General features: G+C 41.1%; 50 protein-coding genes and 1 pseudogene (2 of these 51 running past the window's edge). 31 read left to right on the forward strand and 20 right to left on the reverse strand.

Annotated elements, in window-relative coordinates; all coding sequences use genetic code 11:
- From AC5JL8_RS01040 to AC5JL8_RS01065, 6 genes are all read left to right on the forward strand, one after another.
- On the forward strand, nt 1-327 hold the 3' portion of the coding sequence (locus AC5JL8_RS01040; RefSeq protein ID WP_495877919.1) for a glycosyltransferase. Its footprint begins 819 nt before the window's first position; only the last 327 of its 1,146 coding nucleotides appear in the window; its start codon lies beyond the left edge, outside the window; it ends in the stop codon at nt 325-327.
- Nucleotides 328-439: 112 nt separating this feature from the next.
- Entirely contained in the window at nt 440-1,201 is a 762-nt protein-coding gene (locus AC5JL8_RS01045; RefSeq protein WP_495877984.1) for an undecaprenyl-phosphate galactose phosphotransferase family protein, read from the forward strand.
- 426 nt (nt 1,202-1,627) lie between these two features.
- On the forward strand, nt 1,628-2,707 hold the full coding sequence (gene gmd, locus AC5JL8_RS01050; protein WP_495877920.1) for a GDP-mannose 4,6-dehydratase: 1,080 nt from the start codon (nt 1,628-1,630) through the stop codon (nt 2,705-2,707).
- A 24-nt stretch (nt 2,708-2,731) separates the two neighbouring features.
- Nucleotides 2,732-3,679: a GDP-L-fucose synthase family protein gene (locus tag AC5JL8_RS01055; RefSeq protein ID WP_495877921.1), complete on the forward strand. Its 948-nt coding sequence runs from the start codon at nt 2,732-2,734 to the stop codon at nt 3,677-3,679.
- Nucleotides 3,680-3,769: 90 nt separating this feature from the next.
- Nucleotides 3,770-4,351, forward strand: coding sequence for a 5-formyltetrahydrofolate cyclo-ligase (locus AC5JL8_RS01060; protein ID WP_495877985.1), 582 nt, complete (start codon nt 3,770-3,772; stop codon nt 4,349-4,351).
- Between the two features lie 134 nt (nt 4,352-4,485).
- The gene (locus AC5JL8_RS01065) at nt 4,486-5,325 is read left to right on the forward strand and encodes a carbohydrate ABC transporter permease (RefSeq protein WP_495877986.1); all 840 of its coding nucleotides are present in this window, start codon (nt 4,486-4,488) and stop codon (nt 5,323-5,325) included.
- 119 nt (nt 5,326-5,444) lie between these two features.
- Here the strand turns inward: AC5JL8_RS01065 and AC5JL8_RS01070 are convergent, their stop codons facing one another.
- Nucleotides 5,445-6,152, reverse strand: a complete 708-nt coding sequence (locus tag AC5JL8_RS01070; protein WP_495877922.1) for a sugar transferase — start codon at nt 6,150-6,152, stop codon at nt 5,445-5,447.
- A 230-nt stretch (nt 6,153-6,382) separates the two neighbouring features.
- Nucleotides 6,383-6,529: a hypothetical protein gene (locus tag AC5JL8_RS01075; protein WP_495877923.1), complete on the reverse strand. Its 147-nt coding sequence runs from the start codon at nt 6,527-6,529 to the stop codon at nt 6,383-6,385.
- 128 nt (nt 6,530-6,657) lie between these two features.
- Between AC5JL8_RS01075 and AC5JL8_RS01080 the strand changes: the two genes are divergently transcribed.
- Together AC5JL8_RS01080 and AC5JL8_RS01085 are read left to right on the forward strand one after the other, a co-directional pair.
- The gene (locus AC5JL8_RS01080) at nt 6,658-8,994 is read left to right on the forward strand and encodes an ATP-binding protein (RefSeq protein ID WP_495877924.1); all 2,337 of its coding nucleotides are present in this window, start codon (nt 6,658-6,660) and stop codon (nt 8,992-8,994) included.
- Nucleotides 8,995-9,014: 20 nt separating this feature from the next.
- Nucleotides 9,015-9,680: a hypothetical protein gene (locus AC5JL8_RS01085; RefSeq protein ID WP_495877925.1), complete on the forward strand. Its 666-nt coding sequence runs from the start codon at nt 9,015-9,017 to the stop codon at nt 9,678-9,680.
- A gap of 23 nt (nt 9,681-9,703) precedes the next feature.
- Here AC5JL8_RS01085 and xseB read toward each other — a convergent pair whose 3' ends face one another.
- Both xseB and xseA read right to left on the reverse strand, forming a co-directional pair.
- Entirely contained in the window at nt 9,704-9,937 is a 234-nt protein-coding gene (gene xseB, locus AC5JL8_RS01090) for an exodeoxyribonuclease VII small subunit (RefSeq protein ID WP_495877926.1), read from the reverse strand.
- 27 nt (nt 9,938-9,964) lie between these two features.
- Nucleotides 9,965-11,197: an exodeoxyribonuclease VII large subunit gene (xseA, locus tag AC5JL8_RS01095; RefSeq protein WP_495877927.1), complete on the reverse strand. Its 1,233-nt coding sequence runs from the start codon at nt 11,195-11,197 to the stop codon at nt 9,965-9,967.
- A 521-nt stretch (nt 11,198-11,718) separates the two neighbouring features.
- Here xseA and recA point away from each other — a divergent pair.
- Entirely contained in the window at nt 11,719-12,789 is a 1,071-nt protein-coding gene (gene recA / locus AC5JL8_RS01100; protein WP_495877928.1) for a recombinase RecA, read from the forward strand.
- A 326-nt stretch (nt 12,790-13,115) separates the two neighbouring features.
- On the opposite strand, the gene AC5JL8_RS01105 is transcribed toward recA, so the two are convergent.
- Both AC5JL8_RS01105 and AC5JL8_RS01110 read right to left on the reverse strand, forming a co-directional pair.
- Nucleotides 13,116-13,880 (reverse strand): FHA domain-containing protein, encoded by a 765-nt coding sequence (locus AC5JL8_RS01105; protein WP_495877929.1) that lies wholly within the window; start codon nt 13,878-13,880, stop codon nt 13,116-13,118.
- 482 nt (nt 13,881-14,362) lie between these two features.
- A complete protein-coding gene (locus AC5JL8_RS01110) occupies nt 14,363-15,982 on the reverse strand; it encodes a serine/threonine-protein kinase (protein ID WP_495877930.1) in 1,620 nt (539 codons plus the stop codon).
- 473 nt (nt 15,983-16,455) lie between these two features.
- Between AC5JL8_RS01110 and AC5JL8_RS01115 the strand changes: the two genes are divergently transcribed.
- The gene (locus AC5JL8_RS01115; RefSeq protein ID WP_495877931.1) at nt 16,456-16,617 is read left to right on the forward strand and encodes a metallothionein; all 162 of its coding nucleotides are present in this window, start codon (nt 16,456-16,458) and stop codon (nt 16,615-16,617) included.
- 154 nt (nt 16,618-16,771) lie between these two features.
- On the opposite strand, the gene hemL is transcribed toward AC5JL8_RS01115, so the two are convergent.
- Complete coding sequence (hemL, locus tag AC5JL8_RS01120; protein ID WP_495877932.1) at nt 16,772-18,070, reverse strand: glutamate-1-semialdehyde 2,1-aminomutase; 1,299 nt, start codon at nt 18,068-18,070, stop codon at nt 16,772-16,774.
- 108 nt (nt 18,071-18,178) lie between these two features.
- Here hemL and AC5JL8_RS01125 point away from each other — a divergent pair.
- From AC5JL8_RS01125 to AC5JL8_RS01135, 3 genes and pseudogenes are all read left to right on the forward strand, one after another.
- Nucleotides 18,179-18,373 (forward strand): annotated as a pseudogene (locus AC5JL8_RS01125) (ChaB family protein).
- 94 nt (nt 18,374-18,467) lie between these two features.
- On the forward strand, nt 18,468-19,118 hold the full coding sequence (gene hisIE, locus AC5JL8_RS01130; protein WP_495877933.1) for a bifunctional phosphoribosyl-AMP cyclohydrolase/phosphoribosyl-ATP diphosphatase HisIE: 651 nt from the start codon (nt 18,468-18,470) through the stop codon (nt 19,116-19,118).
- An 852-nt stretch (nt 19,119-19,970) separates the two neighbouring features.
- On the forward strand, nt 19,971-20,168 hold the full coding sequence (locus tag AC5JL8_RS01135) for a DUF2811 domain-containing protein (RefSeq protein WP_495877934.1): 198 nt from the start codon (nt 19,971-19,973) through the stop codon (nt 20,166-20,168).
- A gap of 660 nt (nt 20,169-20,828) precedes the next feature.
- On the opposite strand, the gene AC5JL8_RS01140 is transcribed toward AC5JL8_RS01135, so the two are convergent.
- Nucleotides 20,829-21,548, reverse strand: a complete 720-nt coding sequence (locus tag AC5JL8_RS01140) for a response regulator transcription factor (RefSeq protein WP_495877935.1) — start codon at nt 21,546-21,548, stop codon at nt 20,829-20,831.
- Nucleotides 21,549-22,237: 689 nt separating this feature from the next.
- On the opposite strand from AC5JL8_RS01140, the gene AC5JL8_RS01145 reads away from it, so the two are divergent.
- Complete coding sequence (locus AC5JL8_RS01145) at nt 22,238-22,864, forward strand: CPP1-like family protein (RefSeq protein WP_495877936.1); 627 nt, start codon at nt 22,238-22,240, stop codon at nt 22,862-22,864.
- 156 nt (nt 22,865-23,020) lie between these two features.
- Here AC5JL8_RS01145 and AC5JL8_RS01150 read toward each other — a convergent pair whose 3' ends face one another.
- Entirely contained in the window at nt 23,021-23,734 is a 714-nt protein-coding gene (locus AC5JL8_RS01150; protein WP_495877937.1) for an HAD family hydrolase, read from the reverse strand.
- 665 nt (nt 23,735-24,399) lie between these two features.
- Here AC5JL8_RS01150 and AC5JL8_RS01155 point away from each other — a divergent pair.
- Nucleotides 24,400-25,698: a cation:proton antiporter gene (locus AC5JL8_RS01155; protein ID WP_495877938.1), complete on the forward strand. Its 1,299-nt coding sequence runs from the start codon at nt 24,400-24,402 to the stop codon at nt 25,696-25,698.
- Between the two features lie 153 nt (nt 25,699-25,851).
- On the opposite strand, the gene AC5JL8_RS01160 is transcribed toward AC5JL8_RS01155, so the two are convergent.
- Both AC5JL8_RS01160 and AC5JL8_RS01165 read right to left on the reverse strand, forming a co-directional pair.
- Nucleotides 25,852-26,241, reverse strand: coding sequence for a hypothetical protein (locus AC5JL8_RS01160; RefSeq protein ID WP_495877939.1), 390 nt, complete (start codon nt 26,239-26,241; stop codon nt 25,852-25,854).
- Nucleotides 26,242-26,437: 196 nt separating this feature from the next.
- Complete coding sequence (locus AC5JL8_RS01165) at nt 26,438-27,571, reverse strand: saccharopine dehydrogenase family protein (protein WP_495877940.1); 1,134 nt, start codon at nt 27,569-27,571, stop codon at nt 26,438-26,440.
- A 491-nt stretch (nt 27,572-28,062) separates the two neighbouring features.
- Between AC5JL8_RS01165 and AC5JL8_RS01170 the strand changes: the two genes are divergently transcribed.
- The 9 genes from AC5JL8_RS01170 (at nt 28,063) to AC5JL8_RS01210 (ending at nt 37,863) form a co-directional block, all read left to right on the forward strand.
- Entirely contained in the window at nt 28,063-28,737 is a 675-nt protein-coding gene (locus tag AC5JL8_RS01170) for a HEAT repeat domain-containing protein (protein ID WP_495877941.1), read from the forward strand.
- Nucleotides 28,738-28,816: 79 nt separating this feature from the next.
- A complete protein-coding gene (locus tag AC5JL8_RS01175; protein WP_495877942.1) occupies nt 28,817-29,383 on the forward strand; it encodes a phycobiliprotein lyase in 567 nt (188 codons plus the stop codon).
- Nucleotides 29,384-29,926: 543 nt separating this feature from the next.
- A complete protein-coding gene (modB, locus tag AC5JL8_RS01180) occupies nt 29,927-31,750 on the forward strand; it encodes a molybdate ABC transporter permease subunit (RefSeq protein ID WP_495877943.1) in 1,824 nt (607 codons plus the stop codon).
- Between the two features lie 94 nt (nt 31,751-31,844).
- Entirely contained in the window at nt 31,845-33,026 is a 1,182-nt protein-coding gene (locus tag AC5JL8_RS01185) for an MFS transporter (RefSeq protein ID WP_495877944.1), read from the forward strand.
- Nucleotides 33,027-33,139: 113 nt separating this feature from the next.
- Nucleotides 33,140-34,231, forward strand: coding sequence for a DUF4350 domain-containing protein (locus AC5JL8_RS01190; protein WP_495877945.1), 1,092 nt, complete (start codon nt 33,140-33,142; stop codon nt 34,229-34,231).
- A 57-nt stretch (nt 34,232-34,288) separates the two neighbouring features.
- Nucleotides 34,289-35,239, forward strand: coding sequence for an AAA family ATPase (locus tag AC5JL8_RS01195; protein ID WP_495877946.1), 951 nt, complete (start codon nt 34,289-34,291; stop codon nt 35,237-35,239).
- A gap of 36 nt (nt 35,240-35,275) precedes the next feature.
- A complete protein-coding gene (locus AC5JL8_RS01200; protein WP_495877947.1) occupies nt 35,276-35,953 on the forward strand; it encodes a hypothetical protein in 678 nt (225 codons plus the stop codon).
- On the forward strand, nt 35,934-36,488 hold the full coding sequence (locus AC5JL8_RS01205) for a CPBP family glutamic-type intramembrane protease (RefSeq protein WP_495877948.1): 555 nt from the start codon (nt 35,934-35,936) through the stop codon (nt 36,486-36,488). Before AC5JL8_RS01200 ends, AC5JL8_RS01205 begins: the two co-directional genes overlap by 20 nt.
- A 49-nt stretch (nt 36,489-36,537) precedes the next feature.
- Nucleotides 36,538-37,863, forward strand: a complete 1,326-nt coding sequence (locus AC5JL8_RS01210) for a DUF58 domain-containing protein (protein WP_495877949.1) — start codon at nt 36,538-36,540, stop codon at nt 37,861-37,863.
- A 4-nt stretch (nt 37,864-37,867) separates the two neighbouring features.
- Here AC5JL8_RS01210 and AC5JL8_RS01215 read toward each other — a convergent pair whose 3' ends face one another.
- Both AC5JL8_RS01215 and AC5JL8_RS01220 read right to left on the reverse strand, forming a co-directional pair.
- Nucleotides 37,868-38,701, reverse strand: a complete 834-nt coding sequence (locus AC5JL8_RS01215) for a DUF4114 domain-containing protein (protein WP_495877950.1) — start codon at nt 38,699-38,701, stop codon at nt 37,868-37,870.
- 612 nt (nt 38,702-39,313) lie between these two features.
- Entirely contained in the window at nt 39,314-40,285 is a 972-nt protein-coding gene (locus AC5JL8_RS01220) for a stage II sporulation protein M (protein WP_495877951.1), read from the reverse strand.
- An 80-nt stretch (nt 40,286-40,365) separates the two neighbouring features.
- Between AC5JL8_RS01220 and AC5JL8_RS01225 the strand changes: the two genes are divergently transcribed.
- Together AC5JL8_RS01225 and AC5JL8_RS01230 are read left to right on the forward strand one after the other, a co-directional pair.
- A complete protein-coding gene (locus tag AC5JL8_RS01225; protein WP_495877952.1) occupies nt 40,366-41,217 on the forward strand; it encodes a DUF975 domain-containing protein in 852 nt (283 codons plus the stop codon).
- A gap of 18 nt (nt 41,218-41,235) precedes the next feature.
- Complete coding sequence (locus AC5JL8_RS01230) at nt 41,236-42,015, forward strand: RDD family protein (RefSeq protein WP_495877953.1); 780 nt, start codon at nt 41,236-41,238, stop codon at nt 42,013-42,015.
- Nucleotides 42,016-42,181: 166 nt separating this feature from the next.
- On the opposite strand, the gene AC5JL8_RS01235 is transcribed toward AC5JL8_RS01230, so the two are convergent.
- Entirely contained in the window at nt 42,182-42,979 is a 798-nt protein-coding gene (locus AC5JL8_RS01235) for a DUF1868 domain-containing protein (protein ID WP_495877954.1), read from the reverse strand.
- Nucleotides 42,980-43,068: 89 nt separating this feature from the next.
- Here AC5JL8_RS01235 and holA point away from each other — a divergent pair, with 89 nt between their 5' ends.
- Both holA and AC5JL8_RS01245 read left to right on the forward strand, forming a co-directional pair.
- Nucleotides 43,069-44,058: a DNA polymerase III subunit delta gene (holA, locus tag AC5JL8_RS01240; RefSeq protein ID WP_495877955.1), complete on the forward strand. Its 990-nt coding sequence runs from the start codon at nt 43,069-43,071 to the stop codon at nt 44,056-44,058.
- Nucleotides 44,059-44,166: 108 nt separating this feature from the next.
- Nucleotides 44,167-44,646, forward strand: a complete 480-nt coding sequence (locus AC5JL8_RS01245; RefSeq protein WP_495877956.1) for a DUF4168 domain-containing protein — start codon at nt 44,167-44,169, stop codon at nt 44,644-44,646.
- 199 nt (nt 44,647-44,845) lie between these two features.
- On the opposite strand, the gene AC5JL8_RS01250 is transcribed toward AC5JL8_RS01245, so the two are convergent.
- From AC5JL8_RS01250 to AC5JL8_RS01265, 4 genes are all read right to left on the reverse strand, one after another.
- Nucleotides 44,846-48,850, reverse strand: a complete 4,005-nt coding sequence (locus tag AC5JL8_RS01250) for a hybrid sensor histidine kinase/response regulator (protein WP_495877957.1) — start codon at nt 48,848-48,850, stop codon at nt 44,846-44,848.
- Between the two features lie 190 nt (nt 48,851-49,040).
- Complete coding sequence (locus AC5JL8_RS01255; RefSeq protein ID WP_495877958.1) at nt 49,041-51,416, reverse strand: glycoside hydrolase family 31 protein; 2,376 nt, start codon at nt 51,414-51,416, stop codon at nt 49,041-49,043.
- Between the two features lie 417 nt (nt 51,417-51,833).
- Nucleotides 51,834-51,965, reverse strand: coding sequence for a hypothetical protein (locus tag AC5JL8_RS01260; protein ID WP_495877959.1), 132 nt, complete (start codon nt 51,963-51,965; stop codon nt 51,834-51,836).
- Complete coding sequence (locus AC5JL8_RS01265) at nt 51,952-52,080, reverse strand: hypothetical protein (protein ID WP_495877960.1); 129 nt, start codon at nt 52,078-52,080, stop codon at nt 51,952-51,954. Before AC5JL8_RS01265 ends, AC5JL8_RS01260 begins: the two co-directional genes overlap by 14 nt.
- 577 nt (nt 52,081-52,657) lie before the next feature.
- On the opposite strand from AC5JL8_RS01265, the gene AC5JL8_RS01270 reads away from it, so the two are divergent.
- The 3 genes from AC5JL8_RS01270 to hpnK all read left to right on the forward strand — a co-directional run bounded on the left by AC5JL8_RS01270 (nt 52,658) and on the right by hpnK (nt 56,009).
- A complete protein-coding gene (locus tag AC5JL8_RS01270) occupies nt 52,658-53,488 on the forward strand; it encodes a squalene/phytoene synthase family protein (RefSeq protein ID WP_495877961.1) in 831 nt (276 codons plus the stop codon).
- Between the two features lie 129 nt (nt 53,489-53,617).
- Nucleotides 53,618-55,066 (forward strand): hopanoid biosynthesis associated radical SAM protein HpnJ, encoded by a 1,449-nt coding sequence (gene hpnJ / locus AC5JL8_RS01275; RefSeq protein WP_495877962.1) that lies wholly within the window; start codon nt 53,618-53,620, stop codon nt 55,064-55,066.
- An 82-nt stretch (nt 55,067-55,148) separates the two neighbouring features.
- Nucleotides 55,149-56,009, forward strand: coding sequence for a hopanoid biosynthesis-associated protein HpnK (gene hpnK / locus AC5JL8_RS01280; RefSeq protein WP_495877963.1), 861 nt, complete (start codon nt 55,149-55,151; stop codon nt 56,007-56,009).
- Between the two features lie 220 nt (nt 56,010-56,229).
- Here hpnK and AC5JL8_RS01285 read toward each other — a convergent pair whose 3' ends face one another.
- Both AC5JL8_RS01285 and AC5JL8_RS01290 read right to left on the reverse strand, forming a co-directional pair.
- Nucleotides 56,230-56,601, reverse strand: a complete 372-nt coding sequence (locus AC5JL8_RS01285) for a DUF2237 family protein (protein ID WP_495877964.1) — start codon at nt 56,599-56,601, stop codon at nt 56,230-56,232.
- On the reverse strand, nt 56,588-57,671 hold the 3' portion of the coding sequence (locus tag AC5JL8_RS01290) for a cyclic peptide export ABC transporter (protein WP_495877965.1). The gene runs 563 nt beyond the window's last position; 1,084 of the gene's 1,647 nt are visible here — the last part of the coding sequence; its start codon lies beyond the right edge, outside the window; the stop codon is at nt 56,588-56,590. Before AC5JL8_RS01290 ends, AC5JL8_RS01285 begins: the two co-directional genes overlap by 14 nt.

Below are 57,671 nucleotides of genomic sequence, written 5' to 3' on the forward strand. Positions count from 1 at the left end.
GTGTATGCAGCTTGCGAAGATTTTGGTATTGCCTTAGTAGAGGCGCAGGCTTGTGGTACTCCAGTAATTGCCTATGGTGCAGGCGGTGCATTAGAAACCGTGCGAGATATTCGCTCCTGTCAGGTCAATACAGGAACAGGCATCTTATTTAAGATGCAAACAGACGCGGCTTTAGTAGAAGCAGTAGAAAAGTTTGAAATGTATCAGGGTGCTTTTAATCCTGAGTATGTGCGATCGCATACTGCCCAGTTCTCTGAGCAAGCCTTTGCCAATCGCTATCTAAATTTTTTAGAAAAGTTTTGCAAAGAAAAGGCATCTTTAGAATGATGATCAAAATTTTTGTAATAGTTTTGTAGGCTTTTGGAAATTTAAACCCAGAAGCACCTCATTTTAGCTTTAAGATTGGGACTATGTGTGGTGTGGATTATTAAGGAGTATGATGACTGCCCAGAGCTCACTCCTCTCCGGCAAGCGACGAGGCCTACGGCAAGACGCTAGTACGTCTACGCGTACTTTCTTAAAACGTGGTCAACAGAAAAAGGCTCCTAGGCTAAAACCTAAAGGTTTGTCTTTTCAAGGTTTAAACGGAGAGTTTGCCAAGCGATTGTTCGATATTGTGTTTTCGCTGTTGGTTTTGATATTGTTTTTCCCCCTTTACTTAGTCTTAGCCTTGCTGATTGCTTTAAGCTCACAAGGCCCGATTTTTTATATCCAAGAACGGGTTGGTAAAAACTACAAACCTTTTAATTGTATTAAATTCCGCACAATGGTGAGCAATGCCGATGAAATTCTAGTGCAAATGATGGAAACATCCCCTGTGATGCGGCAAGAATTTGAAAGCAGTTTTAAGCTGAAACAAGACCCTCGGATTACAAAAATTGGTCGATTTTTGCGAATTACCAGCTTAGATGAATTTCCGCAGTTTTGGAATGTCCTCAAAGGAGACATGAGTGTTGTCGGCCCGCGTCCTTTAGTAGCGGAAGAACTACCAAAATACGGATATCACATAGATGATATTCTTACCATTCGTCCAGGAATTACTGGATTGTGGCAAGTTTCTGGGCGTAATGATATTCCCTATCCTCGAAGAGTTCAAATTGATTTACACTATGTTAAATTCAGAAATTTTTGGCTTGACTTATGGATAATCTTGAAAACAATTGATGTAGTCATTATGCCCAGAAATAACGGGGCATACTGAACAAATAGTAAAGTTTGTTGTGTGGGGCAGTTTATGCCCCAAAGTACCAGATCTTTATCAGAGTCTAGATAAATGCAGGAGAATTAATCTCTATCTCACAGTCAAACTGCATTTTGGTACAGATTTGTTTAATTATATTTTTATCTATGTAAATAATAATACTTGAGCAAATATAAGTTTTATTTATTTTCCATAAACACGCAAAATGTATAAATTTATAGCAAAATCAAAACAAAAGATACAAAATAATTCAGAAGTCTTGATTTTAGCAGTGTTAAATTAAGTTTTATTAAGGATGTTTGTTTAAATTGTAGATAGAGTATAAACGAAGACTAATAGTTTCCCATTAGGCAAGTTAGGAATTAACTGCTAACTTGTATAAGTTGCTGCAACTACTGCACTCAAAATTACAAGGAATAACTAAGCATGGCGCAAAAGAAGCGAGCATTGATTACCGGTATTACTGGTCAAGATGGTTCATATCTAAGTGAGTTTTTGCTAGAGCAAGGTTATGAGGTTCATGGTATTATTCGCCGGACTTCTACATTTAACACAGATCGTATCGATCACATGTACGAAGACCCTCACAAAGAGGGAGTAAAGTTATTTCTTCACTACGGCGATTTGACTGATGGCACAACGCTACGCCGAATTCTAGAAGAAGTGCAGCCGACAGAAATTTACAATCTAGGCGCTCAATCTCACGTCAGAGTTAGCTTTGATTCACCGGAATATACGGTCGATGCGGTAGGCATGGGCACATTGCGTTTATTAGAAGCAATTCGAGACTATCAACAACGTACTGGAATTCAAGTACGCTTCTACCAAGCAGGTTCTTCAGAGATGTATGGTTTAGTGCAAGCCGTACCTCAAAGCGAGACGACGCCCTTTTATCCCCGTAGCCCCTATGCTTGTGCTAAAGTTTACGCCCACTGGCAAACAGTGAATTACCGTGAGTCTTATAATTTATTTGCGTGTAATGGCATACTTTTTAACCATGAATCGCCCCGACGCGGTGAAACTTTTGTAACACGCAAAATTACCAGGGCAGTTGCTCAAATTGTTGCTGGTAAACAGAAAAAAATTTATATGGGTAATCTTGATGCCAAGCGGGATTGGGGCTATGCCAAAGATTACGTTAAAGCAATGTGGCTGATGTTGCAGCAAGAACAGCCAGATGATTATGTAATTGCTACTGGTGAAACGCACTCAGTGCGGGAGTTTTTGGACTTGGCATTTGGGTATGTGAATCTTAATTGGCAAGATTATGTAGAGTTTGATGAGCGCTATCTCCGCCCTGCGGAAGTTGAGTTACTAATTGGCGATTCTACCAAGGCACGCCAACAGTTGGGCTGGACACCATCGGTAACTTTTGAGCAACTTGTTGCCCTAATGGTAGAAGCAGATTTACAAGCATTGGGTTATACTTCCCCAAATGGAAATGGTTCCACAGCACTGCATGATATTGCAACTATTCGTCAACAACTGGGCGCTCTCCATTTCTGATTTACACTTGCTGAGGATAAAAATATGACCGCCTTAGAACTAAAAAACAAACGGATTCTCGTCACTGGTGGATCGGGTTTCCTAGGTCGTCAGGTAATAGATCAGCTGTGTAAGGCAGGGGCCGATATTGAAAAGATTACAGTCCCGCGATCGCGGGACTACGATTTGCGGATTTGGGAAAATAATCAACGCGTTGTTGACCAGCAAGACATTATTATCCACCTAGCAGCTCATGTCGGCGGTATTGGGCTGAACCGCGAAAAACCAGCCGAGTTGTTCTACGATAACTTGATCATGGGAACTCAGCTAATTCACGCTGCCTATCAAGCTGGAGTAGAAAAATTCGTCTGTGTTGGTACTATTTGTGCCTATCCTAAGTTCACCCCTGTACCATTCAAAGAAGATGACCTTTGGAATGGTTATCCAGAAGAAACCAACGCCCCTTATGGAGTTGCTAAAAAAGCACTTCTAGTCCAACTGCAAGCTTACCGCCAGCAGTACAACTTTAATGGTATTTATCTGCTACCAGTAAATTTATACGGGCCAGAAGATAACTTTGACCCCAGAAGTTCTCACGTGATTCCGGCGTTAATTCGCAAAGTTCACGAGGCACAAATCAAAGGTGAAAAAGAACTCCCTGTTTGGGGTGATGGTAGCCCTACCCGTGAGTTTCTATATTCAGAAGATGCGGCTCGTGGCATTGTTATGGGTACTCAATTTTACAACGATTCTGAACCGGTTAACTTGGGAACAGGTTATGAAATCTCCATTCGTGATTTGATTAATCTCATCTGCGAACTCATGGAGTTTGACGGTGAAATTGTCTGGGAAGCTGACAAGCCTAATGGTCAACCCCGCCGTTGTTTGGATACTGAACGGGCAAAGCAAGCTTTTAATTTCACAGCCCAGGTCAGTTTTCAGCAAGGGCTAAAAAATACGATTGAGTGGTATCGTCAACACGCTGCTGCATAATTAAATTTTTGTTTGATTGAGACTGTTGGCTATATCTTTTACGTAGGGCAGATGCCCTACGTGTTTTTTGGTGATAAATTTTATACTTTCATGGATGAAGTTAATCTTCAAAATTGTCAGTTAGCTAAAACAGAACTACGCCGTACTCTGCTGCAAATACGTCAATCAATGCCAGTCAAAGAGTGGAGAGAAAAAAGCGATCGCATCTGTACGCAACTGCAAAACTCTGCTTTACTTAACCAAGCAAAAACAATACTTGCTTATTTTAGCTTTCGCCAAGAACCTGACCTCAGCCCGTTATTTACAGATAATAAATACTGTTGGGGATTTCCTCGCTGTGTGGGTAAATCCCTTGTTTGGCATATCTGGACACCTAACGACTCTGTAAAAATTGGTGCTTATGGTATTAGCGAACCTCTTCCCAATGCTCCCAGGTTAGGCCCTGCTGAAGTAGATTTAATTCTTGTCCCTAGTGTAGCTTGTGACTATCAAGGATATCGCTTAGGCTATGGCGGGGGATATTACGATCGCTTACTCAATTCACCTGAGTGGATAACAAAGCCAACTATAGGAATTGTCTTTAATTTTGCCTATTTGCCTCAATTACCTGTGCAATCTTGGGATAAACCTTTGAAAGCTGCGTGTACAGAAACTGGCTTGACAGGTTTATGAAGTCAAGAATTGCTAAAAAACTGATAATTTGGATATTTTTAAATTCTCTTGCTTACCTACTTATTTAATAAAAAAATCTCAAAAAACACAAAATCATTATAATTAGATTTCAAAGCGGCAAATTCAGGTCAATGATGAATTTTCTCAAGCGCAATTCACAACTTAATATTATAGGGATGTATGGAATTTTAGGAGCGATCGCAATAGTCACTCTGTTTCCATTGCTTTGGCTGATCAGTACAGCCTTGAAATCTCCAACAGAAAATATCTTACAATCACCACCGCAGTTGTTACCAACTCAACCGACACTGAGTAATTTCTCTAGTGTTTGGCAATCCCTACCTTTTGGACAGTATTTTTATAACAGTATATTGGTAGCGCTGCTAACTGTTGCTTTGAATTTAGTATTTTGTGCCTTAGCCGCTTACCCCTTGGCGCGGTTATCGTTTCCAGGACGAGATGGGATTTTTATTGCGATCGTGGCTACGATTATGATTCCCTTTCAGATTGTGATGATTCCCCTATACATTCTGACCGTCCAGATGGGTTTGAACAATACCTATTTAGGAATGATTTTTCCTAGTTTAGCGTCTGCCTTTGGCATTTTTCTGTTGCGACAAGCTTTTATGAGCGTTCCCAAAGAGATAGAAGAAGCCGCCCGTATGGATGGCAGTTCAGAATTAGGCTTATGGTGGTACGTGATGTTACCAGCGATTCGCCCAGCACTAGTGACTCTAGCTATTTTCGTCTTCATCGGTTCTTGGAGCGACTTTCTTTGGCCTTTGATTATTATTCAAGACGAAAATTTATATACTCTGCCTTTAGGAGTAGCAAAACTAGCGGGTACATTTTCCCTTGATTGGCGGTTGGTAGCTGCTGGTTCTATTATTTCTATTGCTCCAGTACTGGTATTATTTCTGTTTTTACAACGCTACATAGTACCCACAGAAACTAGTAGTGGGGTTAAGGGTTAAATCATTAATTTTAAATTCAATATTATAAATTCAGATAAAAGTTTGATTTTGAATTCATAATGTTGAATTTTTTATTTTATTAGCGTCGGCGCACTTGGGATAATAACAGAGGCAAAAACTTAATAAGCACCGCTTTTTGACAAGACTACCCAAATAGTTTTCAAAATTAAATTCAAGTCGTAAGCTACAGACCACTTACGCTGATAATCAAGATCCATGCTGACGATGGTTTCAAAGTCTTTAATGCTGGAGCGACCGTTAGCTTGCCATTCCCCAGTAATACCTGGCTTAACTCGCAATCTTTGCCAATGGTGTAGTTCGTAGTTGATAACTTCATCAGGAGTAGGTGGGCGAGTTCCAACTAAGCTCATTTCTCCCATCAGAACATTCCAAAACTGAGGTAATTCATCTAGACTGGTGCGCCGCAAGAACTTACCCACGCGAGTAATGCGTGGATCTTCTGTAGATTTAAAGATGTGGCCTTGGGCTTGATTGTTCACCAGATGCTTGAGCTGATCGGCATTAACAATCATTGAACGGAACTTCCAAATCCGGAAGGGACGCCCATGAAGGCCACAGCGAATTTGGCAATAAAATATCGGGCCAGGATTATCAATAATAGTAGCTATTGCTACAGGAATTGCTACTAGCGCTGTAATCATGAGTCCGACAATGGCACCGAAAATATCAATTAATCGTTTTTTCGTGCTGGCGATAGAAGGGTGTGAAGGCTGTTGTAAAAAATTTCCTAAATCAAGCTGACTCAGCAGGGCTAAATCATCAACAGTACAACCTTTTACGTTAGTACTCAAAGTAGACATGGACATAAGTGGTTTTTGGTTTTTACTTATTTTGTCTTTCTACTATGTTTCCAGTTTTACCAAAATTATTACTGAGTGCTAATATAGACAAGTTTTTGGTATTATACAACCGTAGGCTTAACCTTTGTACAATCTTTCACTTGATCTGGGTTACTGTAATTTTTTAGTACATGAGCAATGAATTAAAAATTCATACTAGCAGATACTGTTAAAAAGTTTCACGCTGACGCAAATACTCAGCTAGCATTTCTCACTAAAGTAGAAGCGATCGCCTGATAAAATATACAAATTTTTTCCTGTCTCTGTAAGCGATCGCGTCGTTGTAAAAGAAGAGTCTGCCCCAAGCTACCGCAGAAAATACAGAGGTATAGAGCAATCAGCAATAATATGTAAACAGCATGTAAACAGCAGTTTGCTGTTTATATTTGAAGATTGTGTGAAATTATATACTTAGACAAGTATCTGTCCTTGAGGTTCTTACTAAGTCTGTGACCAACAGGAGTATTTAGCAGTGACGCGCATCCAGAGGTTTAGCGCCAAGGTCAATCCTCAAAATAGCCTTAGAACCCGGTTGGGACTAGCAATTTGTGGTGTGGCTTTTGTGTTGTCGATATTAGCCAGTCTAATTGTCGGGCACACTACCAGCAAACAAGTCAAAGTAGATGTGGGAAGGTCGCTGGCAGAACTGGCGTACCAAATGAGCGATAAACTAGACCGGGGGATGTTTGAGCGCTACCGCGATATCCAAATTATCAGCACCTTGGATGAGTTAACGAGTTACCCCAACACTTCAACATTTCAAGTACGTGTCCTCTTAGAAAAGCTGCAAAGCACTTATAGTGATTATGCTTGGATAGGTTTTGCCGATCACCAAGGAATTGTCCAAGCTAGTACAGGAAAATTATTAGAAGGTAAAAATGTTTCTCAAAGACCTTGGTTTATCAATGGACTAAAAGCTCCTTATGCGGGTGATGTGCATGATGCAGTAAAACTCAAGCAACTGCTTCCTAACCCAACTGGGGAACCGTTGCGTTTTGTAGATGTAGCAGTACCCGTAATTGATTTTCAAGGAAATCTACGCGGTGTACTTGGCGCTCATTTGAGTTGGAATTGGTCTAAAGAAGTCGAAAAATCGCTGTTGCGTTCGGTGAAAGAGCGTAATAAAGAAATGTTCGTTCTCAGCTACAATGGTGATGTGTTATTAGCACCATCAGGATTTAATGCCCAACTGCAAAACCTAGCGAGTGTGAAAGCAGCACAAAGAGGGATCAGCAGCCATATAGTTGAAATCTGGCCAGATAATCAAAAGTACCTCACCGGCTTTGTCCAGAGTAATGGTTATCGTAATTATCCTGGTTTACAGTGGCTGGTGTTGGTACGCCAAAAAACAGATATTGCCTTTGCTCCAGTCAGGCGACTACAACAGCAGATATTTACCTGGAATATAATTTTAGGGGTAATTTTTGCTGTTTTAGGTTGGTTAGTAATAACTGCAATCACCAACCCCATGTTAGCGATCGCTACAGCCGCTAACCAAATTCGTTTTGGTAATAAACAAGTTAAAATTCCTGTACTACGAGGCAGAGATGAAATTGCCAATCTATCTCAATCCCTCAGCCGGTTAATTTCTACTTTGACTCAGCAGGAAAACGACCTAAAAGCTAGTAACAACCAGTTGCAGATAGAACTTACGTCAAAACTGGTAACGCAAGAAATGCTACATCAAAGCGAACAAAAGTTTCGCCAGTTAGCAGAAAACATTCAAGAAGTCTTTTGGCTCAAAGACCTAAATAGCAACAAAATAATCTATGTTAGTCCAGTCTATGAGCAGGTATGGGGTCGTAGTTGCCAAAGTTTATATATTAACGCCAATTCTTGGATAGATGCGGTTCATCCAGAAGATAAGGAATACGTACTCGCCACCAGAGAGAACAACCCTAAGAGCACTTATGACAATGAATACCGTATTATCCAGCCTGATAAGTCAGTACGCTGGATCTGGGAGCGCAGCTTTTTAGTAAACAATAACTTTGGAGAAATTTATCGTCAAGTAGGTATTGCCCAAGATATCACTGAGCGCAAGCAAGCAGAAGAAACACGTTTAGCCCTCGAAAAAGAAAGAGAAGTCAGCGAACTTAAATCTCGATTTATTTCCATCGCCTCCCATGAGTTTCGCTCACCATTAACTAGTATTCTCTTAACTTGTGATTTGTTACACAAATATAGTCACAAATTAAATGAGGATAAAAAAGACCGATATTTTGAGCAAATTAAATCAGCCGTCACTCATCTTAATCAAGTCATAGAAGATATTTTAGTGATTGGAAGAGCAGAAGCAGGAAAACTCAATTTCAGCCCTGCTCCCTTAGATTTAATAGATTTATGCTGGCAAATAGTTGGAGAACAACAGTTTAGCGCTGGCGATCGCTATCATATTAACTTTGTGGAACAATGCATTTATGGTTGCGATACCAAAAAATTGCCTTTAATGGATGAAAAACTTCTGCGATATATTCTCAGTAATTTGCTTTCCAACGCTATTAAGTATTCACCTGAAGGCGGCAACATTCAATTTGAACTAACTTGCGATCACAACAGTGCCATATTCCGCATCCAAGACGAAGGAATTGGCATTCCTAAAGAAGACCAAACCAAGCTCTTTACTTCCTTTTTTAGATGTAGTAATACAGAAAAAATTTATGGAAACGGGCTAGGATTAAATATTGTAAAAAACGCCGTTGAATTACACCAAGGGAAAATTACCTTTCAAAGTGAAGTAGGTGTGGGTACAACATTTACAGTTATCCTGCCGCTGAATTACGCTGTCGCTATAGGAAAAATAGAATGATATGTTAATAAATTAAAATTATGAATCATCAAACCTACAAGCTTCTTGGCGCTAAAAGATGTGTATTTGCCATCAGCATAGCATCCCTGACTACTTTGCTAGCAATTGGCCCCACTGCTGCTGACTCCCCTAAAAATCCCATTATTGAAACACAGACAAAACAACTCCGCCCAACTCGTATTACATCAGAGGAAATCAGCCAAGTTAAACAAGTATTACCTCGCCGGAATATACTTGTTAAACATGCATTCCGAATTAATTTACCAGATTTTGGTTCCTGTCTATTCGTACCAATACAAGAATTCCCACAAGGTTCCAAAAAAGCCAAGCTTTCTTTATATCTAGTCAAGAATAAACGAGTACTCTATACTTTACCTCAATCCCAACAAGTTCAACCTTGGAACTTCTTAGCGTTGAAAGCTGTATCTTTTCTAGAACTAGATTTTGATGGGCCTGATGAAGATGGCATTCTTCTCATTGGTAGTTACATGACTAGCGATTTTCCTAGCTCTCGAAATTTACCTCTAAGAACACCTAAACCTTTTCCAGTAGCAATTCTGTACCATAGAAAAAAAAATGGATTTGAAGTTTATGAAGATATTAGTAAAAAACTGACACAGCGTCAGGTCAAGACGATCACCGAAGCTAAGAATATTTTAAGAAGAGATTTTGGTTTTATACCATAATCTTAAATAGCAATTTTTAACTTTCAATCATCACTCAAAGTTTCAATTAACAAATCCACTTGTTGCTGTCGCTGCTGCAAGAAACTTTCGCACTGGCGCAAATATTCAACAGCCTTAGCAAATTTATCAAATACCTCTTCCAATTCCAACTCACCCGCTTCGATGCGAGCGATAATTCCCTCTATTTCCACAACCTTTGCTTCATAATTCCAGCCTTCCATTGAGTCAGAACTAGAAGAATTCTTACGTTTAACCATTCAAATCTTGACGTCCTTGGCGGTTTATTAATCTTTCACTTCCATGACTTTCACTTTAACTTCCCCTTGACCCAACTGAATCACCAATTTCTCGCCTACAGCTAACTCCGTAGCAGAACGAGCGATCGCACCATTTTCTTGTCTAACCACAGCATAACCACGCTGTAACACAGCCTTTGGATCAAGAGTTGCTAACTTTTGCCGTAACATTTCTAGATGTTGGTTTGCTTGTTGCGATCGCCTTGTTGTTACTTGCATTAGTTGTTGGCGCTTCCAAGTTAGCTTTTGCATTTCTTGTTGCACTTGCCGATCTAACCGTAAACGCCGCAAGCGATTTTGCAATACTTGCAGTTGGTTTGCAGCAGTTTCGCAAGAGTAAGCCACCGCCTCATGTAAAGCAGTCACTCGCTGCCGATGTTGAGTATATAGCTCCCAGAGTGATGGTACAACCATTTCTGCCGCAGCAGTAGGAGTATGCACACATGCATCTGCAACTAAATCTGCTAAAGATTCATCTCTTTGATGACCAATGCCAGTAATTACTGGTATTGAACAATTAGCAAGCGATCGCACTACTCGTTCATCATTAAAACAAGCCAGTTCCTCTACCGCGCCTCCTCCCCGTGTTAAAATTAGCACCTCTGCACGACCATCTCGTTCTACTCGCTCAATTGCTTTAACTATCGATTCTGGCGCTTGCTCACCCTGCACTGTAGCGGGAGAAAATAAAACGTGTAAACCAGGATATCGTTGTTTGAGAGTTTTTTGAATATCACCCCAGGCCGCCGCAGTTGGTGAAGTGACAACGGCGATAGTTTGAGGATGGAAAGGAAGCGATCGCTTTCTTTCGAGATCAAATAATCCCTCAGATAGCAAGCGGTTTCGCAACTGTTGATAACGCAGCGCCTGTAAACCCACACCAGCTGGCAAAGCCTGCCACACTGATAGCTGATATTCTCCCCTTTGAGGATAAACTCTCATGCTACCCAAAATAATTAACTGCTCGCCAGGAATAGGTAGCTGTGCGAGTTTTGTCAATTGACTATTCCACGCCACACACTTAATTCCTGCGGTTCCATCCGGATCTTGCAGTGTGAAAAATAACCCACTGCGATGATGATTAGCGCTGGAAACTTCTCCAGTCACCCAAACTTGCCGCAGTTGCTCATCTTGTTCTAAAAGCAAGCGGATGTAATCGGTTAACCCAGCTACAGAAAGTGCGGTATCGGGAATTAAAAATTTAGCAAAATCAGAAGTCATCAAAGATGCTCAAATGGGACAAAGACTGGATACAGTAGCTTAAAGTCTATCCAAATCCTAGCAAATCCCTGTATTTGACGGATCTGTTGATAGCGTGGCAATCAGCCTAATGTACGCAAATAAATTTGGTATAATAGAGACAACTCGTCAGATATACAATTTCTTCTTGCTGGAATATTTACGCAAATTTTGCATTATATATAAACGACGAGGACAAAAGCAGGTTCGGTAAGAAACTGCCAGACAAAACCTCAGCGATCGCTAATTGGTAATCGTAACCACCCTGCGCCCTATAATAAAATTTTATCGGCATCAAAGCGTATTGGTTTGCCTTTTGCGCGCTACAAAATCTCACCTTACTTAGAGAGGCTATCTAAATCAAGTAGAGATCAGGTTACGATCTTGTCACACTTGTTTGTCTAAAAAGCCCTATTCCAGAATTTTCTGGCTAAAATAGTATATCTGTTCTACTCAAGCTCCAATCCCAACACTCCTTAAATTCATCTATTTCAGAGGCAGGAATGGCTATCAACACCGATACTTCTGGCAAGCAAAAAGCGCTGAATATTGTACTCAACCAGATTGAGCGTAGCTTCGGTAAGGGAGCAATCATGCGCCTAGGCGATGCTACCCGGATGCGGGTGGAGACGATTTCTACTGGGGCACTCACCCTGGATCTAGCATTGGGTGGCGGTTTACCCAAAGGACGGGTAATCGAGATTTATGGCCCGGAAAGTTCCGGTAAAACGACAGTAGCACTACACGCGATCGCCGAAGTGCAAAATGAAGGTGGTATTGCTGCCTTTGTTGATGCTGAACACGCCCTTGATCCCACTTATGCTGGAGCTTTGGGTGTTGATATCGAAAATTTGTTGGTTTCGCAGCCTGACACAGGGGAAGCCGCTTTAGAAATTGTCGATCAGCTCGTCCGGTCTGCCGCAGTTGACATTGTAGTTATTGACTCCGTGGCAGCACTAGTTCCTCGGGCCGAAATTGAAGGCGATATGGGCGATGCTCACGTTGGTCTTCAGGCAAGGTTAATGAGCCAAGCTCTACGTAAAATAACTGGTAACATTGGTAAATCTGGATGCACAGTCATCTTTATTAACCAACTGCGGCAAAAAATTGGTGTTACCTATGGTAGCCCAGAAACCACCACTGGCGGTAACGCCTTAAAGTTTTATGCTTCAGTGCGCTTAGACATTCGCCGGATTCAAACCTTGAAGAAAGGTACAGATGAATTTGGTAACCGTGTCAAAGTCAAAGTTGCCAAAAATAAAGTAGCACCGCCCTTTAGAGTTGCCGAATTTGACATTATTTTTGGTAAAGGAGTTTCTACTTTAGGTTGTCTTGTTGACCTAGCAGAAGAAACTGGCATTCTGATCCGTAAAGGTGCTTGGTATAGCTACAACGGCGATAATATCTCCCAAGGTCGAGACAACGCCATCAAATATTTAGAAGAAAAGCCGGAATTTGCTGCACAAATTAAGCAGCTAGTACGTGAAAAGCTAGACAAAGGGGCTGTTGTTTCTGCTAACTCTGTAACGAAGGTTAGCGACGAAGAGGAAGAAGTCGAATTAGAAGAAGAATAGTAGTTAGAGAGTTCGATAAGCCAATACAGTTCAGTTAATGGTAACCGTCACCCCGTCGGTTTGTTAAGATAGCCCCAGGCATTAGTTCCTGCGGGCTTATCTGAGAACTGAAAACCACTAACTGAACTGTATTTATTAGGTTAAAAATCTTGAAAAGCCGATTATAGAAGCAATGTTTCTTCTGCCATCTTGCACTATTGATCATAAATTATTAGTTGCATTATGGCACTTCAGATACAACGACTGAATTCAAATATATAGGTTATGCAACTAATTTACTCTACCAATATGTAGGGTAAATTTTTTTTGATTAGTTTGGAAAGCGTTTATCTGCTAAAAAAGCGGTCTAAAATTTCTGACTTTTCTTCTGCACTAAAAGTATTATGTTGGTGTATATATTTGTCAATTAAAATTGAGTCTCTAGCAATGTGTAGAGCATCGTTTGGGTTTTCAAATAAATACTTTTGTGTATCATTTGATTTACTAATTATTTTTTCTAAATTGGAGTCTATTCCAGGTACAAGCTGCATCAGCAACTCTATTGCCACAGTCGGCAAGGCACGGCACGTATGATTAACAAAAAAATCAAAAGTTAGATTGCCTAATCGAATACGATCGCCATCATTAAGCTTGATTGCCTGATAAATCGGTTCACCATTCACAAATGAACCATTGGTACTGTTAAAGTCTATTAAGTAGAAGCCTTGATTATTAATATATTGAATAGCAGCGTGGCGAGGAGACAAATATTTATCAGCAACATATATGCCACTACTACAATCCCGGCCTATTGTCCAGATTTGCTGTGGCTGTTGTAAACTTTGTGTTTTGTTTTCACACAAATTAGTAACTACATAAACACAAGAACCATCTACTACACCCTGTAAATAATACGGCTTCACTCCTGTAAAAGATGTCTGAGTTAGGTTTTCTAACTGGAGAATATCATCTAGAAGGCTGCTATGTTGTTCATACAACTTGAGGAATACTTGAAATAAACTTAATCGCCTCTCTAGTTCCTTCTCTTGCAACTCAGTCATCATAGATAAGCCTTTTACTGCTAAAAAATGTGACTTGCTGTTTTCGGTCATTATTATTTTTTATTAGCTTACTATTAGAAATAATTTACTTGCTACTACTACGTACACAGTTGATCTGCTGAAGAGCATTGATTTGTTAACCTTTTAATTGAAAGTTTTCCAAGCCTTAGCCGTCATAAATGTCATGAAAAATTTTATAAAAAAGTATTGCTTTATGTTTTATTGTAAATTATTTTTTTATAAATGTAACAGAGAAATTATTAAAATTTTACTATCTAAAAATCGTCAAAAACAAGGTATTGCTTCGCTATCTACCAGCGAAATTTAATATTAAGCAGTTACGCTCATACTAAGCATAATTACCACAGCATTAAACCGATAATTTAGATACAGCGTTTTTAGCTTTAAGTATTCAGGATACTCATCTCTTACTGCCTAGATAGCGCCTTAATAATTAAAATATTTTTTATTATTAAATTTACAATAGTGAATTAGCTGAATCTAACAATCCCACCTAAATCTCGACATTTCAATCACAGCAGCCCTCGTTTACCATTAGGGCGCACTGTCATCCAATTGGTCTTAGCTAGTACCAACTGCTCATCAGAAATCTTGGCACCAGTGAGATTGGCTCCACACAGATTAGCTCCTCGGAGATTAGCATTACTGAGATAAGCATTGCTGAGATCTGCTCCTCGCAGGTCTGCTCCTTCTAAATCAGCATTATTGAGGTAAGCTTTGCTCAAGTTAGCATCTCGGAGATTAGCATCAGTGAGACTAGCTCTTCCAAAGTCACTGTTATGAAGATTAGCTCCCTGGAGGTTGGTTTTCTGCAATTGAGCGGAATTGAAATTCGTCCCTGATAAGTCAGCACCTTGCAGGTTAAGCATACTCAAATTGTGTAGAGCAAAATCTCGTCTCCCCTTAAGATAGGCGGTTAGTAAACCTTGAGTATTTATCTTACGTACAACTTTAGAATTCTGAATTGGCAAACTACTAGTGTTGCTGCTATCCAAAATTGTTGGTTTTGCCATTAGAACTCCTGGGCGCATTCCTCCTGCCTGCAAGCCAACGCTTTCTACTGACTTAGCTCGTCTAGCCCGAATTGCAGCTGCTACCTGGGCTACTCCTGCACTAGTAGAATTACTAGGAGAGTTATTACATAAAACAGCAGAATTTGCTACATGATTATGTGCTTGTTCTTTAACGCATAAATCTGATTTAGTCAGCATTCCCTTAGCCAAACTGTCTAGGTAAGGTTCCATTTCTAAGCCCCTGAGTACTTCTTGGGCTGACTTGTAGCGATTGCGGACTGATACCTCTAGCATTTTCCGTAACACACTTGTCAAGTGATCACTCACTTGTACAAGCGATTCCCATATCATTTCACCAGTTGTGGGATTGTATTCTAAATCTTTAGGAGACTTACCAGTAAGTAAATAAATACATGTTACCCCCAGAGCGTAGATATCACTGGCATATACTGGACGCATAGCCATTTGCTCTGGAGGCGCAAAACCAGGAGTACCAATTGCATATGCAGTTAATGCTGTTTGCTCTGATTGGCCCGTTATACCTTGAGTAACTTGATTTTTGACTGCACCAAAGTCGATCAGCACCATTCTCGCATCTTGAGTGCGACGAATTAAATTGGCTGGTTTAATATCACGGTGAATCACCTTTTGCTCATGAATGTATTGCAGCAACGGCAGAATTTCACTTAAGAATTGCTTGACTCCGGTTTCAGTAAAGTTGCCATTATGTTGGATCTCCTGCTGCAAGGTAGCACCGCTAATATATTCCTGAACTAAGTAGAATTGTTGATGCTCTTCAAAATAGTCTAGCAGCCTTGGAACTTGGGGATGATTGCCAATTTTACCTAAAGTTTTAGCTTCTCGCTCAAAGAGTTCTCGCGCCATCTGCAAAACGTGCGGTGCGGTTGCGGAGGGACGTAGCTGCTTAATTACGCAACTTGGTTCTCCTGGTAAAGCCTGATCGTAGGCTAAAAAAGTTGCACCAAAGCCACCTTGACCTAATGGTTTAAGCACCTGATAGCGATCGCTCAAAAGTAGTTGCGAACCGCAAGACTGACACCTTTGGCTATATGCCAAATTTTCTGGATGAGGACAGGTAGGATTTAAGCAGTAGCTCATGCATTGACAACTCGCTACACGAATAATAATGAGTAGAGTTACACTCTCACATCATTATTGTGATTCGGAATCGAATTGTGCCAGGTAATTTCTGCTGGAAAAGCTTTAAAGTTTTCCTAAAGTTTGCACTGGGCTTACGTAAAGTCAAGCCGATTTTACTATCCTTAATTATACTTAGGCTTAAAAGTAGTTATTAGAGGATGTTTTAACTTATATTTGCTAATCTGTTTATGACTTGTCGCAAGTGTTAAGTTATATTTTCATTATCATTAAGTATTAATTACATATTTTAAGTAAATTAACTTTGTTTGAGTTTGCTTTGATAGCAGATTTTCATCCTTGGCAGAAATATTGATCGGTATTGTCTAACCTTTAGGCTCTGAATCCCAAATATTGGTCTAAATTATGTTAACTAATATCTGAAAATCTGTTCAGATATCATAGAGTAATCTTACGAAGAAATGGAGAAAATTATGGCAACCGTAAACCAAATGAAGTGTGCCTGTGAGTCTTGCCTATGTATCGTTTCACTTGAAGATGCCATTAATAAAGACGGCAAATACTACTGTTCTGCTGGCTGTGCTGAAGGTCATAAAACTATCCCAGGCTGTGGCCACACTGGCTGTGGCTGTTAATTAGTGCTGAGTTGTAAGTGCTGAGGAGCCACTTGCTACCCTGCGGCTTGCCGCTACTCTGCGAGAAAGCTTTGCCAATCATCAATGTATCTACGGGTGTCTACAAGCCTGGCGACCGAACGCGCTGGCTCCTCAACACTCAGCACTATTTTAGTTACAGGCTAGAAAGCACATCTCTTGCGACTGCTAGAGTCTGTTCAATATCTTCCTCAGTGTGAGCAAAAGAAGTAAATCCAGCTTCAAATTGAGATGGCGCTAGGTAAACACCGCGCTCTAGCATACCGCGATGAAAGCGTCCAAATTTGGCTGTATCCGAATTTTTGGCATCTTCGTAGTTATGAACTGGGCCAGAAGTGAAGAATAACCCAAACATGGCACTGATGTGACCACCACAAGCTGCGTGACCAGTTTCTTGAGCAACTTGCAGCAAGCCATCTGCTAGTTTTTGAGTAATTCGGTCAAGATACTCGTAAGTACCAGGTTTTTGCAGCAATTCCAGGGTCTTAATGCCAGCAGTCATTGCTAGAGGATTGCCAGAAAGAGTCCCTGCTTGATAAACAGGGCCAGCAGGGGCAACCATTGACATAATATCCCGGCGACCGCCATAGGCTCCTACTGGTAACCCACCACCAATAACCTTACCCAACGTTGTCAAATCGGGGGTAACGCCAAACTTTTGTTGAGCGCCACCATAGGCGATGCGGAAGCCAGTCATTACTTCGTCAAATACTAATAATGCTCCATGCTCATGGGTAAGTTCCCTTAAACCTTCAAGGAATCCAGCATCAGGAGGAATAAACCCAGCATTGCCAACAACTGGCTCAAGAATCACACCAGCAATCTCATCACGGTTTTCTTCAAATAAAGCTTTGACTGCTTCTAAATCATTGAAAGGCGCAGTCAGAGTATTGTTAGTTGCCGATTTAGGCACTCCTGGGGAGTCAGGTAAGCCGAGTGTAGCAACACCAGACCCAGCTTTTACTAGGAACATATCGGCGTGACCGTGATAACACCCTTCAAACTTGATGATTTTATCTCGGTTGGTGAAAGCCCGCATCAGCCGCAGCACGGACATACAAGCTTCTGTACCAGAATTGACAAATCGTACCATTTCGATGCTGGGAACTGCATCGATGACCATTTCTGCTAAGACATTTTCCAGTACAGAGGGAGCGCCGAAACTAGTACCTTTTTCTAATGCTTCATGCAGCGCTGCAATTACTTCTGGATGGGCATGACCGCAAATAGCAGGTCCCCAAGTGCCTACATAGTCGATGTATTTGTTGCCATCTACATCCCAAATATACGCTCCTTTAACACGATCAAAAACAATAGGTTGTCCACCTACGGATTTGAAGGCGCGGACTGGGGAACTCACTCCCCCTGGCATGAGATTTTGGGCAGCAGCGAAGATCTCTTGTGATTTTGTAGTTTTAATCGTTGTATTTACCAAGGTTCTCTCCTAAATCGGTGGCAAATAAAAAGCTCTATCTTAGAATAGGGTTAAAGACTGCTTAGAATTTCTATCGTATAAAATTAGAGGAACCAGGAAAATAACATTATGTTATGCAAGTCTAACCAAGACTTGCCTTTAGAGATTCGTAATCGATTATCTGAGACCTAGCAGGATATTTACCGAGCAGCTTTTAACTCAGCAGTTCATTGGTATGGTGAAGCAGCAAAAGCTCATCAAGTTGCTTTAAGTGCTGTTAAAATGCAGTCTGCTATGAATAAAAATGCTGCTTTTGAAGGCTAAATTAGAAGCTTAAATAAAAAATCGTACTAGCTGCCCTATTCTGAGATGGTATCGTGAATCCATGAATCATTCTCACTAGAAAAAATTAGCTGGTATGTTTTCTACTGAACCGCATTCACTGCACAACACTATTCCTGTTGAAAAAATTCATTATAATGAACAGGGCTTAGTGCCGGCAATAGTTCAAGATTATCTCGATGGCACTGTCTTGATGATGGCGTGGATGAATCGGGAATCTTTACAAAAAACTTTGGAAACTGGAGAAACTTGGTTTTGGAGTCGTTCCCGTCAGGAGCTATGGCACAAGGGGGCGACTTCTAGTCATGTTCAGAAAGTGCAGAGTATTCGTTATGACTGTGATAGTGATGCGCTACTAATTGGCATAGAGCAGGTAGGAGATATTGCCTGCCATACAGGTGAGCGTAGTTGTTTTCATCAATTAGATGGGCAAATAGTTCCACCACCTGGAGATACTTTATCGCAGCTATTTCAAGTGATATGCGATCGCCGCGACAATCCATCAGAAAATTCTTATACTTGTCAATTATTTGCAGGTGGCGATAACAAGATTTTGAAAAAGCTGGGCGAGGAAACTGCTGAGGTGGTTATGGCCTTTAAGGACGATGATAGCGATTCCATTGCAGGGGAAGTTGCAGATTTGCTTTATCATACACTCGTTGCCTTAGCCCACCATCAAGTTGATTTGAAGTCGGTATATCGGAAGTTGCAAGAGCGTCGTCGGTAGAGCAAAAAAAGCCAATTAAATCTAGCAACTCTATCATCAATGCTGTAAATAAAAAGTTATTAACTAGGTAACAGAGGTAACTAAGAACTAGGGCGTTGCTTGCTGAAAGGGAACTGACAAATAACGGCTATGCAAGATGCCATACAAAAAATAGGGCAATTGTAGTTTCAGCTAATCTTGGCATGACTTACACGTAAAGGACTTACGTGCAAAGGTTGTATGTTGAGATTGGGTGTAAGAGAGTAAAGGTGTGTAGACGCGACTTCAAAGGCTTCTCCTTGAGTAGATGTAAGAATTTCATCATCTACACCCCTAAACTTTTATATCCCTAAACCCATTGTCCCAACGCTTGATGAGTGCGTATCACTGAGTAAATTCTGTTTATCAAAAAATTAATGTTTTTGTAATTCTTATCATTAGTGGACATTTTCCTCACAGATTCCACAGAGTTTCCACAGGGATTTTAGCAGTTTTCCACAGATGCTCTACGAGACGATAGGCTCTTGCCGCCTTACTGGGGATTTTTTGCTTCTAAGGGCAAGGAATCTCAGTGACTGAGTTTTTGTTAAATTGAGTAACAAAAATCAATACCAAACCCTGATGATTTCGTTAGCAAATATTTTTTATACCATCGTTTTTAACATTTCGCAGCATTGACAAACCTACCCCCTCTTAGCGCACAATGATTCGGCTTGCTGTTGTAGTTCGTTGAACCCGTTAACATCAAAGTGTGTAAAATACCTCAGATGTTGGTGGAAATTGTCGGCCAGGCAAAAAATTGTATGTGTCGCTCCAATCTGCTCGCTGCAAGCAACTAGTCCCTCTTGATTGTCCTCAGTGGAGGAAAATCTTATGAATGCAACGGTTAACATCTTTACAGAAATTCCGGAAACACTTCACGAATCCCTCAAAAGCTACTTAGAAACACATCCTGATTGGGATCAAAATCGAGTACTGACGGCAGCACTGTCACTATTTTTGCTTCAAAATGGAGATAGCGATCGCCGTGCCGCTCGTGTTTATCTGGAAACTTTATTCCACCACAGCTAAGTAAAACAGCCCTATAATGATTCAGTTTTGACAGCCTACTTTGTCAGTGCGATTATTAACGGTGCTAGTCATGTTCATGCTCTCGTATGGGCAAAACATAACCTTTAATTCTTCAAAAGAATTAAGTTTTTGTGTTCGTCTTGAGATTGATGAAGGCATTCTACAAAATTTAAAGATGCTGTTCTATTGGTAAAAACCCCTACAAATTTCGATTCAAAGTCAAATATTAATAAATTTGTAGATGGAACAGACAAAGCCATAAATATATTTGTTGGGAATTGTTATGGCTTGGCGGGATTCTATGGTATCCGTGTGCTTCCAAATTCAAAACGTCACAGTTTTGAATAACCATTCCATAAAATACTTAAAAATTATCCTCCGCAAGGAGGATTTATTATCAAATTTATTGGTTATATATTTGGGAAATATTCAGTTATGCAAATATATACTTTCTTACATAGCCAGCATTTCAAGCTTAACTATCAATCTTTAAAATAAATGCTTGGTCTGTATAGGCGCACTATATATTTATGGTGTGACTTTGGGCGACTGTGTTAACCTTGGTTTGAGTTAAGCCCAAAGAGTTCACCAATTTTGACAGCAAGCATACTTATTAGCCGTAAGCCAAGAGTTAAAAAACTCTCAACCATAGACTATAACTTAGGAATTAACTTCTAACTGCGGGGAATGAGTAGGACATTCAAATTTATAACCTACCCCACGTACTGTCTGAATTAATGCTGGCTGACTAGCATCGGCTTCAATTTTCTTACGAATTTGGCCGATATGTACATCTACAACCCGTTGGTCGCCCACATATTCATAATCCCACACCTCTTGAATAAGTTCTGCTCGCCGCCACACTCGACCTGGATGGCTAGCTAAAAAATGTAACAAATCAAATTCCAAAGCGGTTAAGGGTACTGCTTGGTTGTTCAATGCTACTTCCCGCCGCACTGGATCAATCATCAACTTTTCAAATACCAGACGTTTCTGTTCTGCAGTGGTTACAACCCGCTGACGCCTCAAGATAGCTGCAACTCTGACTTCCAGTTCTCCCAGCCCAAATGGTTTAGTGAGATAGTCATCAGCACCTTTAGAAAAGCCGCGAATCTTGTCAGCTTCATCTGCGCGGCTAGTCAGCATAAGAACAAAAACACCATTACGACTTTGCATCTCTTGGCAGAGGTTAAACCCGATTACATCTGGTAAATTTACATCTAAAATCACCAAATCTGGGTTAAATTGCTCAAATAGTGCTAAGGCTGTCTTACCATCCTCAGCCGCTTCTACTTGATAGCTCTGCTTAATCAAAAAGCGTTGGATTAAATTCCGAACCGCTAGGTCGTCGTCAACTACAAGAATCTTGGCAGGAGCCATGACCATCACTTTGCACAAAAATTCATAGGATTAACAAGGGGATTGCGTAAAAACGCAATTTCGACTTTGGGAATCAATAAAGAATCTACAAGGCTAAGGGATGCATTTCCTGATTATCTTAAAAAAATAGTTTAATCAAGATTCTGGACAATATAATACTAAAAATCTTTTGGTAGCCTACCCTGTATCTAAGTGCAGCTACTATAGTAGTTAAATTTGTGCCCAGTATGCACTTGTTCTATCCCAAGCCACAGCAATTTAGTAATTTAGAATACTTTATTATCCCAATCAAGTGGTAATTTAAATTGTTACAATTTTAAATCGATATGCGGATCGATACCACCAACAATTATGAAACTCATTGATGAAAACTCCATCTGAGTAGGCTGAGTGGCTAAATTGGCAACAGAAAAGTTATTTTTTCATAAAAAATGCATTTTAGGTATCCCTAGTTCAAATTCTAGAGTAAAGCTCTAACTGGTCAACGACATGGGGATATACACTGAGTTATAACAATATGTTAAAGTGACTTATAGTTAAAATTCCCCAGTCGATCAAACTAACCCATGCTACTATCCAGGTAGGGCATAAAATTGATCGGCGTATTGGTTCCGAATCAAGATAAAACCTAAAGTTGTATTTACGTCAACAAAAGACTGCCGCTGACTGAGGCTGAAGTATAAACTCCCATGAGCGATCAAAATCCCTACGAAAAACTTGGGGTATCAGAAGACGCTAGCTTCGATGAAATTCAGGATGCTCGCAATCGCCGATTGGAGCAACACAGTGGCGATGCCAAGAGTCTAGAAGTGATTGAAGCGGCTTACGACGCGATTTTAATGGATCGCTTACGGATGCGCCAGGAAGGTAAAATTAAAGTGCCTGAGCGTATTCGGTTTCCAGAGTTACGAGTGCAATCGCTCCCGAAAGAAAGCCCAACCCCCCGCGAGCAGTCACCGGCATGGCTGCAAAGAATGCTCGATCAACCAACACCTGCTGATATTGTGTTACCTGGGGTTTGGTATGTGGGTTTGAGTGCTGCTAGTGTGTTTTACCCAGCTACAGGCGATCAGGTTTTGCAGCTGGCATTGGTGGTTGGTGTAGGAATTAGTATTTACTTTCTTAATCGTAAGGAAGGTAAATTTGGTCGAGCAGTTTTGTTTACGCTGGTTGGGCTAATAATGGGCTTAATCATCGGTGGGCTAATTGCTAACTGGCTGTTGTTGCAAATACCATTCATTGGTCTGACACCGAATCAGTTTTCTACGGTGCTGACGTTTATATTGTTATGGTTAGTTAGCAGTTTTTTACGTTAATTTAGGGGCTAGCTTACCATATCTACTTTTTGGGAAGCTACCCGAAAGCAGGTGTCTGAAAATTGGAGATTTTTAATCACTAAAGGGTAATAGATACTTAAACTCATTATCTATTACCCTTTAGCTATTACAGAGATTTTTACCGACGCTCAGATTCTACCCAACAGAAAGCTGCTTTGTATCTGTATATGCGCCCTCTAGGATTAAATCTACTGCAACGCTTAAATCTCGAACAATGAATTCAGGGTGGTAAAGTTCTAATTGAGCGCGATCGCGGATACCAGATTCGACAGCGATCACTTTAATGTCGTGTTTTTTAGCAGCAGTGATATCGGCTTCCGTATCCCCCACCATCCAGATGTCATTAGCAGGAGGTAGTTCTTCGATTGCTCGTGCCATTAATAAAGGCTTATCATCGATATCGCGGGTTTTAACATAATCGTTACTCAGGCAATAACAGCGGTTCTCCGGGAAAAATTTACCTAATTGGAATTTTTGAAAAGCATAGTCGAGTTCCCTAACCCTACGCATTGTCATGACTGCCAAATCAATTCCAGTTTGTTGAATTTTTACCAGTGCGTCCACAGCACCAGGTACGAGGGTGTCATATTGAAAGTACGGTTCTGTATGTACTGTTTGCCGCCGCAGTTGTGCAAACTCTTGTGCTTGCGCTTCGTCCAGTCCTGAATTCAAAGCAATTTGCTTTTCGGGAACCCGCGATCGCTTTAGTTGCCAAAATTCTTCTTTAGAAAGTTCTCGTACTGGTTGGCCTGAACGTCGAGTTTTCTCCAGGCAAAATTGATAAACACGGTAGTATCTTTCGGAAACATCAATAATAGGGCCGTCGAAGTCAGTAATTAGTCTTAGCATCGGCGGAAAATAAAACATTAACTTTTATTAATATTATCTCACCTGTTGCGGTTGAGAGGCAGGCACTGAACAAATTAAAATAACTCATCTGTGTTTAAATCGGCTGGACGAAAATTCACTTTATCTAGTTTATTCAATTTTTTTCTGGGTGATCAGTTGATTCTGTTTTTGATTTAGAAACTAATTTCAATCAAATATGCCAGTAGAGTATATCTATTTACGCTTAACTACTTACTGTCAAAATTCATTACTTCGTATTTTTTGCCATTAGCCTTTAATACAAATTTGGCAGATGAAATTAAAAATTTCATAAAACTAGAACCTAAGTTTAATTTTTTGATAATTGAATTAGGTAATTGACCACATATTTTCTGCAACTCTGTACCTAGTTTCGATATCTTTATTGAAAAAGGCTAGCAATCGCAATCAATCATAATTATCTTTGCTCAATTTGATATTATTCCATGCGATCGCATTTTCTGAAATACTTCCTCAATGCCTCATTTTCTATCCCTGAGATAGAGGCGGATTTTACCTGTGGGTTGAAATTTAATCTCATAGCTGTTTGTGAATTATTTTAACAATATCTCCCCTAAGATGATGTAGAACTAACAGCGATCGCAATTAAACTTGCAGAGTGAAACTAATTTTTTATTTAAATAGCTATGGTAGATATTTATATTCTTGACCTTTTGGTTATTGGTCTACTCTTGCTAATAGTCACATTAGGATCAGGCTGGATTTCACGTTTACCACTTTCATTTTCTCTCATCTATCTAGTGGTAGGTATTTTGTTAGGGCCTTATGGCTTAGGGTTGATTCAATTACGTCGTGATGAAGTATTTAACGCTGAATTTCTAGAGCGAATTACAGAACTTGTGGTAATTATTTCTGTATTTAGTTGTGGCTTAAGAATAGTTCGGCCGCTAAGATTAAAGGCTTGGGATATTACAGTAAGACTCATTGCGTGGTTGATGCCTATTACCATTTTTGCTCTAGCTGTTGTAGGTAAATTCTTTTTAGGAATGGATTGGGGAGCAGCTATTTTATTAGGAGCGATTCTAGCACCAACTGATCCAGTGTTAGCTTCAGAAGTTCAACTAACTGATATAAATGACCAAGATGAGTTGCGCTTTGGTTTAACTTCTGAAGGTGGATTAAACGATGCTTTAGCTTTTCCCTTTGTTTATTTTGGCATTCATGCTTTAAAAGATAACAGCTGGGGTAACTGGTTAAAAAATTGGGTAGCAGTTGATTTAATTTGGGCGATCGCTGCTGGTATTGTTATGGGAATTATTGTTGCTAAAGCAATAGTTTGGATTGATAAAAAAATTCAAAAACGCCGTCAAGCTGATGATTTGATGGAAGATTTCATCGCTATTAGCTTGATTTTCTTGACTTATTCATTGACCGAAATTGTTAATGGCTATGGATTTCTAGCAGTATTTGTTGCTGGTTTAGTTACACAACGAAGTTATAGAAATGCAGAAAAATCTATAGCTCAATTAAAGTTTGTGGAGCGCTTAGAAAAGCTGTTAGAAGTAGGGACAATTTTGGTATTGGGTTCGATATTATTATTCCAACCGATGCTCAATTATGCGGCACAATCTTTGTTAGTGATAGTTCTTTTATTCTTGATTATTCGACCTGTAGGAGTCTGGATCAGCACAATTGGTAAACGTCCTATTGATTCCCGCCGCCGAACTATGAATCCAGGAACTCGATTATTAATAGGCTGGTTTGGCATTCGTGGTGTTGGCTCTTTATATTATCTTGCCTATGCATTTGGTAATGGCTTAGAAGGTGAAACTGCCGAACAAATTTCCTGGATAACTTACACTACTATTGTAGTTTCTGTGATTGTGCATGGAATTAGTGCAACTCCATTAATGAATATGTATGAGCGGTATCTTGCTGAGCACAAACAACCTCATACTCCTGCCACAATTGATGAATTTGAGTGAAGAGAGCTGGGGATTGGGTAACAAAAACAAAAAATTATGGAATTGAATTGGTCTCAACCCCTCCCATAATTCTTCCGCTGATTACCTGATTCCCAATCTCCAATACCTAATCCCCAGTCCCTTTTACTTCACCTAGTAATTCCCTTCTGTTGTTTACTTGCCTGTCACTTTGTCAACTATTTCACCAGCTTTTTCAAGTAAATTTGGTTGGGAATTGTCTCTTTGTTGAGCTTTTAAATTCCTTTCATAAGCCTTGTCTAGACTTTCTAAATTTTCAGAGTCCTTTATCGCTTGCTTGTAAGCTTCTTGTCGCTGTTCTTCTCGTACACCAGCAGCGCGGTTATATTCATAAGCACGATCAATTTTGTCTTCAGCCGTCAATCTTTGATCTGGAGGTATCAGCTGCAATTCTTCAAGTGTAGTTGCATAAGTAGGTTGCTGAACAACAACGAACAAACTTGACAGGCTAATAAAAGCCATTAAACCTAAAACAAAAACTATGGAGCGCAATGCTTGCTTTAAATTGGATACAATTCTCTGCATGGTAATTCCCTCCTAAAATCCTGCTGTCAACCCCCGTTGTGCGTAAATAAATAGTATTAATTACGCAATACGTAAGGTTTACAGGCATCGTATGTGTTGAAGTGCCGCTTCTCCTTCTATCGGAGGGTATATATAACATCAATTCATAATTTGTAATTCATAATTTGTATTATCTGCTATTATCTGCCTGTAAATTCTACAACCAATGATGATCAATCTTAATTCCTCGGCTATCCATCGCTTGGATAAATAAATCGGTTGGTAGTGCTTCTTCTACAGGTGATACACCTGGTTTCTTGAGTTTACCTTCTAGTAATAATTGGGCAATGCTACCTGTGCCACAACCAGAAGCTAATGCTGTATTTTCATACACTAAATTTGAGCAATAAACAGCTTTTTCACCATCTTTTTGACCTGTAACTTCTGCACGCACTGCTACTCCAATCCCACTAAAAGGATTAGTGACATCCGTCATAAAATGACTGACGTAAGACAAAAATTCAATCATACTACGACGCTGCATTAACCATTTAGGAAAGATATGGGCTGCAACCCAGGTAAGGTGATTGTAAAAATCGGGAATAGAACCAAACTTGGTAATTACAGTTTTGACTGATGGGAAATAATGGGGCATCGTGAAGGTTTCAGGCATATCAAACCAATAAACTCCACTTCGTCCATAGGGGGCTGGAAAGTTAATAACTTCCCTTTGGCTGTAAGGTTTAACTAACTGCCAATTACCATTGATCCAAGCCTCAAAAGGATGTTGCAACCCTAGAAAAGTTGTCCGCATTACTGTAATACCCGCACCACCAGAACCAGACACTAAATAACTGAGATGGATTTTTTCTGGCTGCTCGAATTGCTCAACACCTTGGCGTACCATGCTGTTAGAAATGCCGGGAAAAATCCCAGTATTAATAATTGCAGTTACGCCAGCAGCGGCAGCTTGTTCATTATAATTTAAGGCTTTACTCGTATAAGAACGGTGGTCGCTGACATCTAAATAGTTAACGCCTTGTTCAATGCAAGTTTGCAAAACATTGGTGTCTCGGTAGTGAAAGGGGCCAGCACAGTGGATGACTAAATCGGATCTGGCGATCGCCTCCCGCAGTTTACCAACTTCCGCCAAGTCCAATACCAAAAACTGCACTTGTGTACCCGCATTCCAGTGTTGATTATCGGTTAGCCACTTCGCGTCTGCGTCCCCTTCAGCTACTGGGGAACGTCCGGTAATCGTAATTTGTGACTGCGTATGGGTGGCGATATCCTGAGCAACACTGCTACCAATCCGCCCCCGTCCTCCAAGAATTAAAACGCGGTGTATCATTAGACTCGCTGGGCAAAACTAGCTTTATTTGACCAATTTAGAGATTTGATTGTCATCGGTAACAAGTAAGACCTTAACCATCAAGCAAGTAGTAGGATTTGAAGGAAAGTTTAATTAAATTAAAAAGGTCAAAATCATATTTAAGTAAAAATCATTACAAAATTTTGTGGAATACTTGCGTAACTCTATCTTTCGCTAACGCTGCCTCTATCTCAAGACTGTATATAGCTCATCATCTAGGCATATACCCAAATATATCAGAACTTACGCACTCAGATCCCCCAACCCCCTTTTTAAGGGGGGTTAGGGGGGATCAGGGTTTCAGACTTCAGTGCGTAAGTCCTATATATATATTTTTTGCTGCACTTGGTTGGAAAGTGCTGAATGCTGAGTAATAATTTCTCCCCTTCCGCGCCCCCAGCCCCCAAAACGGAGTGGGCTATTTTTATTAGAATAAAGTAAAGATAAGTAAAGAAAGTGCTGTAGATTAAATGGCTGTTCCAAGCTTAAAAGAAATCTCTGCTCAGTTAGAAAGTCCGAATGTGCGCGATCGCATGGTAGCGCTTGCTAGTCTGCGCCATGTTCCTGCTGAAGATGCAGTACCTTTAATTAAAAAGGTTTTGGATGACGAATCTCTGCAACTGCGATCGATGGCGATATTTGCCTTGGGAGTTAAACCAACACCAGAATGTTATCCAATTTTAGTGAAAATTCTGGAAAGTGACCCAGATTATGGCATCCGTGCTGATGCGGCTGGAGCGTTAGGCTATTTAGGTGATGCTAGAGCTTTTGAAGTGCTGTCACGAGCATTTTATGAAGATACTGATTGGCTAGTACGCTTTAGTGTGGCAGTTTCCTTGGGTAATATTAAAGACCCCCGTGCCCATGCCGTCTTAATCCAGGCATTGGATAGTAAGGAAGTAATATTACATCAAGCGGCGATCGCAGCACTGGGAGAAATCAAAGACATTGAATCTGTAGATTTAATCTTACGCTTTGCCCAAGCAGAAGATTGGTTAGTGCGCCAACGTCTTGCAGAAGCTTTAGGCAATCTTCCCACCCCCAAGAGTGTATCCGCTTTGAACTATCTGGCAAGAGACAGCCATTTTAATGTTGCTGAGGCAGCAAGAATTTCTCTCCAGAGGCTCCAAGCAAACGGCAATTAAACTTAAGGTCAACACCTCCTCCTGCTACCTTTTAATAATAAGTGGGATTTTCAGCATTTTGATGCAGGTAGTTTCATTCATGAATATAAAAGAGTTTTTTGAGTTGAGCGCTGGTAAGTGGTTTTCCCATCGTACTAGTCATCATTTGGCGTTCAAGCAATCTGAAGATGGTAAGTCAGATATCGTTATTGAGACGCTGGCCGCAGATCATCCAGAGGTGATCAAACTGTGCCAACAATACGAAGTTAACCCTAGTGATGCCTCCTGCGGTGCTAGAGTTACTTGGAACGGCACGATGGAGTGGGACGAAGAAAAACACAAGGGATCTACTGTGTTAGTTTCAGTACCCGATGCTGATAACCCAGATGAAGGCAAGTTACTACGCGAAATGGGTTATGCCGAAAAAGCTCCAGTCGCTGGACGCTATAAAATGGGTGGCGATGGTGCATTGACGCTGACTACAGAGTATGAAACTATGTGGTCTGAGGAACGCCTCTGGTTTGCTAGCCCTAATTTGCGGATGCGAGTAAGTGTCCTGAAACGTTTTGGCGGCTTTAGTATGGCTTCCTTCACTTCCGAGATTCGCATGGGTGGTAGTCCACCAAATGCAAAAGCGTCCGAGGCAGCTAATTCAGCATCCAGTTAATTTTGCTACCTCATCAGGTTTGTTTTATTCTTTAATACTCCCGCCTCTTCCGCTTCGCTCAAGGGGTGGGATTTTTGTTTACTTTAGGTACAAATTTATCTGTGTACATCTGTGGTTATACCAAGTTGCGTTCTGTTGTAGTAATCTTTCGTCAGGGGAGATTGCTTCGCTCCACTTTGTTTCGCTCGCAATGACAGTTGCTACTTTTGATTGCAACTTGGTGTTAATTACGCTTCTCGGCGTTGCTGATTAATGGGATGAATTTTGTTTTGCGCAAAGGCGCTAAGAATTTACTTTTAGCTTTTGACAAAAATGATAATTCATCCCGCCATTATGCAACGCCAGAGGCATAACGCGATCGCATTTCTTATGAACTAATTTGCCCGAAAATTGATTACACATAACCACAATAATTGTAGTAATCGCTACTCATTTTAGACAAGCAGTATTTTGTAATGGTTGTGATATGCGATCGCAATTTAATATTTACCAACTTAATCAGGTAAAAGTTGGTAAATTATGAAATAATTGCTCAAAAAATCTATGCCTCAGGATTTATCGCCCCTCTGGATATCACTTAAAACTTCATTACTTGCCACATTTATCACGTTTTTTCTCGGCATTGCTGCTGCTTACTGGATGTTAGAGTATCGTGGCAAAGGTAAATCGTTGATTGAGGGTGTGTTTGTAGCTCCCCTAATTTTGCCTCCTACAGTTGTCGGCTTTTTATTGCTGCTGTTTTTTGGTAAAAATGGCCCTGTAGGGAAACTCATGCAACCATTGGATATCACCATTGTTTTTACTTGGTATGGTGCAGCGATCGCAGCTACAATTGTTTCCTTTCCACTGATGTATAAAACTGCATTGGGAGCTTTTGAACAGATTGATGGCAATCTGCTGCGGGTAGCTAAAACTCTTGGTGCTTCGGAAAAGACAATTTTTTGGCGTATCACTTTACCTTTAGCACTGCCAGGAATTATAGCGGCTACAACTCTTGCTTTTGCCCGTGCTTTGGGAGAATTTGGTGCAACCTTGATGTTGGCTGGTAATATTCCTGGACAAACGCAGACAATCCCGATGGCGATTTATTTTGCCGTAGAAGCAGGAGCAATGGATGAGGCATGGTTTTGGGCGATCGCTATCATGGTGATTTCTCTATTTGGAATTATTGCCGTCAACTTCTGGCAAGAAATGAGGAGGAAAGTTGGACGCGCGGATAGGGAGACAAGGGGACAACAAAATTCAAAATTCAAAATTCAAAATTCAAAATTGAAATTTCAGCAAGATACAACTAGCTGTGCAAGACTAATCGTAGACATCGAAAAACATCTACCGAGTTTTCATCTTAAAGTTACCTTTAATAGCGATCAGCAACCGTTAGGATTGTTGGGGGGTTCTGGAGCGGGTAAAAGCATGATTCTGCGGTGCATCGCCGGGATAGAAACACCGACAAAAGGCCGGATTATCCTCAATGGCAGAGTGCTATTTGACTCGGAAAAAGGAGTTAATTTACCTAGCCGCGATCGCCGTATCGGTTTTTTAGTTCAGAACTATGCTCTGTTTCCACACATGAGCGTGGCACAAAATATTGCTTTTGGCTTACCCAAAGGGTTATCTACCGGGAGCATTCGGGTACTAGTAGAAGAGCAACTAATAGCTATGCAGTTGCAGGGATTAGGCGATCGCTATCCACACCAACTCTCTGGAGGTCAGCAACAACGGGTAGCTTTAGCACGAGCTTTGGCTAGTCAACCAGAAACATTACTATTAGATGAGCCGTTTTCCGCACTCGATACTCATCTGCGGAGTCAACTCGAACAGCAAATGACCGAAACTTTAGCTAATTATCCAGGTGTGACTCTGTTCGTCACTCATAATATGGAAGAAGCTTACCGGATTTGTCCCAATTTGTTGATCTTAGAAGATGGTAGAGCAGTTCAACATAATTCTAAATACGAAATTTTTGAGCATCCTGTAACTATGAGTGTTGCTAAAATCACAGGTTGCAAAAACTTTTCTCCTGCTAGTCTTGTCTCATCGTATCAGGTAGAAGCAAGTGATTGGGGTTGTACTCTTCAAATTATGGAACCAATCCCCAACGAATTAACTTACATTGGCATTCGTGCCCATCACATCATCTTAACCAGCGACTCCAACCAAGAAAATACCTTTGCTTGCTGGTTAGCTAGAACTAGCGAAACACCGCACCGCATAACTTTGTTTTTAAAACTACATTCTGTGGCTAATAATCCTCACGATTATCACTTACAAGCTGAACTCTTCAAAGAAAAATGGTCAGTGATTAAAGACCAACCTTTTCCTTGGTATGTGCGGTTAGATCCTCTACGCTTGATGTTGATGGAGTAATACCAAATAATCGTAGTTTCGCTGTTCAAAATTAACCATTCTGCGATACTACCCCGTGCTTCAATGTGGAAGCAACAAATTATGACTTACGGGTATGCCGCAGAAAACAGCCGCTTTAAAGTTTGTTATTTTACTCGGTTTTGTGAGTCTCTGTGCTGATGCAACTTATGAGGGCGCACGTAGCATTACCGGGGCTTACCTAGAAGTTTTAGGAGCTAGCGGTACTGTAGTAGGTCTGGTGGCTGGTTTTGGGGAATTGATTGGCTATGGGTTACGGTTAGTGATCGGTTATCTCAGCGACCAGACACGCAAATACTGGGGCATCACAACTTTAGGTTTCATTTTAAACACCGCAGTTGTGCCTCTTTTAGCCTTAACCGGAACGTGGCAAGCAGCCGCAGGTTTGATGATGGCTGAACGCACAGGTAAAGCGATTCGTACTCCTCCGCGAGATGCTTTACTTTCTCACGGTGTCAGCCAAATTGGTAGAGGTTTTGGCTTTGGTTTGCATGAGGCTATGGATCAAACAGGTGCAGTTATGGGCCCTTTGGCTGTAGCAGCTATGGTTTATTGGCAGGGAGAGTATCGTAACGGCTTTACAATTTTAATTGTGCCTGCGGTGTTGGGATTAATTGTTTTATTAGTTTTACAACGAATTTATCCAAATCCCAGCGATTTTGAAGCCGAAACTGTTACGAGCCAAGATGAAGGAATGCCACGGGTATTTTGGATTTATCTTGGTGCTGTAGCAATTATTGCCGCCGGATACGCTGATTTCCCGCTTATTGCCTTTCATTTCCACAAAAGCGAAATCGCTTCTGGGCAAATGATTCCCCTGTTTTACGCTATGGCTATGGGAGTAGATGCCGTAGCAGCGTTAATATTTGGATATTTATTTGACCGCATTGGTATTTCTATTCTGATAGGTGCAGCCTTATTGTCATCCTTATTTGCGCCGTTGGTATTTTTTGGTGATACCCGTCTAGCTCTGTTAGGAATTGCATTTTGGGGTATAGGCATGGGAGCACAAGAATCGATTTTAAAAGCCGCGATCGCCGGAATGGTAGCGAAGGCAAAACGCGCTACAGCTTATGGCATTTTTAGCACTGGCTATGGTTTATCTTGGTTTGTAGGTAGCGCTCTCATGGGTATTTTATACGATCGCTCAATTACCTCACTAGTGGTCTTTTCTGCCACAACTCAAGTGCTAGCAATTCCTTTCTTGATTTGGGTGAAGTTGCAAATTAATAATTCCAGCAGAGTTGACAATACCTAATCAGCGATTCAGGCAAGCTTTAACTTACACTAATTTGAAAGCAGAATATAACAGATACAAACAAAGGAAATCTAGATTAAGATTCAGACTTAAAACTATCGTTCGTACACAACATGAAACGCTCAAACCGCCTAGCATGGCTGGGGGCGATCGCACTGGCGGTCTGCATTTTACTCAGCTTGATAGCGGCTCCCACTAGTAGCACAATTAATAGTGGTTCCACCTATAGCCGTGCTGCTGATGGCTATGGTGCTTGGTACGCTTTTATGCAACAGCAAGGAATTACTATCAAGCGCTGGCAAAGACCTTGGAGTGATCTCAAAGCAGAGAAAAGTCCAGTAACTCTGTTACAGGTATATAGTACTCTCACTTCACCACTGCTGAATCCTGAAGAACGCGCTTGGTTAGCAAAAGGTAATATTTTGATCGCCTTAGGCGTGCGTTACCCAGCAACAGGGGCAGATTTTAGCACTATGCAGAATTCCCCGTTTGGTGATGTCAAGATTGCAACCCGAAGACGTTATAAGAAAACAGAACAGCAGCAAATTTTGTTAGGCGATCGCTTCGGCGCTGTCGTTTGGGAAGAAAAGCACGATCAAGGAAAAGTAATTTTTTCTACTACTCCTTATTTAGCTGCTAATGCTTATCAAGATAACTTGAGTAATTTTAAATATTTAGCAGATTTGGTTAGTAAACAAAATAATGTAATTTTTGTCGATGAATATCTTCATGGCTACGAAGATGCTGATGTACAGCAAAAAGAAGGCGAAGGCGACTTATTAAGTTATTTTGCTAACATACCCTTGTTTCCGGCATTCTTGCAGACAGTTATTTTACTATTAGTACTAATTTGGGCGCTTAATCGTCGCTTTGGTAAGCCAGTCACTTTAAATACACCAGGCTTAGACAATAGTGAGGCATATATCCAAGCTTTAGCGGGAGTTCTTCAAAAAGCTGAATCTACAGATTTTGTTGTGGAGATGGTTGGCAAAGAAGAACAACTACAACTACAAAAGTCTTTGGGATTAGGGCAAATACCACTAGAACCCCAAGCCTTGATTAACGCTTGGGTAGAAAAAACAGGTGCAAGTCCAGCAGAATTAGCTGCATTATTAAAGCTACAATCCCGAAAACGACCTATGAGCGAACGAGACCTGTTAAGCTGGTTGGGGAAATGGCGGAACCTGAGAAAAATTCAAAATTAATAGCTAGAATTTTACGTTTTCGATACGTTTCTTTGCATAAGAATTTATCAATAAAATATGAGCGAGATCCATTCTGTTTTAATTCGCCTCGGTCAAGGACTTAACCAAGTAATTGTGGGACAATCCAGCCTTGTACAGCAACTACTAGTAGCACTTTTAGCGGGTGGACACATAATTTTGGAAGGAGTACCGGGAACTGGTAAAACACTTTTAGTAAAAGTGTTGGCGCAGTTAATTCAAGCAGAGTTTCGCCGGATTCAATTAACGCCGGATGTTTTGCCATCAGATATTACTGGGACAAATATTTTTGACCTCAATAGCCGCAGTTTCACCCTCAGAAAAGGCCCAGTTTTCACTGAGGTGCTACTAGCAGACGAAATTAACCGCACTCCCCCCAAAACACAAGCGGCTTTACTAGAAGCAATGGAAGAGATGCAAGTAACGCTAGATGGTGAAAGCTTGCCTTTACCGGATTTATTTTGGGTAATTGCAACGCAAAATCCCTTGGAATTTGAAGGTACTTATCCTTTACCAGAGGCGCAGCTAGACAGGTTTTTATTTAAGTTAGCAGTAGATTATCCCGATCAAGCTGCCGAAAAGCAAATGTTACTCAATCGTCAGGCGGGGTTTGCAGCCAAGCGCTTAGATATTAATCGTTTAAAACCTATAGCAACAGTAAGCGAAATCTTGGAGGCACGACAAGCAGTCAAAGAAGTTAAGGTAACTGAGGCAATTATTGATTATCTTCTAGCGTTGGTCAAAACATCACGGCAATACCCGGATTTAGCATTAGGTGCATCGCCTCGCGCTACCGGTGCTTGGTTGCAGACATCTCAAGCAGCAGCGTGGTTAGCAGGAAGGAATTTTGTTACACCAGATGATGTCAAAGCAGTTGCATCACCATTGCTGCGTCATCGCCTGATTCTCAAACCAGAAGCGATGCTAGATGGTTTACAAATTGATGCAGTAATTGCGGCTGTAATTAATCAAGTCCCAGTTCCAAGGTGAAGAATAAGGATGAGTAAATAAATAGATGAGGGTCTGATGAATCAAGAAAAATCCCAAAATCGGCGTTATTTAGTTTTGCTTTCTGGAGGCATTCTGAGTATTTTGGTTATCTCGGCAGTTTTTTTAGTTGGGAGACAAAAAACTGCTCAAAATCAAGCTGTAGTCCAATGTATTGCTTCACCATTACCAGCGCCATCACCTTCACTATCACCATCGCCATCGCCATTACCTTTTTTAGGGAGTAATTACCCTGTAAATAAAGAAACTTTAGAACAGTTGAAAAGTGATATTTGTAAAAATCTTATTGGTAAATATGAATCTTCCAGTAATTTAAATTGGTATTGGAATCTAATTATACTTTTCGGTACTTTAATTACAACCTTAATAGTTTCTGTAATAGATGATATTAAAATTAGAGCTTTTTTGGGAGGTCTTGCTGCTAGTTTAGTTTCTATTCGGGCTGTAATTCCAGTAGAGCGCTGGTCTACTTTTCACCAAAGTTTAGCAGCCGATGGACGAGCTTTGCTAATTAGGCTTAAGTATAGCGTCACTGAACCTGCTGAATTTCAAGAGGTTGTTAGGGAATATGAAAAAGTAATCATACGTGCGGGTCAAGAATCACCTCTCGTTAGCCCTAGCTCAAATTTAAATGTTAGTCCAAATGAATCAAATACTGAAGTTAATTCCAAGCCAAATGCGACACCAACTGAATAGTTTATTAAACTTAAAGATAATATATCGTCTGAAAGCAGCAATTTCAATAATCCCTAATACTCGTTCTTGCTTGACTTCAATAATATTATTATTAAGTTTTACAATAATTTCCGTACCCATTGGTTTATATTTCAATTTCCTTAAATTTGGTTTTGTCCATTTAAATTTAGCAGAAATAATCAAGCTCATAGCGATTTGCTTATTTACACCTGCAATCACAGAGGAGATTTTTTTTCGAGTTTTACTATTGCCTCATGTAACAGAAAATGTTTCACCAATTAAAAAAGGGTTGTGGGGATGTATAAGTTTAGCAATTTTTATTATTTACCATCCTCTTAATGCCTTAACAGCATACCCTGCTGGATTCCCGACATTTATGAATCCATTTTTTTTATTACTAGCAGGATTTTTAGGGATTATTTGTACTAGTGCTTATTTACAAAGTGGTTCTTTGTGGACTCCAGTTGCAATACACTGGGTAGTTGTAGCAGGTTGGCTACTATTATTTGGTGGGTATGAACGATTGAACACTTGATTAGTTTTTAATATTTATAATCAAAAAATAATCTTTTTCAATTTAAATAATGGTTCCTGGAAATAGAGTTTATTTATTATTAGTTTTAGGAATTGCGATCGCCCCGATCTTAGCCATCTTTTTCGGCATTTCTCTCAGCATCGCCCTCACACTATTATTTGATGTCGTAGTCTTAGGATTAATGGTTGTAGATGGTGTTAGGGTACGACGCGATCGCGTTCAAGTTACCCGCGAATTTCCATCACGATTATCTATCGGTCGAGATAACTCGGTTGTGCTAACAGTAAAATCGGGTAATGCTGATGCTGTAATTCAAATCCCCGACTACTACCCAACAGGATTTGATGTTTCTGTACCCACACTCAGCACTAATATTGCAAAAAACAGCACCCAAGAATTAACATATACCGTCCAGCCAACACAACGGGGAGAGTTTGCTTGGGGAAATATTCAAGTACGACAACTGGGAATGTGGGGATTAGCTTGGGATGATTGGAAAATTCCGCAAAAGCTACGGGTAAAAGTTTATCCAGATTTAGTCGGGTTGCGATCGCTTTCAATTCGTCTCACACTGCAATCATCTGGATCAATCCGTCAATTTCGCCAACTTGGTATTGGTACGGAGTTTGCCGAACTGCGTAACTATCGCAACGGTGACGATTTGCGGTTAATTGACTGGAAAGCTACGGCCCGTCGTGTAGGGCCCTATGGTAATACAACGCCATTGGTAAGGGTTTTAGAACCAGAACAGGAGCAAACTCTGCTAATTTTGCTAGATCGCGGGCGATTGATGACAGCAAAAGTGCAGGGTTTACAGCGATTTGACTGGGGTTTGAATGCTACTTTGTCTTTAGCTTTAGCGGGTTTACAACGAGGCGATCGCGTAGGTGTAGGTGTATTTGACCGCCAAATGCATACGTGGATTCCTCCTGAACGTGGTCAAAATTATCTGAGTCAGCTAATTGAGCGCCTGACTCCGATACAACCAGTTTTGCTGGAATCTGACTATTTAGGCGCAGTCACCAACATTGTGCAGCGACAAACTCGTCGGGCATTGGTAGTATTAATTACTGACTTAGTTGATATCACTGCTTCTACTGAACTCCTCGCTGCCCTTTCCCGCCTAGCACCCCGATATCTACCATTTTGTGTTACTCTTCGAGATCCTAAAGTGGATCATCTAGCACACACCTTCACTGAAAATGTTACAGATGGTTATGTCCGTGCAGTTGCTTTAGATTTATTAGCACAGCGACAAGTTGCCTTTGCCCAGTTGAAACAAAAAGGTGTGTTAGTACTTGATGCACCAGCCAATCAAATCACAGATCAGTTGGTTGAACGATATTTGCAACTTAAGGCGCGGAATCAACTTTAACAACCTAAGCAGCACGACGACGACGAGTTGTTAAAAAGCCAAGTCCAACAATAGCAAATAGTGCCATAGTTGCGGAAGGTTCTGGTACAGGCTTAACAACACTAGCGTTTTCTTTACCAATATCAATGGCGAAAACTGTATCGTTATAATCTTTGTCGCCACCTCCCCACCAGTCTTCAAAACCGAGTATTAAGTAGTCCTTATAGAGATAGGATATGGCGTGCTGCATACCATCTGGGTTCAAAGCTGTATTCAAACTCCAGATACCCTTTGCCTTGTTCCCGTTGACATCTGTTCCGTAGATGCCTCCGTTTATATCATTTGAGTGCAGCAAAAAGTCCAATTTTGTACCAGCGCTCATCGAGCCTAAATTCACCCAGTCACCCACGTTCAAAGGTCTGTTGGGTGCAACTTTATTTGCTAACGGTTTATTAGGATTAGAGCAAAATTTACTAAAATTAGCAAATTTTGCATCTCCAGCGTTACAAGAAGTATCGCCAAAGATTTTGCCTGTTGTCACTGTAGAACCTTCAACAGCTTTGAAATCTAAGCGGTTGCGGTAACCTCCAGCCGTTTCGCCAATAAAGAAGACTTTTACTTCATGAGCAAATTTAAGTTGCAACTGAGAAAGATCTACCTTTTTAGCATTAATAGTTTCAGGTGATAAAGTATGAGCTTCTTCACCGACGAAAGCTCTAAAGTCTTGAAGAATACTTTTGAATTCATCAGGAGCCTGGTCTCTGCTTTTTATCTCATACGCTCTAGCAGGAGCATTTGCACAGAAAATGCTAGTTCCCAAAGTAGCAGCAAGTAAAGAAATAAACAGTTGATTTCTCATAATTAGCTATGACTTTATGAAGACATAAAGTGTTTACAGTGCTAATTAATTAATATTTAAAATTTTATGAATTTGTCCACTATATTATCAAAACTTTATTAATAATTTGCAATTCCATTTATTAAGTAGTATTTTCCCTTAAATCTAAGTAGTATTACTACCTAAACAACAAAATATTGTTTTTTAGAGTACGGTTTTTTTATAAAACCAACTCCCTATAGAAGAGAAAAAGCTTATTACAGAAATTTATCAACCTTTTTCAACCGGATATTTATTACCGCCACTATGCATCAGTATTTACAAGGGCTTTTAGGTTTAAGTAATTCTATCTATTTAAATAAGCTAATACCAAGTTGCAATCAAAAGTAGCAACTGTCATTGCGAGCGAAACAAAGTGGAGCGAAGCAACCTCCCCTAACGAAAGATTACTACAACAGAACGCAACTTGGTATAAGTTGCATTATGGAATGCTCTGGACTGCTCATATTTTATATTAAATAAGTTCTACATTCAAAAATCATGCAATTCCAAAATGTAAAAGTTAAAAGTATTTAATTATTTTAAAATTTTTAATTTTACATTTGAGCGAAACGACAATCATTATCTGTTGCTTTATTTTTGAGAATTTGCATAAAGCCGCTTGCGGCTACAGTACTTTACCAGAAGCACAAATAATCCCAGCCCAGCGAGATATTTTAAAGGATTAGGCACGTTGGGATTAGGAGATAAAAAGCCTTCGATAGCGCCAGCGATCATCAACAGAGGTACAATTCCAAATACTAACTGCACCGCTTGCGAACCGTAAAATTTCAGTGCATCACGACGACGATATATACCAGGAAATAAAATTGCTTTTGCTAGTAATAATCCCGCACCCCCAGCTAAAAAGATGGCGGGTAATTCTAGGGAACCATGAGGAAATACAAATGCCCAAAAGGGATAAGCAAGTTGATTTTGACCAACTAAAGTACCAATAGCACCAATTAATAAGCCATTAAATACCATCAAAAAGGCTGTGTATATTCCGGCTGTCATCCCACCAGCCACAGCCCCAAAGGAAACTGACAAGTTATTGATCATAATATTGCTGGATGCTATGGGTTCAATCCCCACAATCGACCCCATCCATAATTTGCGCTCATCTCGCACTTGGGAAATTAAGCTTTCAGGTACTAGTAACGACATAAAGGTTGGGTCTTGCCAAGCATACCACCAAGCAACTACCGCCCCCAGTAGAAACAAGGCGGTAGCAGTAGCGATGTATGGAAATGTTTGCTGCACTACAGATGGGAACCCCCATCTGTAGAATTCCATCGCAGCTTGCCATTCTTGGCGACGTGAACCTTGATAAATCTGCGTATAAGCGCGAGTGGTTAATGATTGTAAACTTTGTATTAAAGTATTACCGACTTTTTGAGTACGGGCGCGTGCCAAATCTGCCGCCACGGAACGATATAAACTCGCTAATTCACAGATTTCAAGTGCCCGCAGTGACTTTAGCCCTTTTGTTTCTACTTGTCTTAAAAGGTAATCCAAACGCTGCCAATTTGGTTCTCGTCTTGCAATCCAACGTTGAATATTCATAAATTTTAAGAATATTTGGTTTAACGTACTTTAAGATAGCCTCAAATTCATCTCTGTACTATCTAGGAAAATTTGTCCTCATGTCTGGCAATATTGGTTCTTCCAGTCCCATGCAACCCCTAAGTGTGGGAAATGTTGTGAGTGCAGGAATGCGGTTGTATCGTTCTCATCTGAAAGAGTATTTTTTACTTGCTCTTAAGGCTTATGTGTGGATACTTGTTCCAATTTATGGCTGGGCGAAGTTTTCTGCCCTTTCAGCATTAATTTCTCGCTTGGCTTTTGGCGATTTGGTTGAGCAACCCGAAAGTATTGCTGCTGGAGAAGGTTTTGTCAATTCTCGATTGTGGCAGTTTTTATTAACAACGGTGTTAATGTTGATTGCCAGTATGGGAATTATTTTCGGTGTTGGTTTTGTATTCGTGCTGTTGGGCGTTTTAGCCGCGGCGTTGGTTGGAGGGATAGGTCAAGCGAGTGCAGCTGCTTCTATCCTGGTTTTTTTAGTAGCTTTTGTAGTAGGCGTTGCTGCACTTGTGGCAATTTGCTGGTTGTTAACAAGATTTTATTTAGTAGATGTGCCGCTTGCAATTGAAGATAATGTTGATGGAACCTCAACTATTAGTCGTAGCTGGGAGTTAACTCAGGGTTACGTCTGGCGAATTCTTTTGATCGGATTTGTAGCTTTTTTAATTACAATACCTGTACAAATTGGGCTTCAAATTATCACCACTATTATTCAGTTAATTTTTGCGCCCTTAACACAACAGGGCAATGGCGTTTTTAGTCTGCTGGCGTTCGTGTTAATCCTAGCTGTAAGTTTTGCTAGTGGGGCAGTTGTTTTACCATTTTGGCAAACAGTCAAAGCTGTTATTTACTATGACTTGCGGAGTCGTCGTGAAGGCTTGGGCTTGAAGTTACGCGATCGCGACATTTAAACGCTAAATTTGACTAATATGCATCTTTTTAATCGTGTTACATTTCGCACGCCAGAAAGTGTAGAACTCGAATTCACCCTCGCTGGAATTGGTAATCGCGCCTGGGCTTTGCTTATTGATTATCATATTTTGGCTGTAATTTTGGTGGGATTTTTCCTTATCTGGGGAACTGTGGCAATACAGCTAACAGCTTTTTGGTCAAGGATTTTTGGCACTGCTCTAGGTTTGTGGTTGCTGGCGATCGCTTTTATTGTTACTTTTGCTATTTACACGGGTTATTTTGTATTTTTTGAAACTTTATGGCAAGGGCAAACCCCTGGTAAACGATTTGCTAAAATTCGTGTTGTTCGAGATGATGGTAGACCCCTTGGGTTACAACAAGCAACTTTACGTGGCTTACTGCGTCCCATTGATGAGTTTTTGTATATTGGGGCTTTTTTAATTATGTTGAGTCGCCATGAAAAACGCTTAGGTGATTTAGCAGCTGGTACGATTGTCATCCAAGACCAAATCTCCACAGCATCAGCGACTTTTACGATATCAGAACAAGCAAAGTTATTTCATGAGCAGCTAATCCAAACTTCTGATTTATCAAAATTATTACCAGATGACTTTGCTGTAATTCGGGAATATTTACAACGACGTAGTGCAATGTCATCTAAGGCAAGAGCTTTGCTTTCCCTCAAGTTATCTCAGCAGGTTCAAATTATTATTAACTTAGAACAAATTCCCGCAGATGTTGCGTCTGATGTGTTTTTAGAAGCTATTTACCTTGCGTATCAACATAAAGAATTTTAAGTTTTCAAGCTGAAGTAAGTAGAAGGCAGAAGGCAAAAGGGTGAATATTTTGATCAATTCGTTATGTACGAAATACATAGGGGTTTGACTTGAGAAAGTGCTGAGTACTAGGTAATTTTTTACTAAATACTCAGCACTCAACACTTCATTACTCAGCACTCAACACTCAAAAATGACTAATGACTAAACTTGGCCAGTCTGATTGACGATAATAGTGTGTCATATCGTCGAATTTTCGTAGTTCAACACGATCTATCAAAAATTTTGGTGAGTTTAAAAGCCATTGTTGATTCAACTGAGATAGCATCGTACCGAAGTTTGTACGGTCTAAATCAGAGGAAATCTCCCCAAAATAGCCTAGTGTGATATGGGCAGTGAAATGATAGTGTTGTTCGATGCCCAAGGCAATTAACTGAGGATTTTGATAAATGGTTCGACGAAACTTAATGATCTGCTCGTAACAACGTTCATCTTGAGGTACTAGACAAACGCCTACAGCTCTTGGCATAACAATCAGTCCCAGCACTTGCCAATAAATGGGTTGGCTCTCACTAGCGATAGATTGTTGATATTCTTGAAAAATTTCAGCCAAGCAAGAACGTAACTGCTGCTCAAATTCAGGGTTTTTCTCGCAAGCATCACGGTAAGCACTGTCCCAGATCAAATCTGCTAACGTCAAATGGAAGCTAGTAGAGGGTACAGGCACAATCAAATCACTGTCCACAGACAACTTTAACAGTTGCTGTTGGTAATCTTGTAACTGGGCATAGAAAGCAGAGTTTTCTGAGGCCTCTACCGCAGGCGGGGTAATTAACGTATAGCCTGGAAATGGTACTGCTTGCCTATATCCGGAATCTGGCTGAAATTTAGCAGATTCCTGAATGTGCTGGACTTGGGATCTGTAAGCTTCTGGTAGCGTCATTCGTGCTACCCGATTCAAGTAAGTTTGATAGTTGTCGTCCAATCTTCTTGGCCTCGCGCGCTCTCTTGATAGATTTTAGGCAAAGTTACCCTGATTAACAAAGTAGTTTTGAGGTTTTTTGAGGTTTTTCGATGCCAATCTATGTTTACTGGGGTGAAGATGATTTTGCCATAGAAAAGGCGGTTGCTGTGTTGCGCGATCGCGTCCTCGATCCTCTATGGACAAGTTTTAACTACACTTGTTTGCTTCCAGATCAACCTGATGCGGTAATTCAGGGATTAAATGAAGCCATGACACCAAGCTTTGGAGCCGGTGGACGGTTAGTATGGCTGATCAATACTACCCTTTGTCAGCACTGCCCAGAGAATGTGTTAGCAGAACTTGTACGTACCCTACCAGTAATTCCCGAAAGCTCATATTTATTGCTCACCAGTCGTAACAAGCCTGACGAACGTTTAAAATCTACGAAAATTTTGAAGCAGCTCGCCACTGAGTTCCGTGAATTTCCTTTGATTCCGCCTTGGAAGACGGAGTTGCTGGTGCAAGCTGTTCAGCAAGCTGCGGAAATCGCGGGTGTAAAACTAACTGCCAATGCTGCGGAACTATTAGCGGAATCTGTAGGTAACGATACACGCCTTCTCTACAATGAAATAGAAAAATTACGGCTTTATACTAGTAGTAGTAACCAGCCCTTAAATGTAGAGACGGTTACTAAGCTAGTAAGAAATACTACGCAGAATAGTTTACAATTAGCAGCAGCAATTAGAATCGGAGACACAGCTAGAGCTTTAGCAATCTTGAGCGATCTCATGAATGCTTCTGAACCTGGCTTACGAATAGTTGCTACACTGATTGGTCAATTTCGTACTTGGTTATGGGTAAAAATTATGATGGAAAGTGGTGAGCGCAATCCCCAAGCGATCGCTTCTTCTGCTGAGATAGGTAACCCCAAACGTATTTACTTTTTACAGCAAGAAGTCAAATCTCTTTCTGTACAGCAGCTCATCTCTACCTTGCCTTTACTACTAGAGTTAGAAGTGAATCTCAAGCAAGGATATTCTGATATGTCAATATTTCAGACTAAAGTCATTGAACTGTGCCAACTTTCTAAAGAAAGCTAAAAATAAATATAAAAGTTTGATGGATTGGAAGTTTTCTGGAACTTCTCACTCCTAAAATAATTCAAAGCCAATATCATATCCCTACTGTAGTTCTGTGTCACCCATCATATGAAAAATTTTTCTGATTTCTTTTTCCGAATTAGCTGGCAGCGGCTGCTTTCCCAAACTTTATCTTATAGTGCGATCGCCACTACTAGTTTGGTTGCCAGCGCTTTAGTTTTAAGTAGTAAAGCTAACGCTCAAACTCCATCACCAGTTAATAATAATGAAATAAATAGCTACGCTCAAGCTGTATTAGCAATGGAGCCAGCACGTCAGCAAGCCTTTGATGAAATTAAAAAAATTATTGGTGGTAGAGAAATTCCTAAGATTGTTTGTAATGACTCTCAAAGTATAAGTACTCTGCCAAAAAAGGCTCAAGATATTGCAGTGAATTACTGTACCCGTTCTCTAAAAATAGTCCAAGATAATGGTCTTAGTATTGATCGTTTCAACAAGATTACGCTAGAACTACAAAATGACAATAACTTAAAAACGCAGGTTTATAATCGATTAATAGACATACAAAAGACTGCTGGCCCTCGCTAGAAATCACCTAATCAAAAATCAATAACCCTAGGCATATCCAAGGGTAGGCAATAGCGAAGAATCATTAGTTGTTAACTTGTCAAAGCAAGTATGAACATCCTCTGAATTTATTACCATCTTAAATAAAGACTAAAAATGCCTGTCGCTAAACGTGAATATTTTTCATCTGCTTCTTTACAGTGTTAGTTGTAATGTATTTTCAGGTGCGACTAACAAGACTAGCAACTACTGTAGCTAATTCAGCTGCTTCAATTGGTTTAGGTAAATGTAACTGGTAACCTTCCTGTATAGCGCGCATCCGATCTTCTGCTCTAGCATAGGCTGTTAAAGCTGCTGCTGGAATAGTTCCCCCTTGCTCTGGTGGTTGCGATCGCAGTTTCCGAATTAAAGAGTAACCATCTTCTTGAGGCATACCAATATCGCTGACTAAAACATTAGGTTTCCACGTAAGTATTAACCGCAATGCTTCTTGTACTGATTCGACTGCTTGCACTTCGGCTTGGCACTGGTGGAGTACAGTGGCGATAAATTCGCGGCTATCAGCTTCGTCATCCACAACTAGCACCCGCACGCCTTTAAGATTAGGGTACAGGGAAGCAGAATCTTCTTCCTGGCTCTGTGGTTGTGAAACGATTGCCTGATCTGGCACAATTAGTGGTAGTTTAACTGTAAACGTCGCTCCTTGCTGCTCACCTTGACTATCCACGTGAACAGTACCGCCATGCAGTTCTACTAAATGACGCACAATCGCTAACCCCAGTCCCAATCCACCATGGGCCCTGGTACTAGAACTATCAGCTTGGCAAAACCGATCAAAAACATAAGGAAGGAATTCTGGATTAATACCAATCCCTGTATCAATTACTTGGATTTGAGCATAACTAGTAATATCACCCTTGAGCTTTTGCTGCTCACCGCCGTTCTTCGAGAGCCTGATTTCTACCCTACCGCCTTGAGGTGTGAATTTAATGGCATTGGATAGCAGATTCCAAATGATCTGTTGCAAGCGTTCTGCATCCCCAGAAACTAGAAATTCTGAATTTAGCTCTTTAGCATCGTTGAGGTTGCTATGGTGTGGAACATCAAAAAGACTAGTTGTAACTACTGTAGATTCGGGATTTCCGCTATTTATTCCCAATGCTAAATTTGCTGTTGGTGACTCCCACCCAGGATAGGAAAATTTCACATCGATTTCCTTGACTTGGGCTGCTAAACTGACAGTCTCAAGGGCTGATTCAATAATTGGAATCACATTGCAAGTCCGAACATTAAGACGTAATTTGCCTCTAATCATGCGCGAGATATCCAGCAAATCTTCAATTAACTGAGTTTGCGCTTTAGCATTGCGCTCGATTGTTTCTAGTCCCTTATGAGTCTGAGTTTCGCTGAGATTGCGGGAACGGAGCAACTGTGCCCAACCAAGGATGGCGTTGAGGGGCGATCGCAACTCATGAGACAATATCGCTAAGAACTCATCTTTCATGCGGTTTGCTTCTTGTAGCTGCTCAGTTTGCTGCTGTAAAGAAGCAATTAACTTGGCACGTTCCATAGCGATCGCTATTTGGTCACAAACTGCCTGCATCATTCCTTTTTGATTATCGGTGAAGCGAGTGCGAGTGCGAGAGCCAAAAGAAAGAGTACCCAAAAGCTGTCCCTGCGCTATTAAGGGGTAACAATAATAAGCCGTAATCCCTAGAGAGCGAATCAATTCTGTTTTTGGGTCAGTTGATTGCTGTACATTTTCGACCGCAATGGCACAACGCGTCTGAGCTACAGTACCGCAGACTGCTTCACCAATCTCTAAATATTCAATTTCTGTTGCTAATTCTTCTGGAATGCCTGTGGATGAATCTAGATGCATTAGTTGAGAGTTTGGCTCAACCAAATAATTCAAATAAACATCTAAACCAATCTGCTCTGAAAGTTTTCCGTATAAACTGGCGATTAATGCTACAGGATGCTGGCTCGATAGTAGTTCACTGGCAGTGTCAAATAAAAGCTGGAGTCTTTTATAACCCAATGACAAAGCTTTTTCCACCTGCTTGAGATTGGTAACTTCTTGAAACACCAAGATACAGGTCGCTGGATAGCCGTGCATTGCTGGCATGGTATCAGCAAATATTAATAAAGAGCGAATACCTTGGCTGGTGTGCCAGTCTACCTCCAACCCATCCAGACGTTCTCCACGCGCCACCCGCACCCCTGGCATTTGCTCGTTTGGGATGCGATCGCCATTGAGGTCAGTGTAATAGTAAAACTGATGATATTCTTCAGCGGTTATACCTTTAGGAAACTCGCCTCCGGCCAATTCATTAGCAGATCGATTGGCAAAAGTCACCCGCGCTGTTTCTGGTTCGATAAAAAGCAGCGGTCTGGGCATTAAATTTAACACTTCTTCCAGCCATTTTTGCTGATTTAGCAGGATTTCCTCGGCTTGCTTGCGCTCTGTTATATCTAAAAATGCACCGATGCATCCTCTAGTCTTGCCTTCTTCATCAAACAGGGGTGTAACGTATTCCAGCAGTTTGACCATTTTGCCATTTTCTTGGACAACATCAACTTCAAAATCTAAAACTTCAACACCGTTAGCAGCAGAGTACTGCATGGGTAATTCATTTCCTGCAAGTTCCCTACCTTTACGGTAGAGTTTAAATTTCGGTCTTTCCTCAATGGAGGTAGTTAGGGAAGCATTCATATCTGGCGATATCCCTAATTGTTTGGCAAAATGGGGGTTTACCCTGATAGTTTGGCATTCTGGATCTTCAGCAATGCCGATGCCAATTGGGATCACATCTAGCAAAGTTTGTAACTCGCTGATGCGGCGCTGTAAATCTTTGTTGAGTTGTAGAATTTGTTGCTTTGCTTGCTTGCGTTCACTCAAGTCGAGAATAAACGCTACAGACTCTTCCCGTTTTTCTCCTAGCAGTACGTAACCAACTAAAACTAAGATGCGGCTACCATCTTTGCGAATATATTCTTTTTCATAAGGTGTACAAGCACCGTTAGTATTTGCCTTTGCTTCATTGATGCCTTGCTCGTCCAAGTATAAATACTCTGGTGGTGTGACATTCTTCCAAGATATTCTGCCTGCTAATAAATCTTCACGTGTGTAGCCAATCATCCTCAAAAATTCTTCGTTTGCTTCTTGGATGCCTCCATCAACATCACCAAATAGAATACCGATGACGTTAGCATCTACAAAACTTCTCAGTTTTTCTTCGTAGGCTTTCAGTGCATCTTGGATACTATCGCGTTGATGGCTGAGGTGATCGATATGTGCGGCACTGTGCCATATTAAAATGGCAAATATCAAAATTACGGCGATCGCGAACAGTGATATTGCAAATGCTGTGTCATATTTTCCGGCTCTTTGACCTTGAACAATTAGCCAACCCAAGGTAAAAGGCACAAGAATTGCTGCAAGCAACAAACGACGAGCAAGCAAACCTCCATAGTTATTACTCATGACTACCTGCATCAATCCTTTGTGTGGATGCGTGCATACAATACCAATAGATAACACAGTGAAAGTCAGTGCCGTGTGTAAGGCCATTGATGTTGTATAAGGTTGGATGCCGTAAAAAACTTTGCTTTGGTAGGCATAGCCAATCAGAGCTTGTAGGGAAATTAAAGCAGCTATTAAAGTGAGAATTTGGGCATACCAATAGCTCCTTTTGGTTTTTTGATGTCCCGCAAGCTCTAGGGATCTACCAACAAGCATAAAACTCAGTGCAGTATTCAACCCCATGCGCCCTGGATGGGATGTTAATACTGCATTTGGCGAGTCACGGAATAAAAGCTCGTCAATACCCAAGTTCCAACCAAACAGATATTGACCAAGTGTGAGCGAACCAATTATGCTCACACCTACTGCACACATCCTGGACAACCATAGGTAAAAAGCGCTGTTCAGGTAAGTTTTAGCTTCGTCTTTTCTTTTTCTTCCTCTCTCAATTAACAGTAGCGATACACCAGACAACAAGAAACACAAGGCTGTATTTGCCTTCATTGTTACTACGCTGGTATCAAAGCCATTTTTGAGAAATTCAATGTCTAAACTCCAGCCAATTAGTACCAAACCACCAACCAAAATGGCGATGGCTCCGCCAACACCTCCGGTGAACGCACTAGTAGCTTGTACTATCAATGAAAGTGAGGCGATCGACTGTTGAACTTGCAGCCGCAAGCAGTTGACTTTTAACATTGAGGTTTTTTAACCCCATCTAAACGAGCTTGTTAAAGTTCAATATCTCTTTTGGGCTAGTGTGTTTCTTGGCTTTCTGGTCATGCTACTAGTAATTGGAAGATATTTTATCTATCTATATGCATATTTTGTCGTTATAGCATTGGCAGTAAAAAATTATGTTTGCCCAAAATCTCTCTTTGAGCATATTTCAAAATTCCCAGCTATGTTCCAAACCATCATCTTGAAAGCGTCGTTCTCCAATGCCGACAAGTTCAATAATTACTTCTCGCTGTGGTGACCATTCTCCTTCGCGTGCGCCAATTGTGATAATTGTTCGCTCATCATCTGTAAACACGCTAATGGTTCTTAAAGAATAGTTTTGATTTTGCTCTACTGTATATCCATCATCTTCAAAAAAACTGTATTCATTGTTGCCTGGCCAAATACAAATGCGAAGTTGATTGAGAGGAGATTGATCAACATATTGCGTAACAGCTTGCATGGGGATAATTGCACCACCACGAACATAAAGTGGCATTGTTTCTAGTGGCGCATGGGTGAGAATATGGGTAGGCCCTTCATATTTTTCGCCGTTCCACCAGTCATACCAAGTACCTGCGGGTAAATAAACAGCCCGATATTCAACTCCAGGGCGGTAAATAGGTGCAGCCATCAAAGAAGCTCCCAACAATACTTGATCATAAAGGGTGTAGGTTTTAGAATCCTTGGGAAAATGGTATAATAATGGTCTTAAAATCGGAGCGCCTATTTTTGCTGCTTCCCAAAAAAGATTGTAAATATAAGGTAGTAGCTGATAACGCAGATTAATGTATTCTCGACAGATGTTCTCAACGCGATCGCCAAATACCCAAGGCTCATGACGAGCAGTAGACATTGCTGAATGACCACGCATCAGTGGATACAGCATTCCTATCTGCATCCAACGGGCAAATAATTCAGCTGTCGCGTTACCTGCAAATCCACCAATATCGCAACCGACAAACGCCACACCCGAAAGCCCCATATTGCACAGCATCGGCAGCGACATTTCTAAATGCTCCCACAATGAATGGTTATCCCCCATCCACACAGAAGACCAACGCTGTATACCAGCATAACCAGAGCGAGTCAGCACAAACGATCGCTCTGTTGAACGATGTCTTTGCAAGCCTTCAGCACACGCTTTAGCCATCATCAAACCATACAAGTTATGCACTTCCAAATGAGTTGAAGAGGACGTAGGAAAATTCTCCCCATCTCCCTGCTCCCTGCTCTCCTGCTTCCCTGTACCTCCCTGTGGTGCATCTAAAGGAAACCAAATTTTCTCTCCACCATCCCCAAAAGGGCGACTATCAATGGCAGGTTCATTCATATCATTCCAAATTCCTGCAACACCAATGTCAGTGAGACTTTTATGTAAATCACCCCACCATTGACGCACATCAGGACGTAAAAAGTCAGGAAAAACAGCTTTCTCAGGCCAAACATAACCGTGAAACAATTGACCATCGGCTTTACGCACAAAATAGTCATTGGCTATTCCCTGGTCAAAAACGTGATAATCGGCTTCTGGTTCATACTTCACACCAGGATCGATAATTGTGACTGTTTTAAAACCATCCTCCGCCAAATCGCTTACCAATTTTGCCGGGTTAGAGAAGCGCTTCGGACTCCAGGTAAACACCCGATAACCCCGCATATAGTCAATATCGAGGTGGATGACATCGCAGGGAATGCGCCGCTGGCGGAATTCTCGCGCCAGTTCGCGCACAACATCTTCTGATTCATAACTCCAGCGGCATTGATGATAACCAAGCGCCCATTTTGGCGGTAGCGGCATCCTACCACTTAATTGAGTGTATGTATGCAGAATTTGGGCAGGTTCAGGCCCATAAATAATGTAATAATCCAACTCCCCACTACGAGTTTCCATTTTCCAAACACCGGGTTTTTCCGCGCCAATATCAAATTGACTCCAAAAAGTAGTGTTGAAAAAGATGCCATAGCCAACCTCTGGACGCAAAGCCATAAAAAACGGAATGGCTTGGTACATTTCATCAGTCAGCGCATCGTAATCTAAAGCATCGACTGTCCAATTCGTTTTAACTTGGCTAAGTTTATCGAGAAAACCTGTGCGTTCACCAAAGCCGTAAAAATGCTCATCAGCTGCAATTTGCTTCCATGCAGCAGTTGCACCCATGCGCCAACCCATCCCCATATCTACATCTTGGGCAAACGGACGATTAGCTTTGTCAAAGCAGGCGATGCGACACTCTTGTTTTTGAATGCATACCCGTATTTGTTCAGTGACAATTTCTACTGTGGTATCGGTTTCGTGTACCTCAAAAGCTACTTTTGCCCATTCTGAATCATCCAATGTTACTGCCCAAGAACGGCGATGCATAAATTCCCCAGTCGGTGCAAGCCTCACTCGAATTAAATTTGGAGCAAGTATGATGATTTTGAGGTGTGAGTTACCACACTCCAAATTGATAGTGCGATCGCTCCAATTTACAGCTTGCACACTCCCAATAGTTGTCCACGGTTGGTTAGTTGTGGGTAATTTTCCAAAATATTGCGGCATGATAAACCTGTTTTGCAAATAGGGACTGGGGAAATTAAACCTCCACAAAGTAGGGGCACAACATTGTTGTGCCCTTACAAAAGATTTGTATTCCACGCAATTGAAACTATCTATAAACGACCTGTTTTGAAAATAAGGCAGAAGGCAGATTTTTAATAATACAACGGCGTATATTGGCGGCTAATTATTCATTTTTTGCACTATTGCCAAAAGCCTCATCTACATCTTGCGGCTCTTGGGTTAATGACTTTAATTCTTCTAAACTACAAAGCAGACGTGGCTTATCAGAGTCAGTCAAATCTAGCTTGTCCCAAGGTACTATATATCCACCGTAGATTTTATGTGCCCCAAATAAATGTAAAATTCCTAACCCAATTGTCCACGCGGATAATCTTTCTAAAATTGCAGTATACCCAATTAGATATTCTTGAACAACCCATTTTTGACCTTGTGGGCACGTACTTCCTCAATGTGTCCAATGGGTTTACCAGTTGAGTCTAATACTCGTTTACCAAGTAGCAGTTGTAAATGAATTTCACAAGTTGCCATTATCCTGCTCCTGGAATGCGTTTGATAATGCGATGTGCAGCCATTGTTCATAGGCTAATGCTGGCGTAGCTTTGGCTTCTACATGAATTTTTACATCAATACCAACATCCCGCACTTTTGACCATGGAATCCGAATCGGAAAATCTGAATGTTGCTGCCCTGTATTTAGAGTAAATTAACGGGAGCTCACTATTGTGGATCTATCAAATCATCTTTCGTGATTTATAGCTTCAAAAAGCTGCTCTCGGTTAAAATCTTGACCTTTATTGTCATTTTAGATTACTGTGATCTGTCACCAAGTGTTATCCAATTGTCTTTATTGGCGCAAGAAGTATGGCTTTCTAGCCAGATGGCCTTAGACTCTAGAGGTTTTAACCATGTAAAATTGGCTGTTCCCTATTAAATAACTTGAGAGGTAATTGACCACTTAGCATAATTGTTCATATTACCGTGAAAATTTTATGATGCCTGTAGTATTTCATACGCTATGCATTTTTGCCATAAAAGCCTTATATACTAGACTAGACTTTGAGAAATTTGAGATTTTTGTTAATTGTGATACCGACAACTATTAGTTTTTAGAGGAAATACTAGCGGAAATACAGTTCTTAAGGTTTAGTAAAAATTAGATCCAGTATCATCAAAAAACTGAAAACTTCATGTGGTGTGAAAATCAAGAGAGGAGTGAGGAAATGGATTTACGTAGAGATGCGCTGCAAATCCTGAAGGAAACTAGCCGAACTTTTTACATTCCAATTAGTATTTTACCGCCTGGATTACAAGAGGCAGTCGCATCAGCATACTTGTGTATGCGCGCTATTGATGAAATAGAAGATCATCCCGATCTGGATAACGCAACTAAAGCAAAACTATTACGAACAATTAGTTTGACATTACAAGCTGGCGTTGATGGCTTTGCAGTTGATGCTTTTTCTTCAGGATTTAGCGGGTATGAGAATACTTTAGCAGAAGTCACCCTTGGAATTAGAGAATGGTCAATCTTAGCACCTGAGGCGATCGCACCCCGGATTTGGGACGCCACCGCTGCAATGGCAGACCGGATGGCTCACTGGGCGGAAATCAACTGGAAAATTCACACCGAGTCTGACTTAGATCGTTATACCTTTGGGGTTGCAGGCGCGGTGGGATTGTTACTATCAGATTTATGGGCTTGGTACGATGGGACACCAACTAACCGTACTCAAGCAATTGGCTTTGGTAGGGGTTTGCAAGCTGTTAACATTCTGCGTAATCACACCGAAGATTTGAAAAGAGGAGTAGACTTTTATCCTGAAGGTTGGAGCGCGGCAAATATGCAAGAATATGCACGCCGCAATCTAGTGCTAGCAGATGCTTATACTAAAGACCTCCCTGCTGGCCCTGCTCTAGACTTTTGTCAGATTCCGCTCACCTTGGCACATGGTACTCTTGACGCCTTAGCTAATGGCAAAGAGAAACTCAGCCGTAATGATGTGTTGGCACTCATCCAACAGTTTATCAATGTGAACATGAAAGCTAGCTAGTTTAAAAAGGCAGAAGGCAGAGGGACGACGGCAGAAGTCAAAAGTCAGACAAGGGAGAATAACAATCATGCCCAATGCCCAATGCCCAATGCCCAATTACTTTTGACCTTTGACTAAGGAGAGATATCAATGAAGAAAACTTTGTTCCTCAGTCCTCCTTCCTTTGATGGATTTGACGGTGGCGCGGGTTCACGATACCAAGCCAAGCGCGAAATTACTTCCTTTTGGTATCCGACATGGCTGGCGCAACCTGCCGCGCTTGTCCCAGGTAGCAAGCTTGTAGATGCGCCGCCTCATGGCCAAACTGTGGAAGATGTGCTGAAAATCACTAAAGATTACGAACTGGTGATCATGCACACCAGCACCCCCTCACTGGCTAATGATGTCAAGTGTGCAGAAGCCATAAAAGCTCAGAATCCAGATGTGGAGATTGGCTTTGTCGGGGCGCATGTGGCAGTATTACCAGACGAGACGCTGCGGGATAATTCAGTTATCGACTTTGTGTGTCGTAATGAATTCGACTATACCTGCAAAGAGCTAGCGGAAGGTAAACCTTGGGAAGATATCAAGGGTCTGAGCTACCGCGATCGCACTGGTAACGTGCGCCATAATGAGGAGCGCCCCTTAATTCATGACTGGGATGCTATGCCCAGCGTCCTCCCCACTTATGCCCGTGACTTAGACATAACTAAATATTTCATCGGTTACCTGCTACATCCTTATATTTCCTTTTACACTGGTCGCGGTTGTCCGGCAAAATGCACCTTCTGCCTCTGGCCGCAGACGATTGGAGGTCACCTCTACCGTCATAAAAGTCCAGAAGTTGTAGGGCGGGAGATGGAAGAAGCCAAAGCCATATTTGGTGATAAGGTACGGGAATATATGTTTGATGACGATACGTTTACGATAGATAAACATCGGGCGATCGCCATTAGCGAACACATGAAACGGCTCAAACTCACTTGGAGTTGTAACGCCCGTGCCAACTTAGACTACGACACCCTAAAAACCCTGCGCGATAATGGTCTGCGATTACTGCTTGTAGGTTTTGAATCTGGTAACCAAGAAATTCTCAACCGCATCAAGAAAGGCATCAAGCTAGAAGTGGCGCGGGAATTTATGAAAAACTGCCACAAACTCGGCATCACCGTTCACGGAACTTTCATTATAGGTCTACCAGTTGAAACGAGAGAAACTGTAGAAGAGACAATTCGCTTTGCCTGCGAACTCAGTCCCCATACAATTCAAGTTTCAATTGCCGCGCCTTACCCTGGTACAGAACTTTACGAACAAGCCAAAGCCAACGGTTGGTTTACCAACCAATCTTTAGTAGCTAACTCTGGAATTCAAACTTCCACACTACAATATCCAACTCTTTCTAGTGAGGAAATTGAAGACGCAGTAGAGCGCATGTATCGTAAATTCTACTTCCGTCCCAAGGCGATTCTGCCAATTGTGCGGGAAATGCTCACAGACCGCCAGATGATGGTACGTCGTCTACGCGAGGGTGGGGAGTTCTTCTCTTACCTGAAAGAACGCCGCACTCAGCAGGCTGCTGCACACGCACAATCTATTTAGAATTGGTGACTGGGAACTGGGAAGAATCAAAGCTTCTTAATTCCCTAATCCCCAGTCCCTAGTCCCTAGTCCCTAGCTTCCTATGCCCAAACAAAATCGTCGTTTTGTCATTATCAATGGTGATGACTTCGGCTTTTCTCGTGGTGTCAATCAAGCAATTATCAAAGCTTTTAAACAAGGTGTACTAACTAGTACCAGCCTGATGGTAACGGGAGAGGCTGCTGAAGAGGCGATCGCAGAAGCGCGTAAACACCCTAACTTAGCAGTCGGTCTACATCTAGTGCTGGTGTGCGGTCGGTCTGTTTTGTCACCTTCCCAAATTCCCCATTTAGTTGACTCACAAAGTAACTTTCCAGACAGCCCCCTCCAAGCTGGTTTACGCTATCAATTCCATCCTGCCGCCCGTGAAGAATTACAACGAGAAATCCGCGCCCAGCTAGAAAAGTTTCGTGATTCTCGGTTGCCCCTTTCCCATGTAGACGGACATTTACATCTGCATACCCATCCCGTAGTATTGCGTATTCTGGTTGAATTGGCACAGGAATTTAACATCCGGGTGATCCGTCTGCCATCTGAAGAACTGAAGATGACCCTCAAGCTTGACCGCCGTGGGTTACTGACTAAGCTAGTCTGGGCAGGAGTATTTGGTAGACTGCGCCGCTATGGTGAGGGATTACTGAAAGCTCATGGTATTAACTTTGCTGAACGAGTCTACGGGTTGCTGCAAACTAGCAGTATGACCGAGGAATACTTGCTTGGTTTAATACCTCAGATTCAAGCAGACTTAGTAGAAATTTATTCTCATCCCGCAGTAATTAACCCAGAGGAGCCACTGAATGGCCCCTCAGGTTCAGGTGCAGCAGAACTCTCTGCGCTTTTGAGCGACAAAGTACGAAATGCTATTGTTCAAAGTGGGTTTGAGCTAACTAATTACAATCAGTAGTTGGACAAAAATAAATTAATTCGTAGCTTTTTAAACGCAGAGGGACGCAAGGTAAGCGCAAAGTAACGCAGCGAAAAGTTCCTCGAAGCCGGGTTTCCCGGCGTAGGAACGCCACTTTGCACAACGGGGGGAACCCCCGCAAGCAAGTGGCTCAACTTTTCAAGACAGAGTATTTTTATCAATTCGCTACGAATTAATGAAATGGTGTACTAAGTACTGATCAAGAGTGAGTGAAAGCGTGTTTTTGCAAATCTTCTAAATTACAGGCTTCTAAAGCTCTGGCATGGGTGGCTGCAAGCACAACGGGTGGAGCAACGCCAGCCTCAAGCGCTTCTTGCCAGCGTGCAGCACATAAACACCAGCGATCGCCTGGCTGCAAACCAGGAAAGTTAAATGCCGGAACAGGGGTGCTGAGGTCGTTTCCTTGAGATTTAGTAAACTCTAAAAATTCTGCTGTGACTTGAGCGCAAACAACGTGCATTCCAAAATCCTGACCACCTGTATTACATAACCCATCACGGTAATACCCAGTCATCGGAGAAGTGCAGCAAACCTCCAGGTTTGTGCCTAGTACGTTTTTAGCCTCTGCCATCTTCAATTCCTTGATACTGCTTGCTATATTCAATTCTGCCGTAATTTAGTTTTACTATCCGGTCTGCTAAATAAAAATAGTGATCGTCGTGGCTGATAACCACCACTGTTTTACCTCTATCTCGCAGTTCTGGCAGCAGTTGAGTATAAAATACTTCCTTAAATATTGGGTCTTGGTCAGCTGCCCATTCATCAAATAAATAAATTGGTCGGTCTTCTAAGTAAGCTGTAAGCAAAGCCAGTCTTTTACGCTGCCCTTGAGAAAGAGCAGTTGTAGAAAGTCGCCCATTTTCAACTTTGACTTTATGATCTAGTTGGAGTTGCTTGAGGTATTTTTGAACTTGAGTATCCAAGTCAGAATTTTCTAATCCTAAAAGTTCTTCAAATAAATAAAAGTCCGAGAAAACTACCGAAAAATGTTGACGATACCATTCTCGGTTATTCTCATTAATTGTCTCTCCATCTAACAAAATTTCTCCATTGTCAGGTATGTAAAGTCCAGTAATTAATTTAGCTAAAGTGGATTTACCGCTACCATTTCCGCCAACAATGAACAATAGTTCTTTAGCATATAGTGTTAAGTCTATGGGGCCAAGAATAAAGCTACTATCTTGTTGTTCTGTGTAATAAGTGTGGGTCACACCTTTGAATTCTAATCTTTGCCAAGATGATTTAATAGCAGGTGGTACTGTCGATGTTTCTACTCGACTAGCTAGATATAAACCTAGTGATTCTATCTTTTGTAAGGCGACATTAGCTTTAATAATCTGAGGTAAGTTATTAACAAGGTTGTCCATCGGCAACATCAAATAAGTAAAAGTCAAGACGTAGCTAGAAAGAGTTTGACGGCTGACGGTAATCAAATGCGGCAGTGCGAACAACAAAAAACCAACCGCGAAAAAAAATATGAATCTGCCCCAACTAGTAGTGAATGCGAAAAGAGTCAGACCTTTAACGTTATGCTGACGGTAATTAATAGCTGTTGATTCTAGTTGTTTTTCTAAGAAGACTTGACGGCGCTGATAGTTGAGTTTAAGTTCCTTAACGCCTTCGGTAATCGTGCGAAAATGC

Source organism: Mojavia sp. (genome assembly GCF_059505145.1).

Coding starts and splice junctions, on each gene's coding strand:
- AC5JL8_RS01190 (WP_495877945.1), top strand. CDS start 33,140: ATGAAACGCTCAAACCGCCTAGCATGGCTGGGGGCGATCGCACTGGCG.
- holA (WP_495877955.1), top strand. CDS start 43,069: ATGCCAATCTATGTTTACTGGGGTGAAGATGATTTTGCCATAGAAAAG.
- AC5JL8_RS01175 (WP_495877942.1), top strand. CDS start 28,817: ATGAATATAAAAGAGTTTTTTGAGTTGAGCGCTGGTAAGTGGTTTTCC.
- AC5JL8_RS01170 (WP_495877941.1), top strand. CDS start 28,063: ATGGCTGTTCCAAGCTTAAAAGAAATCTCTGCTCAGTTAGAAAGTCCG.
- AC5JL8_RS01155 (WP_495877938.1), top strand. CDS start 24,400: ATGGTAGATATTTATATTCTTGACCTTTTGGTTATTGGTCTACTCTTG.
- AC5JL8_RS01145 (WP_495877936.1), top strand. CDS start 22,238: ATGAGCGATCAAAATCCCTACGAAAAACTTGGGGTATCAGAAGACGCT.
- AC5JL8_RS01045 (WP_495877984.1), top strand. CDS start 440: ATGACTGCCCAGAGCTCACTCCTCTCCGGCAAGCGACGAGGCCTACGG.
- AC5JL8_RS01245 (WP_495877956.1), top strand. CDS start 44,167: ATGAAAAATTTTTCTGATTTCTTTTTCCGAATTAGCTGGCAGCGGCTG.
- AC5JL8_RS01135 (WP_495877934.1), top strand. CDS start 19,971: ATGAATGCAACGGTTAACATCTTTACAGAAATTCCGGAAACACTTCAC.
- AC5JL8_RS01085 (WP_495877925.1), top strand. CDS start 9,015: ATGAATCATCAAACCTACAAGCTTCTTGGCGCTAAAAGATGTGTATTT.
- AC5JL8_RS01140 (WP_495877935.1), bottom strand. CDS start 21,548: ATGGCTCCTGCCAAGATTCTTGTAGTTGACGACGACCTAGCGGTTCGG.
- AC5JL8_RS01210 (WP_495877949.1), top strand. CDS start 36,538: ATGGTTCCTGGAAATAGAGTTTATTTATTATTAGTTTTAGGAATTGCG.
- AC5JL8_RS01255 (WP_495877958.1), bottom strand. CDS start 51,416: ATGCCGCAATATTTTGGAAAATTACCCACAACTAACCAACCGTGGACA.
- AC5JL8_RS01215 (WP_495877950.1), bottom strand. CDS start 38,701: ATGAGAAATCAACTGTTTATTTCTTTACTTGCTGCTACTTTGGGAACT.
- AC5JL8_RS01160 (WP_495877939.1), bottom strand. CDS start 26,241: ATGCAGAGAATTGTATCCAATTTAAAGCAAGCATTGCGCTCCATAGTT.
- AC5JL8_RS01060 (WP_495877985.1), top strand. CDS start 3,770: ATGGATGAAGTTAATCTTCAAAATTGTCAGTTAGCTAAAACAGAACTA.
- AC5JL8_RS01285 (WP_495877964.1), bottom strand. CDS start 56,601: ATGGCAGAGGCTAAAAACGTACTAGGCACAAACCTGGAGGTTTGCTGC.
- xseB (WP_495877926.1), bottom strand. CDS start 9,937: ATGGTTAAACGTAAGAATTCTTCTAGTTCTGACTCAATGGAAGGCTGG.
- gmd (WP_495877920.1), top strand. CDS start 1,628: ATGGCGCAAAAGAAGCGAGCATTGATTACCGGTATTACTGGTCAAGAT.
- AC5JL8_RS01150 (WP_495877937.1), bottom strand. CDS start 23,734: ATGCTAAGACTAATTACTGACTTCGACGGCCCTATTATTGATGTTTCC.
- AC5JL8_RS01185 (WP_495877944.1), top strand. CDS start 31,845: ATGCCGCAGAAAACAGCCGCTTTAAAGTTTGTTATTTTACTCGGTTTT.
- AC5JL8_RS01115 (WP_495877931.1), top strand. CDS start 16,456: ATGGCAACCGTAAACCAAATGAAGTGTGCCTGTGAGTCTTGCCTATGT.
- AC5JL8_RS01065 (WP_495877986.1), top strand. CDS start 4,486: ATGAATTTTCTCAAGCGCAATTCACAACTTAATATTATAGGGATGTAT.
- AC5JL8_RS01225 (WP_495877952.1), top strand. CDS start 40,366: ATGTCTGGCAATATTGGTTCTTCCAGTCCCATGCAACCCCTAAGTGTG.
- AC5JL8_RS01270 (WP_495877961.1), top strand. CDS start 52,658: ATGGATTTACGTAGAGATGCGCTGCAAATCCTGAAGGAAACTAGCCGA.
- hpnK (WP_495877963.1), top strand. CDS start 55,149: ATGCCCAAACAAAATCGTCGTTTTGTCATTATCAATGGTGATGACTTC.
- xseA (WP_495877927.1), bottom strand. CDS start 11,197: ATGACTTCTGATTTTGCTAAATTTTTAATTCCCGATACCGCACTTTCT.
- AC5JL8_RS01230 (WP_495877953.1), top strand. CDS start 41,236: ATGCATCTTTTTAATCGTGTTACATTTCGCACGCCAGAAAGTGTAGAA.
- AC5JL8_RS01205 (WP_495877948.1), top strand. CDS start 35,934: ATGCGACACCAACTGAATAGTTTATTAAACTTAAAGATAATATATCGT.
- hpnJ (WP_495877962.1), top strand. CDS start 53,618: ATGAAGAAAACTTTGTTCCTCAGTCCTCCTTCCTTTGATGGATTTGAC.
- recA (WP_495877928.1), top strand. CDS start 11,719: ATGGCTATCAACACCGATACTTCTGGCAAGCAAAAAGCGCTGAATATT.
- modB (WP_495877943.1), top strand. CDS start 29,927: ATGCCTCAGGATTTATCGCCCCTCTGGATATCACTTAAAACTTCATTA.
- hisIE (WP_495877933.1), top strand. CDS start 18,468: ATGTTTTCTACTGAACCGCATTCACTGCACAACACTATTCCTGTTGAA.
- AC5JL8_RS01105 (WP_495877929.1), bottom strand. CDS start 13,880: ATGACCGAAAACAGCAAGTCACATTTTTTAGCAGTAAAAGGCTTATCT.
- AC5JL8_RS01260 (WP_495877959.1), bottom strand. CDS start 51,965: ATGGCAACTTGTGAAATTCATTTACAACTGCTACTTGGTAAACGAGTA.
- AC5JL8_RS01195 (WP_495877946.1), top strand. CDS start 34,289: ATGAGCGAGATCCATTCTGTTTTAATTCGCCTCGGTCAAGGACTTAAC.
- AC5JL8_RS01250 (WP_495877957.1), bottom strand. CDS start 48,850: ATGTTAAAAGTCAACTGCTTGCGGCTGCAAGTTCAACAGTCGATCGCC.
- AC5JL8_RS01220 (WP_495877951.1), bottom strand. CDS start 40,285: ATGAATATTCAACGTTGGATTGCAAGACGAGAACCAAATTGGCAGCGT.
- AC5JL8_RS01110 (WP_495877930.1), bottom strand. CDS start 15,982: ATGAGCTACTGCTTAAATCCTACCTGTCCTCATCCAGAAAATTTGGCA.
- AC5JL8_RS01055 (WP_495877921.1), top strand. CDS start 2,732: ATGACCGCCTTAGAACTAAAAAACAAACGGATTCTCGTCACTGGTGGA.
- AC5JL8_RS01165 (WP_495877940.1), bottom strand. CDS start 27,571: ATGATACACCGCGTTTTAATTCTTGGAGGACGGGGGCGGATTGGTAGC.
- AC5JL8_RS01200 (WP_495877947.1), top strand. CDS start 35,276: ATGAATCAAGAAAAATCCCAAAATCGGCGTTATTTAGTTTTGCTTTCT.
- AC5JL8_RS01070 (WP_495877922.1), bottom strand. CDS start 6,152: ATGTCCATGTCTACTTTGAGTACTAACGTAAAAGGTTGTACTGTTGAT.